The organism is Bradyrhizobium sp. WYCCWR15520 (assembly GCF_056174665.1).
In genome coordinates this window covers 1-43,374 of the sequence record NZ_JBWBWM010000052.1, presented here as the reverse complement: position 1 = coordinate 43,374, position 43,374 = coordinate 1, and the positions used below count along the sequence as shown (strand labels likewise).

Here is a 43,374-nt window from a genome sequence, read left to right as displayed (position 1 = left end):
AGCTGAAAAGGCGTTCCGCATGCTCATCTTCGCCGCGCATCCCGATCCTCAGTCGAAAGGAATCAACCACATGCACAGAATCACACTCCGATCGCCTCGCAAAACGACTTTTTCAGCAGCCTGCTAGTCAACTTCTCGAAAGCTAGCGCTCCTAAATGAGAAGGTGGTGCTCCAGACGGCGACTGCCGTCAGACCGCAAGGCCAATGGACGTAGGAAGACCGGATGTCTTGGACTCACTGGAAATCGGGGTCGCCAGACATCTACAGCGGTCTTCAGTCACTGGTTAATCTGAATGCGCACACAGCGCAAGTTGCGTGACGATCCGACTCTGCGCCGATCTGGACGCCGCCAAACCGGCCGTACGTCGTCCGGAATCGTCCCACCCGATAGCGGTTCAGAGGCATGTGTCACGCAGCGACCCGATTCTGTTTCGCCGTCTCCCGCAGGACTTTCACCTGCACATACCCAGCTGCCGGACGCGGGCAGGGGAGGGCGATTGGTCGGCGTCAAGCCAGCCGCGAGCTATCCGACAATTTTGGTTCGACATGGATGGTAATCCACTAAGAGGCTTCGAACTTGCAAGAGCGGTTTAATCGGCGCGAATGCGGGAGGACTGCGTCGCTGATCAATCAATGCGGCAGAACCCACCTGACAGTGAGATCTTCTGTCGCCAGCACTCGCGTGCATATTGTTGATGACGAGCTTTGAAATTCTGCCGGCAGGACACGATTTGAACTTTAAGGCCCCGTACCCAAGACCAAAGCGACCTTGAGGACCCAGGAAATCACACCATCGCTATTGCGGCAAGGATCATTCAGCCTTCGGCCGCCAGTGCAGCAGTTCAAGTGCCCGCGCGATACGCAAGATGTTGCGCGCAGGTCACCATCCTTCACATCCGTAGCAGCTACGACAGGATTCCTGCACTGTCCGCACCGCTACACGCGCCAAGATAGTTGGATCCGATTCACCCCCTGCGGCCAAAATTAAGATCTTCTCAGCAAGGCATGCCTTCAACGAAGAGGTCCGCCTCGCTTCGGGCACCATCCGGACAGCATGCTCCAGAACACCCCTCAAGTCAGCACACACGTTATTTTGTGAGGATTTTGCAGGCGTCATGATGCTACTCCACAAAATGGAACCTGTTCATGGGGACGCGGCCTACCAGCCAGTGTTCCCGAAATACCTAGCACTCTGTAACTGATGGCCCCTTCCGCCGAGTGAGTGTGGCAGTCGGGTTGGCAACGGTCACACCGATGAATACAAGAGATATGATGAGCTGATGTGACACTTGGACGAAGGATAACTGTGGCTCGCTTCGATGTAGTGCCACTCGGTGCTGCGACCCGCGCAATGTTGCCATGCTGGTGAGCTCCTTGCCGCTATCAGGGACGATCATCGCCGGAACAAACGCGCAATGCAATCACAGCATTGAGCTCGCCCGACCCGCAAGCCTGGCGGCCAACGTATCAAGGATAAGCAAGAAATTCGCGCGTGAAGTCATCGACAATGGCCAGGATGCGGAAGCCAAAACAGATCTCAACTTCTAACTGGTCGAGGGCGTCCGGGCCCGCATCGCGCTCTTGGGGAGCTCAGTTTATTGAGCGGGGAAGCGCTCCAGCACCCTGGGGCGGCGCGCAGCCGGCCAAGGAATCGCTTCAAGGCTCTTTTTGATCGCGTCCCGATCAGCCAACAGCTTACCTTCGTCCACCACCAGATCGTCGTCTCGTCCATCCCGATAACAGTCCAGAGAAGAATTCGATGCGCTGGCTGCCTCCGCCTCGTTCTACGTGCAAGCTTGCGCCACAACCGGTTGCCGCTCACCACACCTAGCCCAAATCCACCCGCCATCGCACTACGGTTCACCCGAAGATGTGCTCGATGCCTCCTTTAGGCATACGAGAAGCGCGTAATCGTATCGTCATAAGCCTTGGATAGTGTGATCAAATCTCCACGGCGCTTCAGCGAGGTAACGGCTATCCTGCACAGATTGTGTCTGGACGAGGCGTTCTATCGACAGAGACGCTGCGATGAGTGGCATCGATCGATACAAACCTCGCGCACAGCAATCATTCGAGATGGAGGCGCAAGGCAAATATACGGTAGCTTGCTGAAGAATGGCACGATTGGTTAGTTTTCAAAGGTAGGTTCTAAACTAAGTATCGGGATCCGGGATGACTTCGATTGATGCTAGCTTAAGTGAGGTCAATCCGTGCGGAACGACATTTGGCGTGTTCGTAGTTTGCTTCAAACCGAGCTTCCTGATGCGGAGCGAAAAATCGTTGAGAAGCGACCTGCTTGAACACCGTTCCGCCTTTAAACGGCTCTTAGCGACCATACTTCCCTTGACGTTGAGGCTCCAAACTCAATTCGGAGCCTGTGCCGCTCAAAACGTGACTAAACGATTTGAACGTCTTGTTGACGGAGAGCAACTCGCGACTGGGACTGGCTTGTATGCGGCCCCCAAAAAGGAGATTGGTCTGCCGCTGATTAGGCATGGGTAGACCGCGGATCGCAGAATTAATCAAATGCGCGGAAAGCAAGACAGAACGGTCGTGCATTGAGCTTCGCTACAGCTGCGGCCGAACCCGGACGAGACCGCGGAGCATTTGGGACGGCGCGAAAATGACCGACCGCGACCACGTTACGACGGCCATGGAGAAGTCGGGCTGAGTGCAGGCGGGAGGCACTCGCTTTTCGGGCTAACCCACGCCGGCTGCGCGCTCAAGAAGTGCGGCCTCCAGATCAAGCGTCTGTGAGCCGAGTGTCGCGGTCGCGACACGCTGTCTGGCCCAGGACATGCACAGGAGGGAAAATAGCGGAGATAAATCAGCTCGGCGTTTGGCACGAGCTTTGAAGGGAAGAAAGATGTCCCGTCGCCTGCCCAAGGAATCGGAGTTTATGGCCTACAAGATAATCGCCTCCCAGTGCACCGTCTGCGGCGCATGTGAGTTTGAATGCCCGAACGCAGCAATCAGCCTCAAGAACGACATCTATGTAATCGATCCGAAGAAGTGCACTGAATGCGAGGGGCATTGCGACACGCCGCAATGCGCCGTTATCTGCCCGGTGCCCGGCACGTGCGTGCCGGCATAAGGAGCGGCCCATGAGCGGGTCCGCTGCGCGCAGCAAGATTGAAACATTATTCGCGGCGTTTCTGATTGGCGGCCTCGCTGGTGCCAAGCTGCGTGTGACTTATGCGATCGCCCATGCAGCGAAGAGGGCGCGCCGCCGTCGTCGGACATGGTCGGAGTTCATGAACAGCGCGCCGATGTCGCGAGTGCTTCACGGCATCGATCAGTCCCCTGCGTTGCCGGGCGCCGGCTGATTCCGGGAAGACGTACAAATAACAAGTCGAGATCCCTACATAAAGGACCTAGACAAACACAAAGAAGCGAGCAGCAAAGTTCAACGCGATCATCAACGCCGGGATGAGTTCGAGCGCGCCGACCACAACCGCAAGAAGTTGCTTCGTCGGCATCCGGTCGCGCACTCAAGCGGCGCGGTGTAGGCGCGAATGCCCCGTAAAACTTAGTCGCGATGAGATCGGCGGGTCTGCTGTATGCCGAACAGCTTCGTCGTCCCCGTGTAGATGAACAGGCCGCGAACAGAACTCTCCCGAAGGTAGCGAATGCTGGCTGGTGGACAACACTGCCTTGCGAATGCGGGAAGAGCGGAGGGAGGAGCGGAATGATTATGGTCGTTCCGCTCTCCGAGATTAAATCGAAACTGTCTGCGCCCAGAAGGCGACGCCTTCAATTAGCCAAGTTGCGGGCGGCCGGCGCGCTCCTGGGCCTCGACGGCGGCGACCGCCGTCATGTTGAGGACGCCGCGCGCGGTCACCCCGGGCGTTAGGATATGCGCCGGCCGCGCCGGACCGATCAGGATCGGTCCGACCGGAAGCGCATCCGCCAGGACCTTGATCGTCTGATAGGCTATGTTGGCCGCATCCAGCGTCGGCATGATCAGGATGTTGGCCTCGCCTTCCAACCTCGATTGCGGCAACACTATCCGTCGTGCAGCGGCCGACAGCGCGGTGTCGCCCTGCATCTCGCCGTCGGCCTCGAGCTCTGGGTGCTTCTCCTTCAGAAGCTGGGTCGCGCGGCGCATCTTGTGCGAGGAATCAGTGTCATAGCTGCCGAAGTCGGAATGCGACACGAACGCGACCTTCGGCTTGAAGTTGAAGCGCTGGACGTGCAGCGCCGCCAGCGACGCCATTTCCGCCAGTTCCTCCGCGCTTGGGCTGGGACGCACCTGAGTGTCGGCGATGAAATAGGAGCCCTTCCTGGTGATCATCAGCGCCAGCGCCGCATAATCGCTGGTCCCCGGCAAGAAGCCGATGATCTCGCGCACATGGCGCAGGTGGCTCATGTACCGCCCCTCGACGCCGCATAGCATGGCGTCGGCTTCCCCACGCACCACAGCGAGCGCCGCGATTACCGTATTGTTGGTGCGCACCACCGTGCGCGCCGCATCTGGCGTGGCGCCGCGGCGTCCTGCGATGTCGATATAGGACTGCACATAGGAGCGATAGCGCGGATCGTCCTCGGGATTGACAAGGTCAAAATCCTCGCCTGCCTTGATCGAGAGGCCAAACCGGTTGATGCGGGTTTCGACCACCGAGGGCCGCCCCACCAGGATCGGCCGCGCCAGCTTCTCTTCGAGCACCACTTGCGTGGCGCGCAGCACGCGCTTGTCCTCGCCCTCGGCGTAGATGACGCGAACCGGCTGCGTCTTGGCCTTGGCGAACATCGGCCTCATGACGAGGCCGGAGCGGAACGCAAACCGCTCGAGGAGTCCGCGATACTCGTCGAAATTCTTGATGGGCCGCGTCGCAACGCCGGAGTCCATCGCAGCCTTCGCCACCGCCGGCGCGATGCGCAGGATCAGGCGCGGGTCGAAGGGGCTCGGGATCAGCGATCCCGGCCCAAAGCCCTGCGTCTCGTTGGCATCGCAACCGCAAGCCACCGCGTCCGACGGAGGATCGCGCGCAAGCTGCGCGATTGCATCGACCGCCGCGTGCTTCATCTCCTCGTTGATCTCGGTGGCGCCGACATCGAGCGCGCCGCGGAAGATGAAGGGAAAGCACAGGACGTTGTTGACCTGGTTCGGGAAGTCCGAACGTCCCGTGCAGATCATCGCGTCGGGACGGCCCTTGCGGGCCTCGTCCGGCATGATCTCCGGCACCGGGTTAGCGAGCGCCATCACCAGCGGCTTGTCGACCATCTGCTTGACCATTTCCGGTCTCAGCACGTTCGGCGCTGACAACCCCAAGAAGATATCCGCACCGGGGATGACATCCGCAAGCACCCGCGCATCAGTGGTCTGCGCATAGACGGCCTTCCAGGGGTCCATCGAGGTATTGCGGCCTTCGTGGACAACGCCATCGATGTCGCAGACCCAGATGTTCTTGCGCTGCGCCCCCAGCGACACCAGCAGGTTGAGACAGGCGATCGCGGCCGCGCCGGCGCCGGAGCAGACGATCTTCACGTCGGGCAGCTTCTTGCCGTTTAGAAGCAGCGCGTTGACGATCGCAGCGCCCACGATGATGGCGGTGCCGTGCTGGTCATCATGGAAGACTGGGATCTTCATGCGCTCCTTCAGCTGCGCCTCGATTGAGAAGCATTCCGGTCCGCGGATATCTTCGAGATTGATGCCGCCGAAAGTCGGCTCCAGCGCCGCCACGGTGTCGACCACCCGCTCGATCGTGTCGGCCTTGATCTCGATGTCGAACACGTCGATGCCGGCGAACTTCTTGAACAGCACCGCCTTGCCTTCCATCACGGGCTTGGACGCCAGCGGGCCGATATTGCCGAGGCCGAGCACGGCGCTGCCGTTACTGACCACGGCGACCAAATTGGCACGCGCCGTCAGCGAGGCGACCTCAGCGGGGTCTTTGGCGATCTCATTACAGGCGGCGGCAACGCCGGGGGAATAGGCGAGCGCAAGGTCGCGCTGGTTGACGAGCGGCTTGATCGCCTGGATTTCGAGCTTACCGGGTCGCGGCAGCCGGTGATAGGCCAGCGCCGCCGAAAGGAGATCTTCAGAATGGGATGACATGCTACTCTCGTGTTTCCTGACCCCACGCTTCTAGTTCTATGCTCGTCTAACCAAGGTCAGTTGTCCGGTGGATGGAGCCGGATGTGAAGCACGCCCGGCAGCCTGGATGCAACATCGGATCGTACCCCCATCTACAGGCCCCATGGCTTCAAGGCACATCAGCTAGGGCGGTCTGCGACGCGCATGCAGAAGACCATAGAGCGGAAATCGCACGAGCGCTGTGGCTTGAAGTGGTCAGGCAATCGAACAACGCCTGCGGGACGGCCGCGGCGGTCTCTCTGGCTGGTCGGCCCAAGAGGATTGGGGATCAGAATAGCGAGGGAGGTCAGGCGCAATGTGCGCACGCACCAGCGTCGCCAAGAGCTGAGCAGCGGTCAGGCTTCGCGACGATGGTGATTCACACCGGCTGGCCAGCCTTGCAGCTGGGGCGCCTCAACACGTGCCAATTCCGCCAGCGGGCCCCGTGTCGCAATGTTTTCGCGGTCTTGTGGGGCAAATGCGATGCAATATCACGCGCGCCCGACCTTATTTTTGTTTCGAACAGGATCAAACGAGAACGGTAGACACGCTCGATGTCGGGTTTGCAACAACAGTCCGGTTACCCGCGCGAACGTGGCTATGTACTTTCAACTGCATTGTTTTTTTGCGCTCACGCGCGGCTGGCACGGTCGTTGCAAAACTCTTGGCGGAGAGCCGCCGTCGCAACAGGAAACTTAAGGATATCAGCATGAGTCTCGCCACGTCCCAGGGCATCGCAGAAATCAAAGCCCGCAACAAAGAGCTGATTCAGGAGGTGCTGAAGGTCTATCCGGAGAAGACCGCAAAACGGCGCGCCAAGCACCTCAATGTTCACGAGATCGGCAAGTCGGACTGCGGAGTCAAGTCTAACCTCAAATCCATCCCAGGTGTGATGACGATCCGCGGTTGCGCCTACGCGGGCTCCAAAGGTGTGGTCTGGGGACCGATCAAGGACATGATCCATATCAGCCACGGTCCGGTCGGCTGTGGACAGTACTCGTGGGGCTCGCGGCGTAACTATTACGTCGGCACGACAGGCATCGATAGTTTCGTCACCTTGCAGTTCACATCCGACTTCCAGGAAAAGGATATCGTGTTCGGCGGCGACAAGAAGCTCGTCAAAATCATTGACGAGATCCAGGAGCTGTTCCCGCTCAACAACGGCATCACCATCCAGTCGGAATGCCCGATCGGCCTGATCGGTGACGACATCGAGGCGGTCTCCAGGGCAAAATCGAAGGAATATGAGGGCAAGACCATCGTGCCGGTCCGCTGCGAGGGTTTCCGCGGCGTGTCACAGTCGCTCGGCCACCATATTGCCAACGACGCAGTGCGCGATTGGGTCTTCGACAAGGTCACGCCCGAGAGTAAGCCGACGTTCGAGCCGACGCCCTACGATGTCGCGATCATCGGCGACTACAATATCGGCGGCGACGCCTGGTCATCCCGAATTCTGCTTGAGGAAATGGGCCTGCGCGTGATCGCGCAGTGGTCCGGTGACGGGTCCCTGGCCGAGCTCGAGGCAACGCCAAAGGCGAAGCTTAACGTGCTGCATTGCTACCGCTCGATGAACTACATCTCGCGTCACATGGAGGAGAAATTTGGTATTCCCTGGTGCGAATACAACTTCTTCGGGCCCTCCAAGATCGTGGAGTCGCTGCGCAAGATAGCCGGTTATTTTGATGACAAGATCAAGGAGGGTGCCGAGCGGGTGATCGAAAAATATCAGCCGCTGGTGGACGCAGTGATCGCTAAATATCGCCCGCGCCTGGAGGGCAAGAGCGTGATGCTGTTCGTTGGCGGACTGCGTCCGCGCCACGTGATCGGCGCCTACGAGGACCTGGGCATGGAGGTCGTCGGCACCGGCTACGAGTTCGGCCACAATGACGACTACCAGCGCACTGCCCAGCATTACGTCAAGGACGGCACGTTGATCTACGACGACGTCACCGGCTACGAGTTCGAACGCTTCGTCGAGAAGATCCAGCCTGACCTGGTCGGCTCAGGCATCAAGGAAAAATATGTCTTCCAGAAGATGGGCGTGCCGTTCCGCCAAATGCACTCCTGGGACTATTCGGGTCCGTATCATGGCTATGATGGATTTGCGGTCTTCGCGCGCGACATGGACATGGCCATCAACTCACCGATCTGGAAAAAGACCAAAGCGCCGTGGAAAAACGTCTCGAAGCCGAAGCTGATGGCTGCCGAATAACCCAAAGTGGCCCGGCTCTCTGGTGAGAGCGCGAAGCCAAAATTGATCATTATTTTCGAAAGGATCCTACCAATGGCGCAGAGTGCAGAACACGTGCTCGATCATTTCGAGCTGTTCCGCGGTCCGGAATACCAGCAGATGTTGGCCAACAAGAAGAAGATGTTCGAGAATCCCCGCGATCCCGCGGAGGTGGAACGCGTCAGGGAATGGTCAAAGACAGCCGAATATCGCGAAAAGAATTTTGCGCGGGAAGCGCTCACGGTAAATCCAGCCAAGGCGTGCCAGCCGCTAGGCGCGGTGTTCGCCTCAGTTGGTTTCGAGGGCACGCTGCCCTTCGTGCACGGCTCTCAAGGCTGCGTGGCCTATTACCGCAGCCATCTATCGCGGCACTTCAAGGAGCCAAGCTCCTGCGTCTCCTCGTCGATGACGGAGGACGCTGCGGTATTCGGCGGGCTGAACAACATGATCGATGGGCTCGCCAACAGCTATAATATGTATAAGCCCAAGATGATCGCGGTCTCCACCACCTGTATGGCGGAGGTGATCGGAGACGACCTCAACGCCTTCATCAAAACGTCCAAGGAAAAAGGCTCGGTGCCAGCTGATTTCGATGTGCCGTTTGCGCATACGCCAGCCTTCGTGGGCAGCCACGTCACCGGGTACGACAATGCTCTCAAGGGCATTTTGGAGCATTTCTGGGACGGCAAGGCCGGAACAGCCTCGAAACTCGAGCGCGCGCCCAACAAGAAGATCAACCTCATCGGCGGCTTTGACGGCTACACGGTCGGCAACATCCGCGAGATCAAGCGCATTTTCGAATTGATGGGCATCCAGAACACCGTTCTTGCCGATAATTCCGATGTGTTCGATACACCGACCGACGGCGAGTTCCGAATGTATGACGGCGGCACGACTTTGGAAGACGCCGCCAACGCGGTTCACGCTAAGGCAACGATCTCGATGCAGCAGTGGTGCACGGAAAAGACGCTGCCGTTCATCGCCGATCATGGCCAGGAGGTCGTGGCCTTCAATTATCCGGTGGGCGTGTCCGCAACGGATGAGTTTCTCATGGCGCTGTCGCGCATCAGTGGCAAAGACATCCCGGAGGAACTGGCTCGAGAGCGCGGCCGCTTGGTCGACGCGATGGCCGACTCTAGCGCGCATATTCACGGCAAGAAATTCGCGATCTATGGCGATCCAGATCTCTGCTATGGGTTGGCTGCCTTCCTGCTCGAGGTTGGCGCCGAGCCGATCCATGTGCTGGCCACGAACGGCAACAAGGCCTGGGAGGAGAAAATGCAGGCGTTGTTTGGGAGCTCGCCGTTTGGGCAGAACTGCCATGCCTATCCGGGGCGAGACCTCTGGCATATGCGCTCGCTCTTGTTCACCGAGCCGGTCGACTTCCTGATTGGTAACACTTATGGCAAGTATCTGGAGCGCGACACCGGTACGCCGCTGATCCGGATCGGTTTCCCAATCTTCGATCGGCATCACCATCATCGCTCTCCGCTGTGGGGCTATCAGGGGGGCATGAACGTGTTGGTGAAGATTCTCGACAAGATCTTCGACGAGATCGACAAAAAGACCAACATTGCCGGCAAGACCGACTATAGCTTCGACATCATTCGTTGATGACGAACGGCGCACGCCATCGTCGGACAAACGTCGGCGATGGCCTAAGCGCAGGATGGACTGATCTTCGCGAACAAGCTCGGTTGAGAGGAGAGACGGATGAGTTCGCTATCGGCCACGATCCAGAAGATCTTCAACGAGCCGGGCTGCGCCAAGAACGCCAACAAATCGGATGCCGAGCGCAATAAGGGCTGTGCCAAGCAGCTGCAGCCGGGCGGTGCCGCAGGCGGCTGCGCCTTCGACGGTGCCAAAATTGCGCTGCAGCCTTTTACCGACGTCGCCCATCTCGTGCACGGTCCGATCGCCTGTGAGGGTAATTCCTGGGATAACCGCGGTGCGGCGTCGTCTGGCGCCAGCATCTGGCGTACCGGATTCACCACTGACATGAACGAAACCGATATAGTATTTGGGGGCGAGAAGCGTCTCTACAAAGCAATCAAAGAGATCATCAAAAAGTACAACCCGCCGGCCATTTTCGTCTATCAGACCTGCGTTCCCGCCATGATCGGCGACGACATCAATGCGGTTTGCAAGGCGGCTTCGCAAAAGCTCGGCAAACCGGTCATTCCCATAAATTCGCCGGGCTTCGTCGGCCCCAAGAACCTCGGCAACAAGCTCGCCGGCGAGGCCTTGCTCGAGCATGTCATCGGCACGGAAGAGCCGGACTACACCACGCCCTACGACATCAACCTGATTGGCGAATACAACCTCTGCGGCGAGCTTTGGCAGGTCAAGCCGCTGCTTGACGAGCTCGGGATCCGCATCCTCTCCTGCATCTCGGGGGACGGCAAATACCGCGAAGTCGCCTCTTCGCACCGGGCCCGCGCTGCCATGATTGTATGTTCGAAGGCGATGATCAATGTCGCGCGCAAAATGGAGGGCCGTTACGGCATCCCGTTTTTCGAGGGCTCGTTCTATGGCATCCAGGATTCTAGCGATTCGCTGCGCCAGATTGCTCGTCTGTTGGTCGAGCGCGGGGCGCCTTGCGAACTGATCGAGCGCACCGAGTCGGTAATCGCGCGCGAGGAGGCACGCGCCTGGGCGACGATCGAACTGTACAAGCCCCGCTTTGCCGGTAAGAGGGCACTACTGATCACCGGTGGCGTCAAATCCTGGTCCGTCGTGGCGGCGCTGCAGGAGGCGGGGCTCGAGCTGGTCGGCACCAGCGTCAAAAAATCCACCAAGCAGGACAAAGAGCGCATCAAGGAGCTCATGGGGCAGGATGCCCTCATGATCGAGGACATGACGCCGCGCGAGATATACAAAATGCTGAAGGACGCGAAAGCAGATATCATGCTCTCCGGCGGCAAATCGCAATTTGTTGCGCTGAAAGCGGCGATGCCCTGGCTCGACATCAACCAGGAACGCTGCCACGCCTATATGGGCTACATCGGTATGGTGAAGCTGGTCGAGGAGATCGACAAGGCGCTGTTCAACCCGATGTGGGAGCAGCTGCGTCGACCAGCGCCGTGGGAGGAGGTGGCCAAGAATAGGCAGACCAACAGGATGGCGCAGATCGACGTCCAGGCTGTCGATGTCGCCGCCGATCCGGAGACGACCCGGCGCGCGAAAAAGGTCTGCTTCTGCAAGGAGGTCGATCTCGGCACCCTCGAGGATGCGATCCGCTCCCATGGCCTGACCAGCGTCGAGGCAGTCAGGCAGCACACCAGCGCGTTCGGTGGCTGCTGCAAGAGGCGTATCGAGGACATCCTGACGAAAATGCCGGTGTCCTCGCCGCCTGCCATGCTGCAGGCCGCGGAATAGGACGGCGTCATGGCGATCGTCACCACGCCGAAGAAGGCCTGCGCGATCAACCCGCTGAAGATGAGTCAGCCGCTTGGCGGCGCATTCGCCTTCATGGGTTTGCGTGGAGCGATGCCGCTTCTGCACGGCTCGCAAGGGTGCACATCTTTCGGGCTCACGCTGTTCGTGCGGCATTTCAAGGAGGCGGTGCCGCTGCAGACGACTGCGATGAGCGAGGTGGCGACCGTGCTCGGCGGTTATGAAAATGTCGAGCAGGCTATCCTCAACATATACAAACGTGCCAAGCCGGAGATCATCGGGATCTGCTCGACCGGAGTGACCGAAACCAATGGCGATGACGTGGACGGCTACATCAAGCTGATCCGCGAGCAGCATCCGCAGCTCGCAAAATGTCCTTTAGTCTTTGTCTCGACGCCCGATTTCAAGGACGCGTTCCAGGATGGCTGGGCAAAGACAGTGGCATGCATGGTCGAGGTACTGGTGGAGGCGCCTCCGGCCGGGGTGGAGCGTGATCCCGTGCGGGTGAATGTCCTCCCCGGATGTCACCTGACGCCGGGTGACCTCGACGAACTTAGGACGATCCTGGAGGATTTCGGCCTGAATCCATCCTTCCTGCCTGATCTCGCGGGATCTCTGGACGGGCATATCCCGGACGAGTTTACGCCAACGACCATTGGTGGCATCGGGGTTGACGAAGTAGCGGGCATGGGCCGGTCCAGCTGGACCATTGCCATCGGTGAGCAGATGCGGCGGGCGGCAGAAGCCATGCAGGCCAAGACTGGGGTGCCGTTCCGCCTGTTCGAGCGGCTGTGCGGCCTCATCCCCAACGATGAATTCATCGCTTTTCTGAGCGACATCAGTGGCCGCCCTGTGCCAGCTAAATATCGACGCCAGCGCGGCCAACTCAGCGATGCGATGCTGGACGCGCATTTCCATGTCGGCGGCCGCAAGCTCGCGATCGGTGCCGAGCCTGACCTCCTGTTCGACCTGTCCAGCATGCTTCACGAGATGGGCGCGCAGGTGACGGCGGCCGTGACGACCACGCAGTCGCCGGTGCTGGAGCGGATCGGAACCAACGAGGTGCTGATCGGCGATCTCGAGGATCTGGAAGAGCTTGCTGGGACGAGGAATTGCGATCTGCTGATTACGCATTCGCATGGCCGCCAAGCGGCGGCGCGGTTGAAGATTCCGTTTTATCGCGCGGGATTTCCGATGTTCGATCGAATCGGCGCGGGACACCAGCTATACGTCGGCTATCGCGGCACGCGCGATGTGATCTTCAGTCTCGCCAATCTCGTGATCGCCGACCGCGAGGAAAATCATCAGCCGGCGCCCGATAGCTGGCGGACCTCGAGACGGTCCTTAAAACCCGGCCGCCGCAGCTTCGTTGACGCAACAGAGGGGTCGATGGCATGAAGGTCGCATTCGCTACCCAAGACTTGAGGCGCGTCGATGCGCATTTTGGCTGGGCCAAGTACATCGCAATCTATGATGTTGGGCCGGTCGGGCACGTATTTCTGAAGGCAATTGAGTTCGACGGCGATCTCAAGGAAGACGGCAACGAGGACAAGCTCGCGCCCAAGATCGAGGCAATCAAGGATTGCGCCATCCTCTATGTCGGGGCCATCGGCGGCTCCGGTGCCGCGCGGGTAGTGGCGAACAATATACATCCGATCAAGGTGAACAAGCCCGAGAACATCCTGGTGCTGGTCGAGAAGCTTCGGCACGTGCTGAAGGGTACGCCGCCACCCTGGCTGCGCAAGGCGTTGGCAAAGGACCAGAAGCGCACGCTCGATTTCGAAGAATGAGGACGACATGACTGAAGCCGCGGATATCGTGCAGACCGATCGCGCGCTCGGTGCGCCATTCGTGAGGGAACTGATCAAGATCTGGCGCGCCCAGGACGTCCATGGCGCGTGGGACGGTAAGAGCGATCTCGATTTGCTCGAACCGTATATTCTGGACAAGGAGAAACGGCGCGCGCTGCCGATCGTCGGCGATCCGGATCCGGATACGGTCTGGCGGCTGGAGCTGTTCTTCAATGCAGTCGCGCTCTCGATCGAGAAGGCGACGGGTGTGATGATCCAGCCGATGCTGAAGATGCACCATGAAGGCTTTGGCCGCATGGTGCTGATCGGCGGCCGGCTGATCGTGGTGAACAAGCAGCTGCGCGATGTGCATCGCTTTGGCTTTGACAATCTCGCACAGCTCGTCGCGGAGGGTGGCAAATACGTCGAAGGCGGCATCGAGATGACCCGGAAATTTCCCGACGTGGCTAACTATTGAGAGCAGCTCATGAGCGACCTTGAAATGCTTAAAGCGGAAATAAGAAAGCTATCGGTCAAGGCGACGAAGGCCAAGATGGATCTGCACGATTTGTCGGAGGAACTTCCCGTCAACTGGACCTCGATCATGGCGGTAGCGCAGAAGGCGCACGATGCCTTTGCCGAACTCGAGCGCAAGCGCGAGGATCTCAAGGCGCTGGAAAGGGCCTAAAGGGTATCCGATCATGTCATTTGCAACGCGCGATGGCCGCGACTGGACGCCGAACTACCTGATCTCAATCGATCCCAAGAAGTGCATCGGTTGTGGCCGCTGTTTCAAGATCTGCGGCCGCGACGTCATGACATTGAAGGGGATCAATGAGGAGGGCGATCTTGTCGACCTCGACGATGACGATGAGATCGAAAAGAAGATTATGGTGATGAATGACCAGGGCGCTTGTATCGGCTGCGGCGCCTGCGCCCGGGTTTGTCCGACCAACTGCCAGACCCACCAGCCCGCCGCATCGGAAGCCGCTTGACAGCGCCTCTGTCCGCCTGTTCCGCAGGCAAGCGCGACTTGAACGGCAAAGCCTCGCTGAAGGGAGGGACTCTTCCACGTGCTGCGCTCGGGATAGAGCCCCTCGACGCCGATCCATTCCCGCCAGCTTGCGGGTGCCGAGCCGACCCCAAGGTAGAATCATGTTCTCGTCGCCCGCAGGTATCGAAACTCGAATCGAAAATGCCGGCTCGGATGGCTCAACATCTGCGGCATATGGAACCGGATATCGCCCACTCTTAACTTCATTCCGCTGTCGCGAACGAGCCGTGTCTCTCACCAATCCGTTTTGCTCGTAAGGTCCTGCCGTTCTCTTCGGCCTCACCCACGCTCGTTCCCAGCCGGGGTGGCTCTTGGTCCGTGCCGTATGGTTCCACCACACCATTTCCGACCGAGATGGTAGCGGATCCAGCACTTTGGATTCTATCGCACTTGACTCGGCTTTGGCGGTTCGGGCGGAGGTTGATCTTTTGGCACGAATACTTTGCAGGAAATAGCAATGCTACCGCCTCGTACCGCATTCAGGGTAATGGTTGTGTCGGTGCTCGGATCTCGTCTGATAAAAGATGTTTTGGTCCCGATCAATATTCTAGCGCCGTGAGCGAGTCTTTCTGAGGTGCTGCCGCGGTGAACCGTGAATTCGGTTATCACTGGGAGGGCGACATCGTAGCTGTGATAGCTTACGGTGAAACTTATTCCAGCTTTTTGGCGACGGCCGGTGCACTGCAACCCATCGCGGCTTGCTATACATTTTGCCCAGTTTTCGGCGACTCCCGGACCGAGGTACTGCTCGGAAAGAAAACCTGCTGCCGTTTCGTTGTGCTGACGATCAGTCCTTAGGCAGTTCAGCCGCTTCCAGGCATCGATTTCGTCGGTGTTACTATGATCGGCGACGAGCGTGCTGTGCGAGCCTTGTATGGTGACACCCGCGTAGCCACCGCCTTCGCTTGCCTCAGTTTGCCGGGTTTTTGACATTTGAAAGTGACGCTGAATTTGGCTGCTGCTGGCGCTGCACGCCCAATAATGCTCTGCGGCTTGATAACCTCGGTCGTTTGTCCCAACCCGCTTTGTTAGTAGTGCATCGGACAATATGGCGTTGCAAGTATCCACGCCTTCAGCCTGTAACGCAGTTGGATAGGCGGTGAGCAAAAAACAAAGCGAGGCCGCGTTGACACCTCTGCGGACAATAGGCTGGGGTGCCATTTCTCGCTCTCACAGAACTGCGGAATTCGTGAGTATTGATCGGAGCAGCGGACGCTCGTCGAGCGAGCCGACCAGCGCGGCGATTACGTCCATCAGCGTGATCCGCTGCCGCTCTATGTCGCTTGCGAACAGGTCTCTTGCATCGGAGGCTCGTCCAATGAACCGACTGTGACACAGGTCAGCGGATGTCGCGGCGCAACTACCACATGCATCGAATGATTTCCTTGTAAGGCCGACCTGCTCGGGCGTCATTGATCAGACTAGCAAGCTGGTAAAGAATGGTTCTGTGATCTCAGTGACTGGCGGCTCCTTCTCGTCAGAAGTGAGGACGGTGACAAATTCGTTTTTGCAGTTCCAGCAGCGCCAAAGATGGTGGATTTCCTGTCCATTGACGCGTTCATACCACTCGAGGTGGACTAGTCCAGAGCCACACTGAGGGCATTTTTCGTGATGTGCTATTGAGCCCGGTACCATGTGGAACGTCCCTCATTTTCCAGGTGGAGAATACGATTCCTGGCAGTCTCGGGAAATGATCTACATCAACGATTTGCTCTTTTTGGGGCACGCGCAGCGCGCCAGGAATATCCGGGTGTCAGCTCCGGAGCGAATTTCGGAGTCAACTCGGCCATTCCCGAACTCGCAGAAGGGGCATTCGCGTCGATTTTGCTGCTTCTCGGCCATGGCCGTCTAGCGACAGAAGACATTCAGACAGGCGCACGAGAAGTCGATCGATATGAGCCAACTGCGGATATCAACTCGCGCGACGGGCAAAGACTAGCGTAGCTCCCAGTGCGCACATGATGACACCCGACACCTGTCGCATCTTGGCAAGGATTAACGGTCGAAGGCCGGCTCTCGCTCTCGCAGCCAAATGGGTCGCAACCAAATCGACACTGGTGTTGAGTGCAACCGAGATGAGCCCAAGGACGATGAACTGCGCGGCGACGTTCGCGGATGGGTCGACAAACTGGGGAATGAAGGCGAGAAAGAATGCGGCCGTCTTCGGGTTTAGTGCCTCGACGATGATGCCGTCGCGGAAGGCCCGACGCACCCCGGTCGTCTGCATCTTGGTCGGCTCGACGATGCGCGCTTCGCGCCAGGTCTTGAGCCCGAGCCAGATGAGATACAGGGCGCCCGCGATCTTCAAAAAAGTGAATGCCTCGGCGCTTGCGATGACGAGCGCTGATATGCCGACGGCGCCGCCGAACACGTGCACAAGGCCGCCGAGACCTAGGCCAACACTCGATGCCAACCCTTCCGTTCTGCCGCCGACAAGCGTTCGCGCCACGATATAGAAGATTCCTGGCCCCGGCGTGATCGCCACAAGCAGCGACGCTGCCAAGAACAGGAAGAACGTCTGGAAGTCCGGCATCGCCCACCCCTCTAATCGCGTCAACCAGTTCGTCTAGGGCCGGTCTTCGCACACGATGACTGCTAACCTCAGGCCGGAATCGGAATGAGGGAAGCCACTTCCCGATCCTGCGGCTTTTCGCAAGCCGCAAGGCCGGCGGCGACGCCGATGCGGTCAGCCTCCGGCCGGTTCTGGCTCATCTTGCGCTTGCCCTCGAACCTGGTGACCGGAATGCGTACTCCGATGATCCCTCGCAGCTGGGAGGCAATGAAGTCGGTGGGGGCATCGCTGACGGCCCAGGGCTTCGCGCGCGACTTCTCATGGGTGTTCGTTAGCAACGTGACCACCTCGAGCAGACGTTCGGGCTCGTGGAAGAACTCAACCGGCCCGTACGCGTGGACGGCGATGTAATTCCATGTCGGCACTACCTTCCCGGTTTCTTGCTTGGTGGCGTACCATGAGGGTGTCACGTAGGCTTCCGGACCCATGAAGATGGCCAGAGCTTCGCCGGTCGGAGCCGAACGCCATTGTGGATTGGCCTTCGCCAAGTGCCCGTACAGCACTCCGTGCTCTCCTTCGGTCTCATCGAGGAAGAGCGGCAAGGGCGTCGCTATCGGCCCGTCCGCGGTGGCCGTGACCAGGTTGGCGAGGCCGGCGGACCAAATGGTCGCTCGGATGCTTTCGACCTCGTCATCTTTAAAGGCGGGGGGCACATACATGGCGGTTCTCCTCTTTCGGTCCTGGGATAGACCCAGCCTGGTGCGGTTAGAACTGCCAGTTATTACTGATTTTGATGGTCCAGTTGGAGGGGCATGGCGACTAGGACAATCGCCGCGAACGAAGCTGATCGACCGCCTGAGCCAGAAGCTGACAGCCGCGCTCAATCTGGCGCGCCTCCAGTGCGGCGTAACCCATGACAAGCCCGATAACGTCCGGCCGCTGCCGGCGGCTAGGATGGGGGTGAAAGAGTGGGGCGACCGGATAGATGCCGACGCCTTTGACGCGAGCAGCCTCGATCAACGCTGCTTCGGACGTTTGGGGCAGATCGCGAAACCAGACCACCACATGCAAGCCGGCGGCTGCGCCGTCGATTTGGACTCGATCGCCAAATCTGCGGCGCAAAGCGTCGAGCAGGACTTGCCGTCGCTCGCCGTTGCGCCGTCGGACTCGCCTGACGTGCCTGTCGTATGCACCGGTCTCGAACATTGTCGCGAGCGCTTCCTGCTCGATCAGCGGCGTGTGCCTGTCCATGATCTGCTTGGCCGCGGCGAACAGGGACTGGAGTTGAGAGGGCACCACCAGATAGCCGATCCTCAGCGTAGGCGAGAGCGTCTTGGAGACTGTCCCTAGATAGATGACGTCCTGGCTAGCTGCGAGCGCATGCAGCGGGGGGACCGGCTTAGTGTCGTATCGGTACTCACTGTCGTAGTCGTCCTCGATTACATAGGCGTCGAACTTTCTTGCCCAGGCGAGCAACTGGTGCCGACGCGCGATCGGCATGACGCCGCCCAGCGGAAATTGATGCGACGGCGTCACGTACGCGAGCCGCGCTTCGGTCTTCGCAAGCTGCTCCGTGTCCATTCCGTCGACGTCGACTGGAATCGGCACGGCGGCAGCCCCGTTCGCCGCAAAGACGTGCCTTGCCATCAGGTAGCCAGGGTCTTCCATGACGAACCGATCGTCGGAGTTGAGCAGCAGTCGCGCACACAAATCGAGCCCTTGCTGCGAACCGTTCACGATGATGATTTGATCAACGTCGCATCGCACGGTCCTCGAACGCCAGAGATAGGCCTGCAGCGCCATCCGCAGCCGCCGGGAGCCGCAAGGATCGTTGTAGGCCAATCTCGCGGGCCGCCGTGTCATTGCAGCGACCACGGCTCTTTTCCACGCGAGCACGGGGAAATCCGATGGTGAGAGGTCACCATATCGAAAATTTGCGAGGAGGTTGCGAGATTGCTCCTCCGAGCGCGGCGCGACCTGTCTCAAACGCTCACCGTACCCCGACAGTCGCACCTTCCGTGACAACGGCCGCGACGTAGTGCGCACGCGTCCCCCCTCGATAACAGCTTGTGCAACGCGCGGTCGTGCGCCATGGCGGATCTCGATGAAGCCTTCCGCCGCGAGTTGCTCATAGGCGATCGTCACCGTACCGCGAGATACGCCGAGTTCCGCGGCGAGGGCGCGGGACGACGGCAGCAGCCCATCGGCGCCGTACACGCGCCCCAGGATCTGATCCCTAAGCGCTTCGTAGATCTGACGCGCTCCCATTCGCGGGGTGCGGTGCCCAGGGGGCGCCTTGATCTGTGCCATCGAAAGTTCGCATAACTAGGCTTGCTTGATAAGCCACTCTCTAGCTATTCGCCTTTAATGCCAAGCTGTTCTGAGGAGTTAGTGGCGCAGGCAAGCCGGGGGGCGCTATTCCGGGGGGGTGCCTCAGAATCCAATCCAGCGTCTTCGTTTCGGCGACCACTTCGTGCGTACTAGTCAACGGCGGCCGGTGCGGTTGCAAGCGCCATACGGCGCAAATGCAGTTCGCCCCCGGTAGCAAATCGTAATCTTTCTGCTAGTGCACTTTCAATGAACTCAGGCGCTGCATAGCGGCGATTTTCACCGAATTATGGATTGCCTCGGGAAAGCCCTTTGGCAGGTCGCTTTCAATTCTGCCGAGCGCAGCTTGAGCGGTGAAGGCGACACGTTCGATTGATTCTTGAACAAGCGTTTTCGGTACGCCCGCGGCTTCGCCTATCTGCAAGAAATGCCGGCCGTCTACTTGGGCAATCCTGTAGTGAATGTTTGTCCCTACCGACATCGCGAGCTTCATGCTTGCGCTGAATTTGACCGGCGTCCAGACGCGGCTGTGCCGTGAGCACGTCGTAAAGCGTGTCAGATGATAGCGCCGCCGGCGTGATGAAGATGCTGAAATTCTTCGCATAGTCATCGCTCGCGACGATCAGCCAAGAGAAGATTTGCGCTCTGAGCAGCGCCGCCTGATCATCCGCTCCTGGCCACGACCAGCCTGCTAATCGGACAGCAGCGACCGGCTGTGGGCTATCCTGGCCGCTGCGATACGCCCACATGTACGATTTGGTCCGCGCGTCCCGTCCGTCTCCCTAACCTGAGTAGCGCCTGGCCGTCAGCTTGGGATCAGCTTTTCTGACTATCATTCGGAGCACCCCTGAGCAGCTTAGTGTTGCGATGGGACTTACGCTGAAGGAAAGCGAACGGCCATGTATGATCGGATCAGTAACTTATCCACACCGCCGACCCAAGCTGTCGAACCGAGTCAGTCGGTGGACAGTGACAGCTTTATGGAAACAGTTGCGGATCTCGCGCTGCGGCGGAGCCCGCTGCCTGGGGACTTGCCCGACATGGGGTGCTGTGTCAGCAAGCCCGATGTCTCGGAATCAAACAACCCGAGTACATCCGGTCCAGTGAGGCCGAATGACCCACTGTTCGACTACAGGGTGGCCGAATTGGCGGACGCGAATGTAGACGGCATATGCGTTGGGCTGGCTGCGGAATGGCTCGGCAATCTCCAGTACAGCCCAAGATCCCGAATGACTACGCTAACGCCCGGATCGGACGGGCACGACTCAGCGGCTGTGTGGCAGCAGCGCTATCAAGATATCAGGGAGGACTTGCGAAACGAAGGAGCAGAACCTCCTCAGGCCAACAGTGACGCAAAATACGCCATGTTTCAGGAAGCAGGTTTGCGACCATCCCACAAAGAGAAGGTTTACAGCTTCGACGACCCTGCGAGTATCTCGAGCATGTTGGGCAAACTCACTGCTGACGGATCGAGCTATTTGCTTAGTTTGAAGTTCGTCGAAGGTGGGGGACACACAGTTGCGACGTCGACCTTCGATGGAAGGACCACGCTCTTCGATCCAAACTATGGAGAGTTCAGTGTTACATCAGACCAGGTGGATACCTTGCTCCAACGCCTCGCGGACCGATATATCGACCCCAACGGGCTGTATTTGGAATCAATTGCCACACGAAAAATGTCTTGAGCCGGGCCTTCAGGCCACAGCCGATTGGCGCCCGCGCGGCCGAATGGGCCGATCGTGCTGATACCGACTTTTCCCGATGATGCCCCGTTGCGGCCGCCGTGGGTTTTCGAGTTCCGGATGGGGGCTCCGAAAGATACCGGCTCGACCTGCCAAGCGGCTCGTTCACGCGCATTCCGATGATCTCGCCCGGGTGTATCCCATTTGATCTCGCCACGTTTGAACGAACCCGCTGGACGGGAGTGGGGCAACCCTGCTGAACTGAGGTGTCCTATCTGAGAGGATGTTGGTCTTCGACCACCCTCTCAAGACAGAAGACCCAGTGGCCACGATGAGCCCTCTTCGGCACCGAATGATCGAGGACATGATGGTCCGCAATCTGTGACCGTGGACTCGACAATCCTACATCTGCGCGATTGCAAATTTTAGCCGACATTTCGGCTGCGCCCCGGACCGCTAGTTTCGGGCAGGTCCGGGCCTACCGAACCGCATCTCATCAGCCAAAAACGTTTATGGTCCCACATCAATCAGGTTGCCAGCGCGCCGCGCCTTTCTACGGCACACGGGCGGGGCGCTGGAAAGCGCTTCACCACTTGTTTGGTGCGGTCATTGCACGCGACAACAGGGAGCAGGTTCGTGCTGTAGAATCCCCCTTCCTGTGGGCCTGGAAAGGTGACGAAGGAGAGTTATGGAAACAGATTGAAGGGCTTGAGCGCCGCAACGGCGCTGAGCGACCATCTCCTGGCGTTGTTTACCGAGTGGAGGGCTTACGCCTGACGTCGCGCTGCTGTTTGAGCGTTTTGAAAGGCTGGGCTCGTTCATCTTGAACGATACCGGAAAGCGGATGTTCAGCAGAGAGATCGAGGCGCTTTACAAAGAGGCGGGTCAACGACATCCTCTTTCACAAAGAATCCTAGTCTGCCTCGTCCGTCCGGACCGAGCCCTACTCGCCGCGTTCCCGGCGCCGCCGTTGCCGTCTCTGCCATCCGGTAACGATCACTGGCGCAGGTCTGCAGAAAGAGCCGAAAGCTGTTATGCTCAGGCATGCGCTACGGTGAAACCGCGCTTCAGATGCTCCAGCGGCATGTGCGGGACGGGGAGACGACCCTCGCTCGGCAGCGCAGGCTGATTGAACGCATGACCGACGCCGGACAATCTACCGAGGAGGCCGAGAGGCTCCTGGCCAGCTTTATCTGAAAGATGAGCACGTCGCCGGAAGCGTTTCGTGACGCAGTCTGAACGGCCAGCCTCCGGCTGACGTCGGTTCCGTTGCTTTGGGGCCTGCGGCCCCCATGCACTTCCGCGCTGCTGCGGGCGGAAAACGGCGGCCGCAGGTGTTTTCCATCAGCGGCATCTGCTCGCCCATCGGGATGGATCGGTGGATGCCGACGACATCGCCAGAACCGGCGACGCCAGCTACCGCGAACGCCAGCGACTGGTCATCCGCGAGAGCGCGTTACGCGACGGCGTCACACTCGTTGAGCGACTGGCGGCGGGTCTTGCGCCAGATGCAGCGTGATTGATGAAGCCCTGACCTGCCAGCTTATACTTTCAATGAACGCAGGCGCTGCATAGCGGCCGCTTTCACCGAAGTATGAATTGCCTCGGGAAAGCCCATTGGCAGCTCGCTTTCGATTTTGGCGAGCGCAGCTTGAGCGGCAGCGGCTACCCCTTCGATTGACTCCTGCACGAGCTTTTTCGGTAGGCCCGCCACTCGGCCGGTCTGTACGAAATGCCGACCCTGCACCTTGGCGATCCGGTAATGGTTGTTCGTCCCTACCGACATTGCGAGCTTCATCTGCTTGCGTTGGACTTGGCCCGTGTCGAGGCTGGGCTGTGCCGTGAGCACGTCATAGAGCGGTGTCAGATGATAGCGGCCGCCCGGTGTTATGAAGACGCTGAAGTTCTTCGCGTGGCCGTCGGTTGCGCCGATCATCCAAAAGAAAATCTGTGCCTTCAACAGGATCGCCTGATCCTCGGAGGGGTTATCGCTGCCTTTGAGCAGACCAAGAAGCTTCCCCATGCCGGGGCCGCCATCGCTCTGGTACTTGCGCGTCGGCGGTACCGACAGGGCCTGACAGCAATCCTCTTGCGGAAGGCGGAGCAGACGGCCATCCCGGGTCCACCGCCGGTCGAAGCGCTCGATCACGAGCGCCGTTGTCTTGCCGAAAGTGGCAATCTCGGCTTGGTTCACCGGCAGGCCGAAGGCGGCGGCAAGTTTCAGGCAGTAGTATTCATTCTCGACGCTGTTCGAGAGGTTGATGCCGCTGGGCAGCTCCCCGATTTGCGTCTTGAAAATGTGGGTGGTCGGCGTTGTGCCGCGCGGCTTCAGCCATTTGCCGCCGTTCCGCAGCAGGGCCGTCTTCTCCTGCGTGCCTGCCAGCGAAATCCGGAAATCATCGTCGCGCCTGAGCCCGAGCGGAGCCTGGGTAAGCCCCTTGAGAAGCTTTTCGATCGCTTCGTCGTCGACGGCGTCGCCGACGATAGTGTGACCATCGCCATGGCGATCATCATCGTCGGCGACGAACTGCAGGGCGCCCACGCAGTCCCTGCCGATCGCAGCGAGCAGGCTGTAGGCATCGGTCCCGGCGGCGCCGACCTTTTGCGCCACCCGGCGGCGCAGGGCGTCCGAGTCGGGGAGGAGGTTGTCGAAGACAGCCGTAACGGCTTCGCCTCGGAAGGCATCCTCGCGCAGCGGCAGCGACAGCGAGACGGGAAGGGCATGTTCCCACCCGAGCCAATCATCCTCGTACCGGAATTGAATAGCACCGCTTGCCGCCTTGGTGAGGTGGCCAACAAGTCGGTTGTTGAGGAGCACACGCAGCGGTGCATGGCGAGGACGGCGGCCCATCAGAAGATTTCCTCGATGTCCGCCGGGCCAGCCTTGCGACGGGCCACAATGCGAAATTCAAGGTCGAGACCGGCCAGCACAGCGAGGATAGTCTCGAGCCTTGCCGCCGGGTTGCCGGTCTCGATCAGGGAAATGGTCTCCTGCCGCACTCCCGCCTGGTCGGCGAGCTGCGTCTGGCTGAGGTCGCGCTTTTTGCGGGCGCGGCGTACCAGATTGCCTATCTGCTGCGGTGTTCTTGCGAGATCGGTCATGGCTCACTCTCCGGCCCCGTTATTCGCTAAACCCGATAAAAGAGCAATATCGTATCTGGCGCATAAACAAAAGTTATGCGCCCGATCGCATAAAATCAATTTATCGGAAATGTCGCATAGACTACCATTTTGGCGCCGGCCCCTGGATGGGCGTAATGATCCGATGCGCCGCAGTGCGCGAAAGCACCCGCCGACGCGCCCCCAATTGCTTACACGGCCGGTTGGTCGGGCGGGTTGACCGCGACGGTCTCGCTAGCAATGCGAGACGCTGCCACAGCGCGTCCCGTTCGGCGGTAATATCCGCGACCTGTTCGAGGACTGTCTTGCGGAATTGCAGATCGCGCGTCACGCGCAACGGGAGCCCGACGGTCTCTGCTCTAAAAAGCCCGGTCATCTGCTCGATGATCGCCATCGCTTCGTCGATCCATTCCGTAGATAGATCCGATCAAGAGAATGTATTTTACCAATTGTGCGGTCGTCATCTAAGACTGTTGAGGGCAGCTGGGGCCAATCTAAGGAAGCGAGTCTCGAATGAAAAAATTGCTGTTTGTTACTGCGAGCGCCGTCGCGCTTGCAGCGGCGGTACCGACTTTCGCCGCTGATGGTGCCGCACCACCGGTCGACACCAAGGTACTCGTAGCCAATACGTCATATCCTGAATGCGATGAGGACCCGTTGAATGGCATCTGCGATCTCTTTTTTTGCTTAACCGACCCGGCGTGCTTCGCGCGCTAACAACGTAAAACAACTAAGCAGAAAATGGGATAGAGTCTCAGTACACCGGCGCTTGCCGGGACAGCGGTAACGTCCTCATTGCGTGCGGATAGGCGGCCATATGGTACAAGGGGCGCCGTCTTCGGTGTTCTCTCGGGCGACAATTCAGTCAGAGCAAGTCCACAACGTGGGGTGAGGGCGCTGTGCAAGCAGCGCTTGCGGATACTGCCTTCACCCTCGCCCACACCCAAAGGAGTTGACATAGCAAATGCTGGGTCAACGACGATGATCGACGAGCGCCTTGCTCACATGCGCACGCATCGCAACAACATTCGCCGCTACCGGGCGGGCGAGCGCCCTTCGGCGCTGCCCGCCCGATACGCGCAGCGCGCAATTGCTTCAAACCAAGCTGACGGAGCTGGAGAGACAATAGGTCCAGCGACGGCCGTCGGAAAAACGGTCGGCGCTCGATGCCCTCGCCAACGCCACCCTTCCGTTCAGCTTTCCCTCGCCGAGGCGACTTCCCGAGCGCGTGAGCACAGCAATTGAACTGACGCCTCGCTAAGGTGCCGGTCCCGCCGAACGCGTCGGGGCGTGACATGCGTTCCTCGGACGGGAGCCGAAAGGATGACGAAAGATCACAGTCTACGCGTCGCGTTTTATATATTCAGAATGTTGAGATAGTGCAGCTCGCGGCGCTGGTTCACTCGTGCAGGCGCCGATCGAGTGAGAGGCATTGCCTTGGAGCCGGAGGCCGATTCCGGCGGCAGGTAACAACATAGACCCTTCCGGCGAGGGGGCGGTGGACCACGAAAAACCTCAGGCAGGCTCTGCCGGGACATTCGAAAATATCATCAGCTGTCAGAATACCATGGATTAAGGCCAGAGAACGCAATTATTTGCTGCGAACATTTCTTATTACGAAGCGGTTCACATCCGGATAGCGGCTGTGGAAAGCCGCGAGAGCTTCTCTTCCAACATGTGCTGCGTTCCGGTGCAGTCATGTTCTTGATGAACTGATGGCTTGGTTTGAGCGAGCCGGTGGTGGCCGACTTCTATAAGCTTCTCGTCTACGAAACCGGCGGCTTCTTCGTCGACTATTGCGATACCGCGGAATCTCGGCACACGATGGTGCTCCTGCTGCCTTCGGACCATCGTGGCGGCGAACAACGTAGATAGAGTCTTGCTTTACGTGGTCGAGCGCGCCGCTTTACGATCCGATTCCTAAACAGCCAAGAGGTGCCTGATCCCACAAAGCTCGTTGGTCCGATGATCGAGCGGTTCTCGTTTTGCGACGACGCGCGTCGGACTCCCAAGACAGGTAGGGCGATCCGGAACTTTGCGCGATTCTTGCAAGAGTCATCGCAGGATGATCAGTTGAAGGTTCTCTTGTCATGAACGAGCGGCGGACGCAGTCGAATATCGCCTACGCAATCTGCGGCTTCAACGATATTCCAAGCCAGCGCGCCATGGGCTTCCACCTCATGATAGTGGACGAAGACGGCGGTCACAGGCCATGGCCCATTGTCGTGGTGCGCTGGGGCAAGCGGGTGTTTGCCTATCTCAACAAATGCCCGCACACGGGCGTCAATCTCGACTGGGAACGCAACCAGTTTTTCGATCCCCTCGGTATGCGGCTGATGTGCGGCAAACACGGCTCGACCTTCGAGCTCGGCACGGGCCGCTGTGTGGACGGCCGGTGCAAGGGCAGCAGTCTCACGCCGGTCGCGTTGACGGTGCTGGACGGCGATATCTGCGCGACCGGCGTGCGGCTTGTCCAGGGGGAGAATTCTTCTGGCTAAAGTTGAAGCCGGTGCTCAGACCGGCCGGTTCTCGTTACGGTTTCTTACTGGTTCCATCCTCTTCAGGCCGTCTTCGTAAGAGATTTCATCATAGGACGCATCGACACCCTTGCTTGCGTCGAGCAGGTAGTCGAGCTTGCCGGGCGCGTCGAGCTTCTTAATGTCATTTTTGTCGACCCCGACCAGGTCCATCATTTCCTTCCAAACGGTGGATTCATCGCACGGCAGCACGTTGAAGGTGATACCGCGGAGCTTGATTCGATATTTCGCCAACAGGTCTATGTTGTTGCAAAACATGAAGTAGCTGCCATCAGGACTTAGCGCGCCGTCAAGAACATTTGCGACATCAGCAAGATAAGCGAAGCAGTGCAGATAGCCGGCAAGCACCGAAATGCTGCGTTCGCCCTCCTGCACGACCGTCAGTACCTGCTCGATCGAATAGTGGGGCGGCCGCTTCTCGTCGGCGACCTGGGCCTGGAATTTTAGGGCGATATCGCCGCGAAAGCCGAACCGGCCCTGCTTGGTGGTCCCGCCCTTGAATATGGCATTGAGCAGGCGTCCCTCGTTCTCCAACCGGCCTAGCGCGGTGTTCTCGATTGCAGTCATAAAAAATCATCCCTCGATCCAAGACAATCGCCGGACACTCCGGCGGCAGAAGACGCAATGCAAATTGTTTGCCGTCGCGTTCGTAACGCTTCATCGGCTAATCCATAAAGAAGACGCCCAAAAGCTTCCGCGATACCTCGAAAACCTTTGTCAGCAATCCGACACGCGTCGCAAAGCCAACAGGCGCGATTTTGAAAAAAGTAAGCATTGTCAGGCTCGTGCGCGCTGGCATGCGACTTGCCAATTCTCATGCAAACGAGTTGGGAAAATATGGGTGCCATGATCAATCTGACGAATAGCGCAGTGAATGCGCTCAAGAGCGCGATCTCGGCTTCGGCGCAGCCGACGAGCGGCCTGCGCATCATGGTCGAGACCGGCGGCTGCGACGGATTCAAATACAAGATGGGTTTTGCCGACGAGGCAAAGTCCGACGACACCGTCATTGAGCGCGACGGGATCAAGGTGTTTGTCGACAATAAGAGCCACGAGCACCTCGCCGGCACGATGATCGATTTCGTGGTGGCGCTGGAGGGATCGGGCTTCACCTTCGACAACCCAAACGCCAGCTCGAGCTGCGCCTGCGGAAAATCCTTCAGTAGATGAAAAGAGAAATCGAAGCATGCTGGTGGAACCAGAACAACTAAAGCAAGCGCCGATCATTGAGAGCGATCGGGAGCAACTCATTCGCGCTGTGATCGAGGAGATCCGGCCCAATCTGCAACGCGACGGCGGCGATTGTCAGCTGGTCCGGACCGAGGGCAGCAAGATCATGGTCAAGCTGACTGGTGCCTGCGCATTCTGCAAGCTTTCAAGCGTGACGCTAGAAAGCATTCAGGCGCGGCTGATCGAAAGGCTCGGCGAATTCGTTCGCCTGATCCCGGTCGCCGGCGTCGGCAATACGCGGCATTGAACGAGGTGTTTGTGCCGATCTATCTCGATAACAATGCGACCACACGGACAGATCCGTGTGTCTTGCAAGCCATGCTACCGTTCTTCACAGAGCGGTTCGGTAATGCCTCGTCCAGCCATGTCTTCGGCAGCGAGGTCGCGGGCGCGGTGGGGAAGGCGCGCCGCAGCCTGCAGGATTTGCTGGGAGCCGCCCACGATCATGAGATCGTCTTCACCTCCGGCGGGACCGAGTCCAACAATACCGCCATCCTTTCTGCGCTTGCGACCCAGGAAGGGCGCGACGAGATCGTCACCACTTCCGTCGAGCATTCCGCCATTCTAGCTATGGTGGAGCAATTGGCGACAAGGGGCATCAAGACGCACGTGATCCCGGTGGATTCGCGCGGACGACTTGACGTCGAGGCCTTTCGCTGGGCGCTTGGACCACGCACGGCGATCGTGTCGGTTATGTGGGCCAACAACGAGACCGGTACGATTTTCCCGGTGGAGTTTCTGGCTGGGTTGGCGCGTGCGGCGGGCGCGTTGTTTCACACTGATGCAGTACAGGCCGTAGGCAGGGAGCCCATCGACTTGAAAGACAGTGCTATCGACATGCTGTCGCTGTCGGCACATAAGCTGCATGGCCCCAAAGGGATCGGGGCGCTCTATTTACGCAAAGGCACGAAATTCAGGCCGCTGATCTGGGGCGGCGCACAGGAACGACGACGACGCGGGGGAACCGAGAACATCCCGGGCATCATTGGTCTTGGAAAAGCTGCAGAGCTTGCGGCCGAGCGGCTCGAGCCGGAGCGCGTTCGAATTGGTGCGTTGCGCGATCGCCTGGAGCAGGCGATTTTGCACAACTGCCACTGCATGGCGCTCGGCGATGTCGGCAATCGGCTGCCGAATACGGTTAACATCGCCTTCGAAGATCTCGAAGGCGAAGCAATCGTCCATCATCTCAAGCGCGCGGGCATTGCCGCTTCGCAGGGATCAGCTTGCAGCTCGTGCTCAATGAAGCCGTCTCATGTGCTGCGCGCCATGAACGTGCCTGCGAGGAGCCTGCGCGGCGCGGTGCGCTTTTCCTTGTCGCGTGAAACCACCGTCGAAGAAGTCGATCAGGTCGTCCTAATAATGTCCGGCATCGTGGCTCACCTGCGCACCATGTCTCGAGAGCATCCCAATCACGCCAGCAATTCGCCCTGATACACGAGTTGATCTGATGAAAATCATGATTCGCCGCTCTCCGGAGGCGGGCCTGTCGATTTACGTGCCGAAAAAAGATCTCGAGGAGCCGATCGTTGAATCGGAGCACGAGATGTTGTGGGGCGGCTGGATCAAAATAGCCAATGGCTGGGTGCTCGATCTGCCCGAGATGGCCAGCGATACGCCGCTCCCGATCACGGTCAATGCCAGGAAGCGTGGCGAGGGCGCGGACGAGTGATGAAGACGGTCCCGCAAATCGACTTTGTTAACGCGGCCGATGCGGAGGCGATTCTCACTGACGTGGCGAACCGGCTGCGTTCCGGCAGCATTGTTCCCTATCTCGGACCTGGCCTGGCCGATTTGTCCAAACCGGATGCGCCGATGACTCCGGAGACCTTGGCTGCCTTCTTTGCCACCAAGGTCGCTCTGCCGCGCCGGGCCAAGTGCAATGTCTGGGCGTCGGCGCAGCATATCGAGAGCAACAAGCATCGTTCTACCGTGACCGCATTGATGGTGCAGGCCTTTGCTGCACCGGTCGAGCCGACGCCACTGCATCATCATCTCGCCGCGCTGTCCCTGCCTCTCATCGTCGATGCCTGGTATGATAGCGCGATGCATACGGCGCTTTGCAAGCGCGAGGGATGGGGTGAGGTGCAGGGCATCACCCGCGCCGGCATCTGCGAGGAGCGCTGGTATCGCTTCTATAATGCGGAGAGCAGAGAGGTCGATCGTGCTGCGGCGCAGAGCTGGACCACTGTCCTCTACAAGCCGCACGGCGGCGTACTGCCTGCGAGGAACTTCCTGATCTCGGACGCTGACTATGTCGAGGTGCTGACCGAGATCGACATTCAGACGCCGATCCCCGATGTGGTGAAAGAGCGGCGCAGTGGCCGATGCTTTCTCTTCATCGGTTGCCGCTTCAACGATCAGCTGCTGCGAACCTATGCGCGGCAGCTCATCAAGCGCTCGAGCGGTGTTCATTACGCCATCGTGGAGCCGGGTGTGCTGTCCAGGAATGAGCTGCGCTTCCTGGTCGAACAGGGGCTGACGCCGCTTGCGATCCCGCTCCCGCGCGCGACCGCGATCCTGCTCGCTGCCTGACAGACCTTGCATATGGGGCGATGTTGCTCGCTTGCCGGCGCACGTAAGTTATCCTGCATTTCGCGGCTAGGGTTGACTGCGCTCACTGTCAGGATCGAGACGCCTTGTCACGCTTTGAACATTTCTAATCTCGTGCAGACGGCTTTGCTTCCACGGCCTACCGCGGCAGGCGGCTCACTTTTGGCTTAGATCAAAATTCCTCGCCATTCCTGGCCATGGCACGCGAGTTGCAAATCGTCTTTTTAGTTTCCGCCTGCAGGGGAGAATCGAAGGATGGACGTATCAGCGCTGGACGAAGCAAGCGCGGCAGCAAGCGCCGTCGAGATCGGCGAGATCAGGCAGGTGATCGCCGAGCACAAGGGCTGCGGCACGTCCGGCGCCAGCGGCAAGGCGAGCTGCGGCTCGCAAGCCAGCCAGGCTAAGCTGCCGACCGAGATCTGGGAGAAGGTCAAGAACCATCCCTGCTACAGCGAGGAAGCGCATCATCACTACGCCCGCATGCATGTTGCAGTCGCGCCTGCCTGCAACATGCAATGCAATTACTGCAATCGGAAATATGATTGCGCTAATGAATCGCGCCCGGGCGTGGTGAGCGAAAAACTAACGCCGGAGCAGGCGGCGAAAAAGGTGCTGGCGGTCGCCTCCACCATCCCACAGATGACGGTGCTCGGCATCGCAGGACCCGGCGATCCCCTGGCCAATCCGAAAAGGACATTCAAGACCTTCGAGCTGGTGGCCAAAGCCGCTCCCGACATCAAGCTGTGCCTGTCGACCAACGGCCTCATGCTGCCCGACCATGTCGATAGGATCGCCAGCCTCAAGATCGACCACGTCACCATCACCATCAACATGGTCGACCCTGAAATCGGCACCAAAATCTATCCTTGGATTTTCTACAATCACAAGCGCTACACGGGCCTCGAAGCCGCAACGATCATCAATGAGCGCCAGCTGCAAGGCCTCGAGATGCTGACCAAGCGGGGTATTCTCTGCAAGATCAATTCGGTGATGATCCCGGGCATCAACGACCAGCATCTCGTCGAGGTCAATAAGGCGATCAAATCGCGCGGCGCGTTCCTACACAACATCATGCCGCTGATCTCCGCGCCCGAGCACGGCACCGTATTTGGTCTCAACGGCCAGCGGGGTCCGATCTCGCGAGAATTGAAGGCGCTGCAGGATGTCTGCGAAGGCGAGACGAACATGATGCGGCACTGCCGGCAGTGCCGCGCCGACGCTGTTGGCCTGCTCGGCGAGGACCGAGGTGCGGAGTTCACTACCGAGAAGATTATGGCCATGGATGTCAATTATGATCTGGAGATGCGCAAGGCCTATCAGGCCAAGGTCGAGGAGAAGCGCGCCGCCAAGGTTGCTGCCGAGCAAGAGGAGCTCGCCGAGCTCGCCAGCGAGATGAGCGGCATCAAGCTCCTGGTTGCTGTGGCGACGAGGGGCTCAGGCCTCATCAACGAGCATTTTGGGCACGCCAAGGAGTTCCAAGTATACGAACTCTCCACTACGGGTGCCAAATTCGTTGGCCATCGCCGGGTCGATCATTATTGCCGAGGCGGTTATGGCCAGGAGGAGAGCCTTTCCATCATCATCCGCGCCATCAACGACTGCCATGCGGTGTTTGTGGCCAAGATCGGCGGCTGTCCGAAAAGCAATCTGTTGAAGGCCGGAATCGAGCCAGTCGAACACTACGCCTATGAGTTCATCGAAAAATCAGCGATCGCTTGGTTCAAGTCATATCTCGAGAAGGTGCAAAGCGGCGAGATCCAGCATGTCGAGAAGGGCGAGGCGGCGATCCGGCAGGGCGCGATGATTTCGGCTGCTTAAGGGAGACGTCATGCCGTTCAAGATCATTGCCTCGCAATGCACGAGCTGCTCGGCTTGCGAGCCGGAATGTCCGAATGTCGCTATCTCGGAGAAAGGCGGGGCGTTCGTCATCGACCCGAAGAAATGCACCGAATGCATCGGCCATTTCGACGAGCCGCAATGCGTCGCGGTGTGCCCGGTCGATAATACATGCGTCGTCGACACCTCATTGCCGCGCTACCAGGCACCGGCGTAAAGAGGCTCGAGCCTATGACTTTCACGCTGGGGGCCACCACTGAAAAACTCACGAGTTTCGTGCTGCGCGCCGATTGTACCGCTGGCGCCAGCGTCCGGCTCGCCATCACGGCAGATGGTTGCCAGGACTGTACCGGCGATATAGGTCTTGCCCCGGCACCGCGGCCCGTTCAGCAAGGACTCGACCCGCAACAGCCTGAAGTTGCTTCTCCATGCCGAGAACCAGCCAATGCTGGTCGTCTCGCGACCGATCTGACCGACACCGCTGCTAAGACCGAGCTGATCTTCCCAGGATTGGGTGTGCTGCTCCAGCAGCACCGCAAAGGCTGCCCGTTCGAAGAGGAAAGCTGCCGATGAACCTCGATGGGACAGGCAATCCGCTGTTCGAGAGGAAGGGGGCGCTCACCGCGCACACGCTACTCGGAAACGGCCTGCCGCGCAAAGCGGAGGATCATCTGTGGCAGGCCGGGCAGACCTACCACCTAGACGAGATCGCGGAAAAACACCTGCACGAAGCGCAGGCGCTAGCGCCGGGACACGCCGCCGTCCTGATCGGACTCTATCGCTTTTATTTCAACAAGGCTCGCTTGGCCGAGGCGTTGGAGCTCGCAAAGCTCTGCATTTCTAAGGCAGCGCGTGAAAACGGTCTCTCAGACGACTGGCGGCAGGTCAGCGCGACCGATGCTGCTTTCGATTGCTATGAGAACAGCTTGCCGCGCTTCTATTTATTTTCACTGAAAGCCTACGCCTACCTGCAGATGCGGCTCGGCAATCTTAATGAAGGGCACGCGGCCGCCCAGCAAGCTCGTAGAGCTCGACCCGACCGACAAAATCGGCGCCAAGGTACTCCTAGACGTGGTTGAGCGGATAGGACAAGACGATGATCGATGACATCGATGAGGCCCGCGACTGGCTCGGCAATGAGATCGACTGCGGCACCTGCAGGCATCTCGGGCTCAGGGCCACTGGCGGCTGCTGCTTGACGCAAGCCTGCGTCAACGACCGTTATGCCCAGCGCATAGACCGCTTCTTCAACTGGAATCCGCAGCTAGCCGACGCTTACATCACACATCCGCATTTCGAGGTGCGCGCGATCGCGGCCAGACACGCCAACCTGTTCCTACTGCCGATGCTGCTCGAGGACGCCGAGGAAACCGTGCGCTGGAACGCGGTGCGCCGACTTCCCAAGCGCTTTGTGCTGCGGCTACGCAGCGACCCGCATCGGGATGTGAGGATGCGGGTTGCGACCTTGCTGGAAGGCGAGGAGCTGGCGCCAATGATGTCGGATCAGGACTATTACGTTCGCCTGGTGGTGGCGAGCCGGATCGCATCGGCGCTGCTTGGGCGTCTCATGAACGATGACGAGCCCAAGGTGCGCCGCGTGGTTGCGCTCCGCATTCCCTATGACTGGCTTCTGGGCATGGTCAATGATCACGATTCGAGCGTGCGGCTCGAGATCGCACGGCGGCTATCTCCGGATTCGCTTAGCGTGCTGCGTCGCGATCCAGATTGGCGCGTCCGTTATGAGGTGGCAAGCCGCATTAGAGCGGCCGAACTGGCTGAGTTGACCGAGGACGATGACTCGATGGTGCAGGAAGTCGCCCGCGGGCGCGTGGCGATCCGGCCCGAACGACCGTGAGAGAGAGGGACATGAGCAACATCGTTCGCGACAGTGAGGATGTCGAGCTGACCGGGCCGCCTTTCTTCAGCTTCGGCGAAAAGGTGCGGGCGAACCGCGCCATCCGCAATGATGGAACTTATGCCGGCAAGGAAGTTGGCGAGATCCTCGCCAAAAAGGGAGAGGTGGGTTACGTCGTCTCAATCGGCACTTTCCTGCAGCAGTTCTACATTTATGGCGTCGAATTTCTCGAAAGCGGCAACCGCGTCGGCATGAAGCGCAAGGAGCTCGAGCCGGTGGTGGCGCGCGAGGAGCTTGAGGACCTGCCGTTGCCGGAAGAGGCCGCCCCGTGACCGACCCGAGGCTGCCGAAGTACCAATGGGGCCAGCGCGTCAAGGCGGCGGTCGACCTCATTAACGACGGCTCCTTTCCGGACGCACCGGCGAACGGACTCTTGATCGGCGCCGGAGCGATCGGCGAGATCGTGCAGGTCGGAAGGCATACCTTAGCGAACGTGCCAATCTATCTCGTCGAGTATGGCGAGCGGCTGGTCGTCGGCTGTCTTGAAGAAGAAATCACAGTGCTTTGAGGGGAGCCGTTCGCAATGAATGCCGCGGTAATGAGAAAAGTAGGGATCGGGATTAATCCTCATCCGAACGAGCTCGATTGCAAGCGGATCGAGCGCGCCTTGAGCTCGCGCCAGCGCTATCGCTATGTCTCGCCGAATGTGAAACCGGTGAGGGGTGGCTATCTGATCGAGAGTCCCTGCTGCTCTCACAATATCGATAAGGACGGCGGCCTCATCGACGTCGCGCTAGTCCACTATGACACGGTGAACGGGATGTGGAAGCTGTTTCGAAAGAACCACGCAAGCGGACTCTGGGAGTTTTATAGCATCTACTACCGCCTGACCTCCGCAATCGAAGAATTGAACACCGATCCCGAGCGGCTGTTCTGGCAATGAAGCTGATTTTGGAACCAGTTATATGGGAGCCGCGATGCCGCTTGGCACAGACGAACTGATCGAAATCGAACGCGTGCTTGCGGAAGCGAAGCTTGATGCTAGCTCATTCTCCGAGCTGCGGCGCCGCTTTCCGCAGCTCGCCGTGACGCGCTGTGATGCCTCTGACATGACGGAGCGGCCGTTCAGGAGTTTTCCGCATTTCGACCTGCATCTGATCGATGGCTGCGATCGCTGCGTGCAGATCACGACTGATCCTGCGCGGGCGATTGGCATCCTCCTGGCGGCAAGGAGTACCGGGCCGTGACCGGCGTTAGAGTCGCAGGGCGTCGCAACCATGGCGCAGACGCGGCCGATGTTTCCTTCATTCCGCTATCCGATCCCGATATAACCTCCGCCGAGCTCTCTGCCGTTGAAGCGCTGCTGTGTTCGCCGCGAGTCTCCAATGGAGCCATCACTGACGTCTTCGAGAAAGCTTTCGCCGCCTATCTTGGCCGCAAATATGCCGTTGCCGTCCCCAGCGGAACGATCGGGCTTTTGCTCGCGCTAAAAGCGCTCGGCGTCGGACCCGGGCAGGAGGTGATTGCCTCGCCTTATTCGCTTCGCGAGACGGTGCATGCTATCAGTCTCGTGGGCGCGCGGGCGGTGTTTGCCGATGTCGACTATTGGTCGGGAGCCTTGACTCCGGCGAAGGTAGAAGAGTGTGTCACGGCCAACACGCGGGCGATTATTGGTGGCAATCCGAATGGCCATCCAGCGCCATGGTCGGAGCTGCGCGCGATCGCGCAGCGCCATCAGCTGCCGCTCCTTGAGGATTCGACCGAAGCGATCGGTTCGAGATACAAGGGCGAGCTCGTCGGCCGCTTTGGCGATATCGCCGTGTTCGACTTCGCCCAGCCACTAGCCTTGACCTGCGGTGAAGGCGGCATGGTGGTGACCGACGACATCGACTTGGCCGTTGGCCTACGTCGCCATCGCGCACATCGACTGGATGAGCGCTTCTCCGTTGTCATCAGCAGCGCAGCGCCCCACCAGGCCGGCATGAGCGATCTTACAGCTGCGCTAGGCCTTGCGCAGCTAAGGCGGCTTGGCGAGATCCTGGAGCGGCGCCGGCTCGCCGAACAGCTCTACAATGCGCATATGCAATCCTTTGAGGGTATCAAGCCGCCCTACGTGGCTCCGGACGCGACCGAGGTGAACTGGTTCCTCTATCTTGTCCATCTCGGGACGCGCTTCACGCGCTCCAGCCGCGATGCCATCGTCGATGACCTGCGCACCGAGCAGGTCGAGGCCGCCGCCTATTGCTATCCGTTGCATTTGCAGCGGCATTATTTTGATGTCGGCTATCGGCATGGCGATTTCCCAGTCACGGAAAAGATCTCCGATCGCGCCGTGGCACTGCCATTTCACACCCATCTGACCAGCGACCAAATTGAGTTCATCGTGGAGACGGTGAAGGATGCGTCAATCAACATCGGCGCTGGCGCAGCAATTTATTAGAGCCGAAGAATTCAATGCGACGCAAAGGGAAGGCTTGAATGACAGTCACGGTCTCATATTGGGACAAGATAATGGAGATCATTCAGGCTACATCACTGTTGGCGGTGCTGCAGAACCCGAATACTCCAGACAAATGCAGGCGGCAGACTAGGGGCCAACGAGGCCGCAAGGAACTCTCGATGGCAAGCGCGAAGAGCGAGCGAAGAGAATGAGAAGCTCGAAAGCGGCCCGTCCGGCTCGCCCGCGAGCCCAAGGTGCTCGTAACGAAAACATGAATCGAGCCCTTGGGCTTCGGCTCGGGCTTGTTCAGGCTCGGGGTTAAATAGCAGAGAAGGCAAATGGATTTCGCAATAGATCATTGTTCCTGAACGGGACAGCGGTGGAGATTGGTGAGCCCCGGCCGGCTTCGCGGCGCACTTTGGTTCTGGCATTCTCAGCGCGCCGTCGATGCCTGCCAGGAGCTGGCCGGTGGATTTTGGCGCGCTTCGGCTGACCCGTGCCGTCGTCGACGCCTTCAGGCAGGAAAGCGTGACGAGCATGAGCCAAGGGAGCATCGCGACATGGGTAGCCAAGAGATTGAGGTGTTCGCCATTTGTCACGCCGATCTAATCGAGCGGGGCGGCGCGAAGGGCTTTAGCCTGTCGCGGATCGATGAAAGCGGCGAGAGCCGGCCGTTTCCGATTGTCGTGGTGCGGACATTCGGAAATGCCTATCACGGCTATGTCAACCGCTGCCCGCATGACGGCGTCTGGCTCAACATCGGCGCCGGAGGATTTTTCTCGTCGGACCGCGCCTTTATTAGATGCGGCCGGCACGGTGCGACGTTCGAGATCGATAGCGGGTTTTGCATCGATGGCCCCTGCAACGGAAAAGCCCTTGAGCCGGTCGCGCTCGCCGTGATCGACGGCGAGGTCTGCCTGTGTGGCGTGAAGCTGGTAGAGGACAAGGGGTTTGCCGATCCGTTTGAGGACAGCGACGAAACCATGGACATTATGATCCATCCGGATTAACAGACATGATCTCATGACCTTGGCTGAGCAGTCTTTTGGGAAAGCGCCGTCGTTCTCATGAAGACTCACCAGGCCTGCGCCTGTCGCTGCTTTCGAACGGGTGAGAGATCATGGCCCGGGCACGCTCGCGGAGTCATGCGCTGCGCGTACGAAGCACAAGTACCGCAACTGGAGCATGCAGGATTGGCTCCTGCCAGGGGCGCGATTTTCCCTGGGTAAAGCTCGTGTGGAAGAGCTCCGCGTGGCGGGTGGTCGGAGCACGCTACCCAGACCGTCATCGCGCGCCGGCCGATCGGCTAGGACGCTCAGACTGGTTCGCCTCCTGTGCGCGCAGCCATTACTTTTTGGGCCACTTGGTCCGGGCGAAGGCCAAGGCGCGGCGAAAGTCGGCCATGTCGACCCAGCCCTTTTCGTCCATCTGATCTTCCCACGTCCATTGCCCGCCTTCGTCGTCGTAAACGCGGCTTTTCTCGATAAAATATCTATTGTCGATGGTCTCGACGCCTTTGTTCGTTACCTTCCACTGCGATCCAGTCCAAAGATTTGGCATGAGAAACATTCTCCTTTGACCTCCAATATAGCGGCCGAGGCACGGATTGCGCGCGAAAAATACAAATAATCTGTGGCTTTAGAACTCGTCGTTTGGCGAGAGACCCGGGCGGTTAGAGTACGGTCTAAAAAACCGGACAGGCGGGTTCGACTCCCGCTCTGTTCTAAAAAAACTCGACACACCTGCGCCGGAGAAGAAACAATCGATGGTCGTGTAGCTCAACTAGACAGAGCGCTGGTTCCTAAATCGGAGGATGCCAGTTCGACTCCGTCCACGATCACCATAAAGTGGGAACGTGGTGGGCTGGCGAGAGCACGCCCCGGCATCTTTTGCTCTGGCGAGGAGTGTTGGGACCCAAGCTTAAAGATCGCTCGTCCCAACGGCGATGATCATGAGGTCTGGCCGCAATTCCCGTCAAGTACCTTCAAACGTTAACTTCGCTCAGTTCGGAGAGTGGGCCCAACGGGTAAGCCAACGCGGTGCTAACGCGTTGAGTCCTTCGGGACGCACAGGTTCGATTCCCTATACTCTCCGGCTACGTCTCGGTTGATGCACGGAATTTCGCCGCACTCTCGGCGGCCACAGCCAGGGCGCGAGAGAGCTTAAGCGCCTGATCCGCCGTCACCTGAAAATGAACGCCCACAATGCTCGCAATAGCGACGGTTATCTCGTCGTCGATCTGCTCAACTGTGATCGCAGCCGACTCGTCGATCTCGATCTCTCCGACACGCTCGAGACCATCAGGTTCTTTCGCCATGCCTGCACTCTCCATAGAGTTCCCGGCGATAATATACCGGAGATCATGTTTCTGGCCACGAGCCATGAGAAGGATTCCCGCGCCCTGCGCCATAGATCGAATTTCTAAAGGATCAAAAGGCGCAGCGCCAGGATCTCGAACGGCACCGCCGTCGAAGACCCGAAGGCCCCAAACTGTTGCAGTTCGTCATCGACGGTAACGACCGCCTCGAAGATGTTGACGTTTCCGTCGAGTGAGGCGGCGGTCGCCTGGATGACGCGATCACCAACCCTCAGGCCGGGTGCGCTTACCGTGCCAGCCGCGGCTAAACCGGTGACATTGACCAAGACAGATCCTGAGATCTGAACCATTCTTGTCTTTCGGTTGAGAGGTAGAACGTGATGTTCCATACAACCAAATTCATTTCAGGTCGATAAAATTTTAGGTAGTGTATTAGTTTGGAGAATCTAGATCAGAGACCAAAAGTCCGCTCGCACTCGCGGCAAGTGATCGTCGAAAGTTTTCTTCCGCAACCAGCGCAATGAGCGGAATCACGATCTTCATCATTCCATACAACAATCCCGTCGCACCGTCGCAATTGGTTGTGTCTGTTTCAAAACCGCAGCTAGGACAGGTGTATCCAACAAATAATAGGCCATTATTCCCCTCCTTGCGCTAGCCAACTGAGACACGACCAAGTTTTGCGGCGTGGCGTAGTGGGCTGCGTGCCTGTCTTCCAAACAGGGAGATGTTCGGTTCGATGCGGACAGCTCGACCATCCTGCCATCCCCTGGTGCTAAATGGTCGGCGCTTTCAACGCTGGATTTCGCGGGTTGAACTCCCGTTGGCAGGACCAACTTCAACTCCTTCAGCTGTCTGCTCGTTAACCTGACCGCAAAAAAGCACTTGGCCCCTGTCACGCGAATGGCTTCAAGGCACCGGCGAACGCACCGGCCAATCCGGACGCCGCCAAGATAATCCCTTTGTGATGTCCTGCCAGACGCCGTTGAATCTCACGCGGTTAACAAGACGAGAGAGAGGGCGACAACAATGGGAAGTGCAGCGGTGACGTTAAGCCGAACAGAACTAGATACCAGAAGTACGAGTGCGAGTGCCTAGTTTCGGGAATAACGTACAGAAGGAATTCGTACGCTCACAACCACCATGCGCTACCCAACGACCGGGCGATGAATTGCGACCAAACCTTCGCGCCAACATGAAGGTTATCAACCAGTCACCAGGAGATGTTCAAGTGCTATCTCACCGACTGAAGGGCGGGCCAAGGCTATATGCGCCCGAGAAGAGCCATTTCAGCGGGCCAGCGCTATCTCGATTCTTTCATCGGCGGCGCCGAGCGCGATCCCTGGCTCGCCTGGATGCGCCTCGTATGGCAGGAGACAAGTGACAACGAATCCGCGCGCGGCGAGCTCGACCTCGCGCTGTCAACGCTCGCCGACTGGAGACGCAACCAGCCCGGCAACCCGGTATGATGAAAGATGGCGGCACCCTAAAGAGTAGGTGGGACTCGTCGCGCTTGCCCTTTGTCTTTCTGTTCGCTCTTGGCGTGCGATAAGACGCCGGCGTGCTTTAAGAGAATTGGCGGCTGCTCCTCTCCATATGCGAGATCCACAAGTCGCGTGCGGGTGAGCGCGAGCTGCACGGTTCCACGCTGTTTACGAAGTGGGGCAGGCCGGCAACGTGGCGAACATGGAAGCCAGCCGCTTTTGCTCGGATGAAGTCGGGCCCGGCCTTTACTCCCGATGACATGCGCCCTTGTGGCGGCGCCGTGACCGAGCAGGTGCTAGTGACATCCAAGGCACGCTTGAAAGCAGAGAAAGCCCCCGGCGGCCTCGACGCCGCCGAGGGCTCCGTCTGGGCTGGAGGGGGATGTTTGGGCCCAGACGCAACAGGATCGTTAGGGTGATATAACGATCCTGTATCGGGAGTTCTTTCAGACTCGCCGAAACCAGATTAGCCGTGCGCGTAGGGGGAGTGGGAACATCCTTGCGAAGTACAAACCCCAGTCACGCGCGGCAATTCAAAGGGCTTATCCGTTGACCGTAGCCTTGTAATCGAGGTCTCCGCCCAGGAATCAATCGATCGAAGGCAGGCGCCCTCAAGGCGTACAGCGTGAAGGGCCAGCGCCACTGGTATCGCTGATTGCGGTTTGCCATCGGCGCCAGTCGGGCTCCTAGCCAGCTTGGCTTGCGATCTCGCGGAAGCCAAGCTCGGTGATCACATGCCTCTCGTCGGAAGGTCCAGCGCTTGCCTAAAGATGCGGTCGGTTCGCGCCGGATCAAGCCTTGTTGCAGCAAAGCATCGATCCCATCGGGAAGATCGCCGAAATGCATAGGCTCCTGCGAGAAGACGACAGTCATGGTGATCGCTACAATCCTCCTGCCGCGTGACATTGCAAGAGCCGGGCCATCCGGAAGAACGGGGATCTTCCGGCTAGTTTGGCCCCGCTGCCGAAAAGCTGCGATCCGCGTGTGCGGCTCGATGTTTGTCGCCTCCGCCACAGAAGAGATCGTTTCTGTAGCCAACGTGACAATGACTGGTAGTTCTACTTCGACAGATTGAGAACGATCGGCGCAGAAGCACGACCTCCCGCATCTTGGTTCGAAGCTTGCATGAAGACGGATGATGGAGCAGACAGGCAACGCGGGAGCAAGGAAAATGGCGATGATCGGACCAGCCATTGAAGCCCTGATCGGAAAGGCCTTTCCGATGCTAGAGGTGTCCGTGACATATCTTGGCGGCGAGGGCGATCATTGCGGCGCCCGCGTCATTCAGCGTGCTTTCACAGTGAAGAGCCAAAGCAGCATCAGATTGTGTATGCGCCGCTCAACGGGACAATGGGTGCAGAGCTTCACGACTTTGCGCAGACACCCTCAGCCCTAGGGGCGATGCACTCCTACCTTGTCTCTCTTCAGATGAACCCAATCGCACGAATGGCAGGCGCATGAACTCAGAAAAGAAAATTGAGCTTCCTCAACTCTACAGACATCATGTCTTTGCTTGTCACGTCCAGCGTCCGCCAACACATCCGCACGGCAGCTGCGGCGCGGCCGGCGCGCAAGTCCTGTGGGACAGGATGAGCAAGGCGATCGAAGCACAAGCTCTCAGCGATGTCGGCTTCACAGCGGCGGGCTGCCTCGGCTTTTGCAGCGCAGGTCCCTTAATGGTGATTTATCCTGACGGCATCTGGTACCGCCCGGCCACCGCCGAGGATATCGACGAAATCATCGCGTCCCATCTGAAGGAAGGCAAACGTGTCGACCGCCTAGTTATGGTGTTGAAGCGGAGCTAGTGTCCTGACTCGCAAATTCGCAATCGCAGATTTGCAGTACATTTGTGTCGCTAGCACGTTCGAACCTCTGCGCGCGCATGGTGCGCAGCAGCCTACCGTCTAACTCCTGTGCTGCGCAGAAGAGCTTCGCCAGAAATGTGAGCACATCGCCGCCGTCCGAGGAGCAAATCGGAATCATGATTCCAGCGCAAAATAGGTTTGGAATGTAATTGATATTCATGAGCAACTCGAGACCTAGTTCGTAATGTACGCTCCCAAGAACCAAACCTTTAGCTCATCGGAGGCAGAGCTATGGCCGAAACTGTCCGCAGAAATGAACTCCGTCGCTAAGGGATGGAGCCGATTTGATCCAAGCGCGACCTTAGGCAACCGGAGGAGCACGTGTCGACTGCATCAATCTGCACGGCCCTTTCCTCATTAGCCTCAGGCAGCCCATGAAAGATATCAATTTCCCGGCCGTCAACGTTGCTTTCGATGAAGCCTGCAAGATTCGCAGCGCACATAATTAACGCGTCACCAAGCTGGACCGCGATAATTTAGACATGCGCACCGCGGTTGCCGACGCAGTGCTTGCCCGTGGGGCATGCGAACGCGACGCAGTTTACCCTCAGCAAGACGACTTGACGATTCACTTTGTCATCTCGAATCGGTGGCAATGATCATGCGTTGCAGGGCGGATCAGAGCGGTTTCTTTTTAGTGACTTGAAGCGGCCTTGGGAGGTTCTATGCCAGGGAGGGGGTCATTGATCCGTGCGGAGCAATTGTTGAGTGCCTTGCTGCTGAACGTGTTCTACGCATCGCTGTGAGCGTCAGTTGATCGAGCAAACTGGTCTGCAATCCTTTGCATGGCCAGTTCATGGGGCTCTCGCCCGACGATCCCGTCCGCGACCTGACCAGCTTCACCAAGAACCACGCACTTCATGACCCGGCTTCTGAACTATCCGCAGGTCAAGGCGCAGCTGTTGGCGAGCACTTCTCGGGTAGATCGGAACGCTGATCGAAGCCTCTAGCAGGCTGCTGAAAAAGCTGATTGCAGGAGCGATTTTCTTGATCGGCGCGAGGATGCGGCGACTTCCGAGGTCTGAACGACGCCGTAGGCGGTGTCTCGGAGGCGATTTTGCTTCATTTTCGA

The 43,374-nt window shown here is 58.9% G+C and carries 48 protein-coding genes, 2 tRNA genes and 1 pseudogene; 37 read left to right on the top strand and 14 right to left on the bottom strand.

Annotated elements, in window-relative coordinates; all coding sequences use genetic code 11:
* The first annotated feature begins 1,359 nt into the window (after positions 1-1,359).
* The 3 genes from AC0QUY_RS37350 to AC0QUY_RS37340 all read left to right on the top strand — a co-directional run bounded on the left by AC0QUY_RS37350 (position 1,360) and on the right by AC0QUY_RS37340 (position 3,326).
* On the top strand, positions 1,360-1,548 hold the full coding sequence (locus tag AC0QUY_RS37350; RefSeq protein WP_161855658.1) for a hypothetical protein: 189 nt from the start codon (positions 1,360-1,362) through the stop codon (positions 1,546-1,548).
* A 1,351-nt stretch (positions 1,549-2,899) separates the two neighbouring features.
* Positions 2,900-3,094, top strand: coding sequence for a 4Fe-4S binding protein (locus AC0QUY_RS37345; protein WP_161856809.1), 195 nt, complete (start codon positions 2,900-2,902; stop codon positions 3,092-3,094).
* Between the two features lie 10 nt (positions 3,095-3,104).
* The gene (locus AC0QUY_RS37340) at positions 3,105-3,326 is read left to right on the top strand and encodes a hypothetical protein (protein ID WP_161855657.1); all 222 of its coding nucleotides are present in this window, start codon (positions 3,105-3,107) and stop codon (positions 3,324-3,326) included.
* Positions 3,327-3,757: 431 nt separating this feature from the next.
* Here the strand turns inward: AC0QUY_RS37340 and AC0QUY_RS37335 are convergent, their stop codons facing one another.
* Positions 3,758-6,058, bottom strand: a complete 2,301-nt coding sequence (locus AC0QUY_RS37335; RefSeq protein ID WP_161855656.1) for an NADP-dependent malic enzyme — start codon at positions 6,056-6,058, stop codon at positions 3,758-3,760.
* A 727-nt stretch (positions 6,059-6,785) separates the two neighbouring features.
* On the opposite strand from AC0QUY_RS37335, the gene nifD reads away from it, so the two are divergent.
* The 8 genes from nifD to fdxB all read left to right on the top strand — a co-directional run bounded on the left by nifD (position 6,786) and on the right by fdxB (position 14,487).
* Positions 6,786-8,288, top strand: a complete 1,503-nt coding sequence (nifD, locus tag AC0QUY_RS37330; protein WP_161855655.1) for a nitrogenase molybdenum-iron protein alpha chain — start codon at positions 6,786-6,788, stop codon at positions 8,286-8,288.
* 72 nt (positions 8,289-8,360) lie between these two features.
* Positions 8,361-9,920 (top strand): nitrogenase molybdenum-iron protein subunit beta, encoded by a 1,560-nt coding sequence (gene nifK / locus AC0QUY_RS37325; RefSeq protein ID WP_161855654.1) that lies wholly within the window; start codon positions 8,361-8,363, stop codon positions 9,918-9,920.
* Positions 9,921-10,019: 99 nt separating this feature from the next.
* Entirely contained in the window at positions 10,020-11,684 is a 1,665-nt protein-coding gene (nifE, locus tag AC0QUY_RS37320; protein ID WP_161855653.1) for a nitrogenase iron-molybdenum cofactor biosynthesis protein NifE, read from the top strand.
* 9 nt (positions 11,685-11,693) lie between these two features.
* Positions 11,694-13,100: a nitrogenase iron-molybdenum cofactor biosynthesis protein NifN gene (nifN, locus tag AC0QUY_RS37315; protein ID WP_161855652.1), complete on the top strand. Its 1,407-nt coding sequence runs from the start codon at positions 11,694-11,696 to the stop codon at positions 13,098-13,100.
* Positions 13,097-13,492, top strand: coding sequence for a nitrogen fixation protein NifX (gene nifX, locus AC0QUY_RS37310; protein ID WP_057861970.1), 396 nt, complete (start codon positions 13,097-13,099; stop codon positions 13,490-13,492). The genes nifN and nifX overlap by 4 nt, the downstream gene beginning before the upstream one ends.
* Positions 13,493-13,499: 7 nt before the next feature.
* Complete coding sequence (locus tag AC0QUY_RS37305; RefSeq protein WP_161855651.1) at positions 13,500-13,970, top strand: NifX-associated nitrogen fixation protein; 471 nt, start codon at positions 13,500-13,502, stop codon at positions 13,968-13,970.
* A 9-nt stretch (positions 13,971-13,979) separates the two neighbouring features.
* Complete coding sequence (locus tag AC0QUY_RS37300; protein ID WP_057861972.1) at positions 13,980-14,180, top strand: CCE_0567 family metalloprotein; 201 nt, start codon at positions 13,980-13,982, stop codon at positions 14,178-14,180.
* Positions 14,181-14,193: 13 nt separating this feature from the next.
* Complete coding sequence (gene fdxB, locus AC0QUY_RS37295) at positions 14,194-14,487, top strand: ferredoxin III, nif-specific (RefSeq protein ID WP_161855650.1); 294 nt, start codon at positions 14,194-14,196, stop codon at positions 14,485-14,487.
* A 440-nt stretch (positions 14,488-14,927) separates the two neighbouring features.
* On the opposite strand, the gene AC0QUY_RS37290 is transcribed toward fdxB, so the two are convergent.
* From AC0QUY_RS37290 to AC0QUY_RS37270, 5 genes are all read right to left on the bottom strand, one after another.
* Positions 14,928-15,707, bottom strand: coding sequence for a hypothetical protein (locus tag AC0QUY_RS37290; RefSeq protein WP_161855649.1), 780 nt, complete (start codon positions 15,705-15,707; stop codon positions 14,928-14,930).
* A gap of 751 nt (positions 15,708-16,458) precedes the next feature.
* A complete protein-coding gene (locus tag AC0QUY_RS37285) occupies positions 16,459-17,079 on the bottom strand; it encodes a LysE family translocator (protein ID WP_161855648.1) in 621 nt (206 codons plus the stop codon).
* A gap of 68 nt (positions 17,080-17,147) precedes the next feature.
* Positions 17,148-17,777, bottom strand: a complete 630-nt coding sequence (locus tag AC0QUY_RS37280) for an FMN-binding negative transcriptional regulator (RefSeq protein ID WP_161855647.1) — start codon at positions 17,775-17,777, stop codon at positions 17,148-17,150.
* A gap of 100 nt (positions 17,778-17,877) precedes the next feature.
* Complete coding sequence (gene pdxR, locus AC0QUY_RS37275) at positions 17,878-19,368, bottom strand: MocR-like pyridoxine biosynthesis transcription factor PdxR (protein WP_161855646.1); 1,491 nt, start codon at positions 19,366-19,368, stop codon at positions 17,878-17,880.
* Between the two features lie 344 nt (positions 19,369-19,712).
* Positions 19,713-20,135 (bottom strand): HipA domain-containing protein, encoded by a 423-nt coding sequence (locus tag AC0QUY_RS37270; protein ID WP_161855645.1) that lies wholly within the window; start codon positions 20,133-20,135, stop codon positions 19,713-19,715.
* A 150-nt stretch (positions 20,136-20,285) separates the two neighbouring features.
* On the opposite strand from AC0QUY_RS37270, the gene AC0QUY_RS37265 reads away from it, so the two are divergent.
* Together AC0QUY_RS37265 and AC0QUY_RS37260 are read left to right on the top strand one after the other, a co-directional pair.
* Positions 20,286-21,071, top strand: coding sequence for a YopT-type cysteine protease domain-containing protein (locus AC0QUY_RS37265; protein ID WP_161855644.1), 786 nt, complete (start codon positions 20,286-20,288; stop codon positions 21,069-21,071).
* 1,375 nt (positions 21,072-22,446) lie between these two features.
* A complete protein-coding gene (locus AC0QUY_RS37260; RefSeq protein WP_156435723.1) occupies positions 22,447-22,587 on the top strand; it encodes a hypothetical protein in 141 nt (46 codons plus the stop codon).
* A gap of 24 nt (positions 22,588-22,611) precedes the next feature.
* On the opposite strand, the gene AC0QUY_RS37255 is transcribed toward AC0QUY_RS37260, so the two are convergent.
* The 3 genes from AC0QUY_RS37255 to AC0QUY_RS37245 all read right to left on the bottom strand — a co-directional run bounded on the left by AC0QUY_RS37255 (position 22,612) and on the right by AC0QUY_RS37245 (position 24,582).
* Positions 22,612-23,919: a type II toxin-antitoxin system HipA family toxin gene (locus AC0QUY_RS37255; protein ID WP_161855643.1), complete on the bottom strand. Its 1,308-nt coding sequence runs from the start codon at positions 23,917-23,919 to the stop codon at positions 22,612-22,614.
* Entirely contained in the window at positions 23,919-24,170 is a 252-nt protein-coding gene (locus AC0QUY_RS37250) for a helix-turn-helix transcriptional regulator (RefSeq protein ID WP_065755493.1), read from the bottom strand. The genes AC0QUY_RS37255 and AC0QUY_RS37250 overlap by 1 nt, the downstream gene beginning before the upstream one ends.
* A gap of 121 nt (positions 24,171-24,291) precedes the next feature.
* Positions 24,292-24,582, bottom strand: coding sequence for a hypothetical protein (locus AC0QUY_RS37245; RefSeq protein ID WP_057861978.1), 291 nt, complete (start codon positions 24,580-24,582; stop codon positions 24,292-24,294).
* Positions 24,583-24,701: 119 nt separating this feature from the next.
* On the opposite strand from AC0QUY_RS37245, the gene AC0QUY_RS37240 reads away from it, so the two are divergent.
* The 3 genes from AC0QUY_RS37240 (at position 24,702) to AC0QUY_RS37230 (ending at position 26,686) form a co-directional block, all read left to right on the top strand.
* Positions 24,702-24,905: a hypothetical protein gene (locus tag AC0QUY_RS37240; protein WP_057861979.1), complete on the top strand. Its 204-nt coding sequence runs from the start codon at positions 24,702-24,704 to the stop codon at positions 24,903-24,905.
* A gap of 1,023 nt (positions 24,906-25,928) precedes the next feature.
* Entirely contained in the window at positions 25,929-26,063 is a 135-nt protein-coding gene (locus AC0QUY_RS37235) for a hypothetical protein (RefSeq protein WP_256380292.1), read from the top strand.
* A gap of 215 nt (positions 26,064-26,278) precedes the next feature.
* A complete protein-coding gene (locus AC0QUY_RS37230; protein WP_246738323.1) occupies positions 26,279-26,686 on the top strand; it encodes a Rieske (2Fe-2S) protein in 408 nt (135 codons plus the stop codon).
* Positions 26,687-26,701: 15 nt separating this feature from the next.
* On the opposite strand, the gene AC0QUY_RS37225 is transcribed toward AC0QUY_RS37230, so the two are convergent.
* Positions 26,702-27,292, bottom strand: a complete 591-nt coding sequence (locus tag AC0QUY_RS37225) for a hypothetical protein (RefSeq protein WP_065755490.1) — start codon at positions 27,290-27,292, stop codon at positions 26,702-26,704.
* A 279-nt stretch (positions 27,293-27,571) separates the two neighbouring features.
* Between AC0QUY_RS37225 and AC0QUY_RS37220 the strand changes: the two genes are divergently transcribed.
* The 17 genes and pseudogenes from AC0QUY_RS37220 (at position 27,572) to AC0QUY_RS37140 (ending at position 37,646) form a co-directional block, all read left to right on the top strand.
* Entirely contained in the window at positions 27,572-27,895 is a 324-nt protein-coding gene (locus AC0QUY_RS37220; RefSeq protein WP_161855642.1) for a HesB/IscA family protein, read from the top strand.
* Between the two features lie 16 nt (positions 27,896-27,911).
* Positions 27,912-28,202, top strand: coding sequence for a NifU family protein (locus tag AC0QUY_RS37215; RefSeq protein ID WP_161855641.1), 291 nt, complete (start codon positions 27,912-27,914; stop codon positions 28,200-28,202).
* A complete protein-coding gene (gene nifS, locus AC0QUY_RS37210) occupies positions 28,199-29,386 on the top strand; it encodes a cysteine desulfurase NifS (protein WP_161855640.1) in 1,188 nt (395 codons plus the stop codon). The genes AC0QUY_RS37215 and nifS overlap by 4 nt, the downstream gene beginning before the upstream one ends.
* A gap of 16 nt (positions 29,387-29,402) precedes the next feature.
* Positions 29,403-29,624, top strand: coding sequence for a putative nitrogen fixation protein NifT (gene nifT / locus AC0QUY_RS37205; protein ID WP_057861984.1), 222 nt, complete (start codon positions 29,403-29,405; stop codon positions 29,622-29,624).
* Complete coding sequence (locus AC0QUY_RS37200; protein ID WP_474417050.1) at positions 29,624-30,487, top strand: SIR2 family protein; 864 nt, start codon at positions 29,624-29,626, stop codon at positions 30,485-30,487. Before nifT ends, AC0QUY_RS37200 begins: the two co-directional genes overlap by 1 nt.
* A gap of 273 nt (positions 30,488-30,760) precedes the next feature.
* Positions 30,761-32,323 (top strand): nitrogenase cofactor biosynthesis protein NifB, encoded by a 1,563-nt coding sequence (gene nifB, locus AC0QUY_RS37195; RefSeq protein WP_161855638.1) that lies wholly within the window; start codon positions 30,761-30,763, stop codon positions 32,321-32,323.
* A 10-nt stretch (positions 32,324-32,333) separates the two neighbouring features.
* Positions 32,334-32,558: a 4Fe-4S binding protein gene (locus tag AC0QUY_RS37190; RefSeq protein WP_065755485.1), complete on the top strand. Its 225-nt coding sequence runs from the start codon at positions 32,334-32,336 to the stop codon at positions 32,556-32,558.
* A 14-nt stretch (positions 32,559-32,572) separates the two neighbouring features.
* Positions 32,573-32,914, top strand: a complete 342-nt coding sequence (locus AC0QUY_RS37185; protein WP_161855637.1) for a hypothetical protein — start codon at positions 32,573-32,575, stop codon at positions 32,912-32,914.
* A pseudogene (locus AC0QUY_RS37180) lies at positions 32,911-33,448 on the top strand (hypothetical protein). Before AC0QUY_RS37185 ends, AC0QUY_RS37180 begins: the two are co-directional and overlap by 4 nt.
* Complete coding sequence (locus AC0QUY_RS37175; protein ID WP_161855636.1) at positions 33,438-34,196, top strand: 4Fe4S-binding leucine-rich repeat protein; 759 nt, start codon at positions 33,438-33,440, stop codon at positions 34,194-34,196. The pseudogene AC0QUY_RS37180 and the gene AC0QUY_RS37175 overlap by 11 nt, the downstream one beginning before the upstream one ends.
* Positions 34,197-34,207: 11 nt before the next feature.
* Entirely contained in the window at positions 34,208-34,528 is a 321-nt protein-coding gene (locus tag AC0QUY_RS37170) for a nitrogen fixation protein NifZ (RefSeq protein ID WP_065755481.1), read from the top strand.
* Complete coding sequence (locus AC0QUY_RS37165; RefSeq protein WP_065755480.1) at positions 34,525-34,764, top strand: nitrogen fixation protein NifZ; 240 nt, start codon at positions 34,525-34,527, stop codon at positions 34,762-34,764. The genes AC0QUY_RS37170 and AC0QUY_RS37165 overlap by 4 nt, the downstream gene beginning before the upstream one ends.
* 15 nt (positions 34,765-34,779) lie before the next feature.
* Positions 34,780-35,139, top strand: coding sequence for a DUF3024 domain-containing protein (locus tag AC0QUY_RS37160; protein WP_161855635.1), 360 nt, complete (start codon positions 34,780-34,782; stop codon positions 35,137-35,139).
* A 34-nt stretch (positions 35,140-35,173) separates the two neighbouring features.
* The gene (locus AC0QUY_RS37155; RefSeq protein ID WP_161855634.1) at positions 35,174-35,443 is read left to right on the top strand and encodes a hypothetical protein; all 270 of its coding nucleotides are present in this window, start codon (positions 35,174-35,176) and stop codon (positions 35,441-35,443) included.
* On the top strand, positions 35,440-36,636 hold the full coding sequence (locus tag AC0QUY_RS37150; protein WP_161855633.1) for a DegT/DnrJ/EryC1/StrS family aminotransferase: 1,197 nt from the start codon (positions 35,440-35,442) through the stop codon (positions 36,634-36,636). The genes AC0QUY_RS37155 and AC0QUY_RS37150 overlap by 4 nt, the downstream gene beginning before the upstream one ends.
* Positions 36,596-36,787, top strand: coding sequence for a hypothetical protein (locus tag AC0QUY_RS37145; RefSeq protein WP_202639382.1), 192 nt, complete (start codon positions 36,596-36,598; stop codon positions 36,785-36,787). The genes AC0QUY_RS37150 and AC0QUY_RS37145 overlap by 41 nt, the downstream gene beginning before the upstream one ends.
* A 409-nt stretch (positions 36,788-37,196) precedes the next feature.
* The gene (locus AC0QUY_RS37140) at positions 37,197-37,646 is read left to right on the top strand and encodes a Rieske (2Fe-2S) protein (RefSeq protein WP_057861994.1); all 450 of its coding nucleotides are present in this window, start codon (positions 37,197-37,199) and stop codon (positions 37,644-37,646) included.
* Positions 37,647-37,983: 337 nt separating this feature from the next.
* Here AC0QUY_RS37140 and AC0QUY_RS37135 read toward each other — a convergent pair whose 3' ends face one another.
* Positions 37,984-38,196 carry a hypothetical protein gene (locus AC0QUY_RS37135; protein WP_161855632.1) on the bottom strand — a complete coding sequence of 71 codons (213 nt, stop codon included), beginning with the start codon at positions 38,194-38,196 and terminating at the stop codon, positions 37,984-37,986.
* A gap of 448 nt (positions 38,197-38,644) precedes the next feature.
* Here AC0QUY_RS37135 and AC0QUY_RS37130 point away from each other — a divergent pair.
* A tRNA-Ser gene (locus AC0QUY_RS37130) sits at positions 38,645-38,730 on the top strand.
* Position 38,731: 1 nt separating this feature from the next.
* Here AC0QUY_RS37130 and AC0QUY_RS37125 read toward each other — a convergent pair.
* Together AC0QUY_RS37125 and AC0QUY_RS37120 are read right to left on the bottom strand one after the other, a co-directional pair.
* Positions 38,732-38,953, bottom strand: coding sequence for a hypothetical protein (locus AC0QUY_RS37125; protein ID WP_065755502.1), 222 nt, complete (start codon positions 38,951-38,953; stop codon positions 38,732-38,734).
* A gap of 104 nt (positions 38,954-39,057) precedes the next feature.
* Positions 39,058-39,279: a hypothetical protein gene (locus AC0QUY_RS37120; RefSeq protein ID WP_161855631.1), complete on the bottom strand. Its 222-nt coding sequence runs from the start codon at positions 39,277-39,279 to the stop codon at positions 39,058-39,060.
* Positions 39,280-39,711: 432 nt separating this feature from the next.
* Between AC0QUY_RS37120 and AC0QUY_RS37115 the strand changes: the two genes are divergently transcribed.
* The 3 genes from AC0QUY_RS37115 to AC0QUY_RS37105 all read left to right on the top strand — a co-directional run bounded on the left by AC0QUY_RS37115 (position 39,712) and on the right by AC0QUY_RS37105 (position 42,242).
* Positions 39,712-39,788: transfer RNA gene (locus AC0QUY_RS37115), tRNA-Glu, on the top strand.
* A 433-nt stretch (positions 39,789-40,221) separates the two neighbouring features.
* Positions 40,222-40,422, top strand: a complete 201-nt coding sequence (locus tag AC0QUY_RS37110; protein ID WP_161855630.1) for a globin family protein — start codon at positions 40,222-40,224, stop codon at positions 40,420-40,422.
* A gap of 1,472 nt (positions 40,423-41,894) precedes the next feature.
* Entirely contained in the window at positions 41,895-42,242 is a 348-nt protein-coding gene (locus AC0QUY_RS37105; protein WP_161855629.1) for a (2Fe-2S) ferredoxin domain-containing protein, read from the top strand.
* A gap of 899 nt (positions 42,243-43,141) precedes the next feature.
* On the opposite strand, the gene AC0QUY_RS37100 is transcribed toward AC0QUY_RS37105, so the two are convergent.
* On the bottom strand, positions 43,142-43,374 hold a 233-nt coding region (locus AC0QUY_RS37100; RefSeq protein ID WP_474417051.1), incomplete at its 5' end, for a hypothetical protein.

Bases quoted from the DNA above. Each gene is read 5' to 3' on its own strand.
- AC0QUY_RS37270 (WP_161855645.1), bottom strand. From the start codon at position 20,135: ATGTGGGCGTATCGCAGCGGCCAGGATAGCCCACAGCCGGTCGCTGCT.
- AC0QUY_RS37160 (WP_161855635.1), top strand. From the start codon at position 34,780: ATGAATGCCGCGGTAATGAGAAAAGTAGGGATCGGGATTAATCCTCAT.
- AC0QUY_RS37345 (WP_161856809.1), top strand. From the start codon at position 2,900: ATGGCCTACAAGATAATCGCCTCCCAGTGCACCGTCTGCGGCGCATGT.
- nifD (WP_161855655.1), top strand. From the start codon at position 6,786: ATGAGTCTCGCCACGTCCCAGGGCATCGCAGAAATCAAAGCCCGCAAC.
- AC0QUY_RS37335 (WP_161855656.1), bottom strand. From the start codon at position 6,058: ATGTCATCCCATTCTGAAGATCTCCTTTCGGCGGCGCTGGCCTATCAC.
- AC0QUY_RS37285 (WP_161855648.1), bottom strand. From the start codon at position 17,079: ATGCCGGACTTCCAGACGTTCTTCCTGTTCTTGGCAGCGTCGCTGCTT.
- AC0QUY_RS37190 (WP_065755485.1), top strand. From the start codon at position 32,334: ATGCCGTTCAAGATCATTGCCTCGCAATGCACGAGCTGCTCGGCTTGC.
- AC0QUY_RS37280 (WP_161855647.1), bottom strand. From the start codon at position 17,777: ATGTATGTGCCCCCCGCCTTTAAAGATGACGAGGTCGAAAGCATCCGA.
- nifK (WP_161855654.1), top strand. From the start codon at position 8,361: ATGGCGCAGAGTGCAGAACACGTGCTCGATCATTTCGAGCTGTTCCGC.
- AC0QUY_RS37155 (WP_161855634.1), top strand. From the start codon at position 35,174: ATGCCGCTTGGCACAGACGAACTGATCGAAATCGAACGCGTGCTTGCG.
- AC0QUY_RS37290 (WP_161855649.1), bottom strand. From the start codon at position 15,707: ATGGCACCCCAGCCTATTGTCCGCAGAGGTGTCAACGCGGCCTCGCTT.
- AC0QUY_RS37215 (WP_161855641.1), top strand. From the start codon at position 27,912: ATGCTGGTGGAACCAGAACAACTAAAGCAAGCGCCGATCATTGAGAGC.
- AC0QUY_RS37255 (WP_161855643.1), bottom strand. From the start codon at position 23,919: ATGGGCCGCCGTCCTCGCCATGCACCGCTGCGTGTGCTCCTCAACAAC.
- AC0QUY_RS37145 (WP_202639382.1), top strand. From the start codon at position 36,596: ATGCGTCAATCAACATCGGCGCTGGCGCAGCAATTTATTAGAGCCGAA.
- AC0QUY_RS37250 (WP_065755493.1), bottom strand. From the start codon at position 24,170: ATGACCGATCTCGCAAGAACACCGCAGCAGATAGGCAATCTGGTACGC.
- AC0QUY_RS37240 (WP_057861979.1), top strand. From the start codon at position 24,702: ATGAAAAAATTGCTGTTTGTTACTGCGAGCGCCGTCGCGCTTGCAGCG.
- AC0QUY_RS37350 (WP_161855658.1), top strand. From the start codon at position 1,360: ATGCTGGTGAGCTCCTTGCCGCTATCAGGGACGATCATCGCCGGAACA.
- AC0QUY_RS37125 (WP_065755502.1), bottom strand. From the start codon at position 38,953: ATGGCGAAAGAACCTGATGGTCTCGAGCGTGTCGGAGAGATCGAGATC.
- AC0QUY_RS37225 (WP_065755490.1), bottom strand. From the start codon at position 27,292: ATGACTGCAATCGAGAACACCGCGCTAGGCCGGTTGGAGAACGAGGGA.
- nifT (WP_057861984.1), top strand. From the start codon at position 29,403: ATGAAAATCATGATTCGCCGCTCTCCGGAGGCGGGCCTGTCGATTTAC.
- AC0QUY_RS37245 (WP_057861978.1), bottom strand. From the start codon at position 24,582: ATGGCGATCATCGAGCAGATGACCGGGCTTTTTAGAGCAGAGACCGTC.
- AC0QUY_RS37200 (WP_474417050.1), top strand. From the start codon at position 29,624: ATGAAGACGGTCCCGCAAATCGACTTTGTTAACGCGGCCGATGCGGAG.
- AC0QUY_RS37170 (WP_065755481.1), top strand. From the start codon at position 34,208: ATGAGCAACATCGTTCGCGACAGTGAGGATGTCGAGCTGACCGGGCCG.
- AC0QUY_RS37300 (WP_057861972.1), top strand. From the start codon at position 13,980: ATGAGCGACCTTGAAATGCTTAAAGCGGAAATAAGAAAGCTATCGGTC.
- AC0QUY_RS37135 (WP_161855632.1), bottom strand. From the start codon at position 38,196: ATGCCAAATCTTTGGACTGGATCGCAGTGGAAGGTAACGAACAAAGGC.
- nifX (WP_057861970.1), top strand. From the start codon at position 13,097: ATGAAGGTCGCATTCGCTACCCAAGACTTGAGGCGCGTCGATGCGCAT.
- AC0QUY_RS37175 (WP_161855636.1), top strand. From the start codon at position 33,438: ATGATCGATGACATCGATGAGGCCCGCGACTGGCTCGGCAATGAGATC.
- pdxR (WP_161855646.1), bottom strand. From the start codon at position 19,368: ATGGCACAGATCAAGGCGCCCCCTGGGCACCGCACCCCGCGAATGGGA.
- AC0QUY_RS37110 (WP_161855630.1), top strand. From the start codon at position 40,222: ATGCGCCCGAGAAGAGCCATTTCAGCGGGCCAGCGCTATCTCGATTCT.
- AC0QUY_RS37105 (WP_161855629.1), top strand. From the start codon at position 41,895: ATGAACTCAGAAAAGAAAATTGAGCTTCCTCAACTCTACAGACATCAT.
- AC0QUY_RS37305 (WP_161855651.1), top strand. From the start codon at position 13,500: ATGACTGAAGCCGCGGATATCGTGCAGACCGATCGCGCGCTCGGTGCG.
- AC0QUY_RS37140 (WP_057861994.1), top strand. From the start codon at position 37,197: ATGGGTAGCCAAGAGATTGAGGTGTTCGCCATTTGTCACGCCGATCTA.
- nifB (WP_161855638.1), top strand. From the start codon at position 30,761: ATGGACGTATCAGCGCTGGACGAAGCAAGCGCGGCAGCAAGCGCCGTC.
- nifE (WP_161855653.1), top strand. From the start codon at position 10,020: ATGAGTTCGCTATCGGCCACGATCCAGAAGATCTTCAACGAGCCGGGC.
- AC0QUY_RS37230 (WP_246738323.1), top strand. From the start codon at position 26,279: ATGAACGAGCGGCGGACGCAGTCGAATATCGCCTACGCAATCTGCGGC.
- AC0QUY_RS37265 (WP_161855644.1), top strand. From the start codon at position 20,286: ATGTATGATCGGATCAGTAACTTATCCACACCGCCGACCCAAGCTGTC.
- AC0QUY_RS37340 (WP_161855657.1), top strand. From the start codon at position 3,105: ATGAGCGGGTCCGCTGCGCGCAGCAAGATTGAAACATTATTCGCGGCG.
- AC0QUY_RS37220 (WP_161855642.1), top strand. From the start codon at position 27,572: ATGATCAATCTGACGAATAGCGCAGTGAATGCGCTCAAGAGCGCGATC.
- nifN (WP_161855652.1), top strand. From the start codon at position 11,694: ATGGCGATCGTCACCACGCCGAAGAAGGCCTGCGCGATCAACCCGCTG.
- AC0QUY_RS37185 (WP_161855637.1), top strand. From the start codon at position 32,573: ATGACTTTCACGCTGGGGGCCACCACTGAAAAACTCACGAGTTTCGTG.
- fdxB (WP_161855650.1), top strand. From the start codon at position 14,194: ATGTCATTTGCAACGCGCGATGGCCGCGACTGGACGCCGAACTACCTG.